General features: G+C 63.2%; 45 protein-coding genes, 1 tRNA gene and 5 pseudogenes (1 of these 51 running past the window's edge). 28 read left to right on the top strand and 23 right to left on the bottom strand.

Annotation, left to right across the window (positions count from 1 at the left end):
• Positions 1-119: 119 nt before the first annotated feature.
• Positions 120-1,529 (top strand): IS4 family transposase, encoded by a 1,410-nt coding sequence (locus DM806_RS11295; RefSeq protein WP_179041764.1) that lies wholly within the window; start codon positions 120-122, stop codon positions 1,527-1,529.
• Positions 1,530-1,559: 30 nt separating this feature from the next.
• On the opposite strand, the pseudogene DM806_RS11300 reads toward DM806_RS11295, so the two are convergent.
• Together DM806_RS11300 and DM806_RS11305 are read right to left on the bottom strand one after the other, a co-directional pair.
• Positions 1,560-1,988, bottom strand: a pseudogene (locus DM806_RS11300) (SDR family NAD(P)-dependent oxidoreductase); the annotation flags it as partial.
• A gap of 370 nt (positions 1,989-2,358) precedes the next feature.
• On the bottom strand, positions 2,359-2,838 hold the full coding sequence (locus tag DM806_RS11305) for a MarR family winged helix-turn-helix transcriptional regulator (protein WP_179043311.1): 480 nt from the start codon (positions 2,836-2,838) through the stop codon (positions 2,359-2,361).
• A gap of 111 nt (positions 2,839-2,949) precedes the next feature.
• Here DM806_RS11305 and DM806_RS11310 point away from each other — a divergent pair, with 111 nt between their 5' ends.
• The 5 genes from DM806_RS11310 to DM806_RS11330 all read left to right on the top strand — a co-directional run bounded on the left by DM806_RS11310 (position 2,950) and on the right by DM806_RS11330 (position 8,286).
• Positions 2,950-4,107 carry an HlyD family secretion protein gene (locus DM806_RS11310; protein WP_179043312.1) on the top strand — a complete coding sequence of 386 codons (1,158 nt, stop codon included), beginning with the start codon at positions 2,950-2,952 and terminating at the stop codon, positions 4,105-4,107.
• Complete coding sequence (locus DM806_RS11315) at positions 4,104-5,639, top strand: MDR family MFS transporter (protein WP_179043313.1); 1,536 nt, start codon at positions 4,104-4,106, stop codon at positions 5,637-5,639. Before DM806_RS11310 ends, DM806_RS11315 begins: the two co-directional genes overlap by 4 nt.
• Positions 5,640-5,647: 8 nt before the next feature.
• The gene (locus DM806_RS11320; RefSeq protein WP_179043314.1) at positions 5,648-7,078 is read left to right on the top strand and encodes an efflux transporter outer membrane subunit; all 1,431 of its coding nucleotides are present in this window, start codon (positions 5,648-5,650) and stop codon (positions 7,076-7,078) included.
• A 124-nt stretch (positions 7,079-7,202) separates the two neighbouring features.
• Positions 7,203-7,703, top strand: coding sequence for a GNAT family N-acetyltransferase (locus DM806_RS11325; protein ID WP_179043315.1), 501 nt, complete (start codon positions 7,203-7,205; stop codon positions 7,701-7,703).
• A gap of 250 nt (positions 7,704-7,953) precedes the next feature.
• Positions 7,954-8,286, top strand: a complete 333-nt coding sequence (locus DM806_RS11330) for a hypothetical protein (RefSeq protein WP_218647462.1) — start codon at positions 7,954-7,956, stop codon at positions 8,284-8,286.
• A gap of 87 nt (positions 8,287-8,373) precedes the next feature.
• Here the strand turns inward: DM806_RS11330 and DM806_RS11335 are convergent, their stop codons facing one another.
• Positions 8,374-9,408, bottom strand: coding sequence for a LacI family DNA-binding transcriptional regulator (locus DM806_RS11335; protein WP_179043317.1), 1,035 nt, complete (start codon positions 9,406-9,408; stop codon positions 8,374-8,376).
• A 274-nt stretch (positions 9,409-9,682) separates the two neighbouring features.
• On the opposite strand from DM806_RS11335, the gene DM806_RS11340 reads away from it, so the two are divergent.
• From DM806_RS11340 to DM806_RS11355, 4 genes and pseudogenes are all read left to right on the top strand, one after another.
• Positions 9,683-12,400 carry a TonB-dependent receptor gene (locus tag DM806_RS11340; protein WP_372859506.1) on the top strand — a complete coding sequence of 906 codons (2,718 nt, stop codon included), beginning with the start codon at positions 9,683-9,685 and terminating at the stop codon, positions 12,398-12,400.
• A 70-nt stretch (positions 12,401-12,470) separates the two neighbouring features.
• Positions 12,471-14,300: an alpha-amylase family glycosyl hydrolase gene (locus DM806_RS11345; protein WP_179043318.1), complete on the top strand. Its 1,830-nt coding sequence runs from the start codon at positions 12,471-12,473 to the stop codon at positions 14,298-14,300.
• Between the two features lie 11 nt (positions 14,301-14,311).
• The gene (locus DM806_RS11350) at positions 14,312-15,931 is read left to right on the top strand and encodes an alpha-amylase family glycosyl hydrolase (protein WP_179043319.1); all 1,620 of its coding nucleotides are present in this window, start codon (positions 14,312-14,314) and stop codon (positions 15,929-15,931) included.
• 12 nt (positions 15,932-15,943) lie between these two features.
• Positions 15,944-16,186, top strand: a pseudogene (locus DM806_RS11355) (glycoside hydrolase family 97 N-terminal domain-containing protein); the annotation flags it as partial.
• Positions 16,187-16,208: 22 nt separating this feature from the next.
• Here DM806_RS11355 and DM806_RS11360 read toward each other — a convergent pair.
• The 6 genes and pseudogenes from DM806_RS11360 to DM806_RS11385 form a co-directional block, all read right to left on the bottom strand.
• A pseudogene (locus DM806_RS11360) lies at positions 16,209-16,561 on the bottom strand (IS5 family transposase); the annotation flags it as partial.
• A 347-nt stretch (positions 16,562-16,908) separates the two neighbouring features.
• Entirely contained in the window at positions 16,909-17,985 is a 1,077-nt protein-coding gene (locus DM806_RS11365) for a zinc-binding dehydrogenase (protein ID WP_179043320.1), read from the bottom strand.
• Positions 17,985-18,518 (bottom strand): cupin domain-containing protein, encoded by a 534-nt coding sequence (locus tag DM806_RS11370; RefSeq protein ID WP_179043321.1) that lies wholly within the window; start codon positions 18,516-18,518, stop codon positions 17,985-17,987. Before DM806_RS11370 ends, DM806_RS11365 begins: the two co-directional genes overlap by 1 nt.
• Before the next feature lie 10 nt (positions 18,519-18,528).
• Positions 18,529-19,317 (bottom strand): SDR family NAD(P)-dependent oxidoreductase, encoded by a 789-nt coding sequence (locus DM806_RS11375; protein ID WP_179043322.1) that lies wholly within the window; start codon positions 19,315-19,317, stop codon positions 18,529-18,531.
• Positions 19,314-20,297, bottom strand: a complete 984-nt coding sequence (locus DM806_RS11380) for an alpha/beta fold hydrolase (RefSeq protein ID WP_179043323.1) — start codon at positions 20,295-20,297, stop codon at positions 19,314-19,316. Before DM806_RS11380 ends, DM806_RS11375 begins: the two co-directional genes overlap by 4 nt.
• Positions 20,297-22,609 (bottom strand): TonB-dependent receptor, encoded by a 2,313-nt coding sequence (locus tag DM806_RS11385; RefSeq protein ID WP_179043324.1) that lies wholly within the window; start codon positions 22,607-22,609, stop codon positions 20,297-20,299. The genes DM806_RS11380 and DM806_RS11385 overlap by 1 nt, the downstream gene beginning before the upstream one ends.
• Positions 22,610-22,823: 214 nt before the next feature.
• On the opposite strand from DM806_RS11385, the gene DM806_RS11390 reads away from it, so the two are divergent.
• On the top strand, positions 22,824-24,398 hold the full coding sequence (locus DM806_RS11390; RefSeq protein ID WP_179043325.1) for an acyl-CoA synthetase: 1,575 nt from the start codon (positions 22,824-22,826) through the stop codon (positions 24,396-24,398).
• Positions 24,399-24,462: 64 nt separating this feature from the next.
• Positions 24,463-25,089: a TetR/AcrR family transcriptional regulator gene (locus DM806_RS11395; protein ID WP_179043326.1), complete on the top strand. Its 627-nt coding sequence runs from the start codon at positions 24,463-24,465 to the stop codon at positions 25,087-25,089.
• 12 nt (positions 25,090-25,101) lie between these two features.
• Here DM806_RS11395 and DM806_RS11400 read toward each other — a convergent pair whose 3' ends face one another.
• Genes DM806_RS11400 through DM806_RS11415 form a run of 4 tightly spaced genes read right to left on the bottom strand, consistent with a single transcriptional unit; the run spans position 25,102 to position 29,973 of the window.
• A complete protein-coding gene (locus DM806_RS11400) occupies positions 25,102-25,986 on the bottom strand; it encodes a crotonase/enoyl-CoA hydratase family protein (RefSeq protein ID WP_179043327.1) in 885 nt (294 codons plus the stop codon).
• A gap of 33 nt (positions 25,987-26,019) precedes the next feature.
• Positions 26,020-27,282: a cytochrome P450 gene (locus DM806_RS11405; protein ID WP_179043328.1), complete on the bottom strand. Its 1,263-nt coding sequence runs from the start codon at positions 27,280-27,282 to the stop codon at positions 26,020-26,022.
• The gene (locus DM806_RS11410; protein ID WP_179043329.1) at positions 27,279-28,421 is read right to left on the bottom strand and encodes an NAD(P)-dependent alcohol dehydrogenase; all 1,143 of its coding nucleotides are present in this window, start codon (positions 28,419-28,421) and stop codon (positions 27,279-27,281) included. The genes DM806_RS11405 and DM806_RS11410 overlap by 4 nt, the downstream gene beginning before the upstream one ends.
• Position 28,422: 1 nt before the next feature.
• Positions 28,423-29,973 (bottom strand): acyl-CoA synthetase, encoded by a 1,551-nt coding sequence (locus DM806_RS11415; RefSeq protein ID WP_179043330.1) that lies wholly within the window; start codon positions 29,971-29,973, stop codon positions 28,423-28,425.
• A gap of 224 nt (positions 29,974-30,197) precedes the next feature.
• On the opposite strand from DM806_RS11415, the gene DM806_RS11420 reads away from it, so the two are divergent.
• A complete protein-coding gene (locus tag DM806_RS11420; protein ID WP_179043331.1) occupies positions 30,198-32,258 on the top strand; it encodes a 3-hydroxyacyl-CoA dehydrogenase NAD-binding domain-containing protein in 2,061 nt (686 codons plus the stop codon).
• A gap of 98 nt (positions 32,259-32,356) precedes the next feature.
• On the opposite strand, the gene DM806_RS11425 is transcribed toward DM806_RS11420, so the two are convergent.
• On the bottom strand, positions 32,357-33,499 hold the full coding sequence (locus tag DM806_RS11425; protein WP_179043332.1) for an acyl-CoA dehydrogenase family protein: 1,143 nt from the start codon (positions 33,497-33,499) through the stop codon (positions 32,357-32,359).
• A gap of 82 nt (positions 33,500-33,581) precedes the next feature.
• A complete protein-coding gene (locus tag DM806_RS11430) occupies positions 33,582-35,807 on the bottom strand; it encodes a TonB-dependent receptor (protein ID WP_179043333.1) in 2,226 nt (741 codons plus the stop codon).
• A gap of 237 nt (positions 35,808-36,044) precedes the next feature.
• Between DM806_RS11430 and DM806_RS11435 the strand changes: the two genes are divergently transcribed.
• Positions 36,045-36,692 carry a TetR family transcriptional regulator gene (locus tag DM806_RS11435; protein WP_179043334.1) on the top strand — a complete coding sequence of 216 codons (648 nt, stop codon included), beginning with the start codon at positions 36,045-36,047 and terminating at the stop codon, positions 36,690-36,692.
• Positions 36,693-36,750: 58 nt separating this feature from the next.
• Here DM806_RS11435 and DM806_RS11440 read toward each other — a convergent pair whose 3' ends face one another.
• Positions 36,751-38,163 (bottom strand): aldehyde dehydrogenase family protein, encoded by a 1,413-nt coding sequence (locus tag DM806_RS11440; RefSeq protein ID WP_306294757.1) that lies wholly within the window; start codon positions 38,161-38,163, stop codon positions 36,751-36,753.
• Positions 38,164-38,305: 142 nt separating this feature from the next.
• On the opposite strand from DM806_RS11440, the gene DM806_RS11445 reads away from it, so the two are divergent.
• Genes DM806_RS11445 through DM806_RS11460 form a run of 4 tightly spaced genes read left to right on the top strand, consistent with a single transcriptional unit; the run spans position 38,306 to position 42,579 of the window.
• Complete coding sequence (locus tag DM806_RS11445) at positions 38,306-39,574, top strand: acetyl-CoA C-acetyltransferase (RefSeq protein WP_179043335.1); 1,269 nt, start codon at positions 38,306-38,308, stop codon at positions 39,572-39,574.
• An 11-nt stretch (positions 39,575-39,585) separates the two neighbouring features.
• Complete coding sequence (locus DM806_RS11450; RefSeq protein ID WP_179043336.1) at positions 39,586-40,368, top strand: SDR family oxidoreductase; 783 nt, start codon at positions 39,586-39,588, stop codon at positions 40,366-40,368.
• Positions 40,369-40,414: 46 nt separating this feature from the next.
• Positions 40,415-41,575 carry an acetyl-CoA C-acetyltransferase gene (locus tag DM806_RS11455; RefSeq protein WP_179043337.1) on the top strand — a complete coding sequence of 387 codons (1,161 nt, stop codon included), beginning with the start codon at positions 40,415-40,417 and terminating at the stop codon, positions 41,573-41,575.
• Positions 41,575-42,579, top strand: coding sequence for an NAD(P)H-dependent flavin oxidoreductase (locus DM806_RS11460; protein WP_179043338.1), 1,005 nt, complete (start codon positions 41,575-41,577; stop codon positions 42,577-42,579). The genes DM806_RS11455 and DM806_RS11460 overlap by 1 nt, the downstream gene beginning before the upstream one ends.
• A 36-nt stretch (positions 42,580-42,615) precedes the next feature.
• On the opposite strand, the pseudogene DM806_RS11465 reads toward DM806_RS11460, so the two are convergent.
• A pseudogene (locus tag DM806_RS11465) lies at positions 42,616-43,252 on the bottom strand (IS5 family transposase); the annotation flags it as partial.
• Between DM806_RS11465 and DM806_RS11470 the strand changes: the two are divergent.
• On the top strand, positions 43,253-43,411 hold the full coding sequence (locus DM806_RS11470; protein ID WP_256869253.1) for a transposase: 159 nt from the start codon (positions 43,253-43,255) through the stop codon (positions 43,409-43,411). It abuts the pseudogene before it with no gap.
• A 252-nt stretch (positions 43,412-43,663) separates the two neighbouring features.
• Here the strand turns inward: DM806_RS11470 and rtcR are convergent, their stop codons facing one another.
• Positions 43,664-45,265, bottom strand: coding sequence for an RNA repair transcriptional activator RtcR (rtcR, locus tag DM806_RS11475; protein WP_179043341.1), 1,602 nt, complete (start codon positions 45,263-45,265; stop codon positions 43,664-43,666).
• A 246-nt stretch (positions 45,266-45,511) separates the two neighbouring features.
• Between rtcR and DM806_RS11480 the strand changes: the two are divergent.
• From DM806_RS11480 to DM806_RS11515, 8 genes and pseudogenes are all read left to right on the top strand, one after another.
• Positions 45,512-45,604 (top strand): annotated as a pseudogene (locus tag DM806_RS11480).
• Between the two features lie 16 nt (positions 45,605-45,620).
• A complete protein-coding gene (locus DM806_RS11485) occupies positions 45,621-47,168 on the top strand; it encodes a vWA domain-containing protein (RefSeq protein ID WP_179043342.1) in 1,548 nt (515 codons plus the stop codon).
• Positions 47,169-47,351: 183 nt separating this feature from the next.
• Positions 47,352-47,415, top strand: a tRNA-Thr gene (locus DM806_RS11490).
• Positions 47,416-47,812: 397 nt separating this feature from the next.
• Complete coding sequence (locus tag DM806_RS11495; RefSeq protein WP_179043343.1) at positions 47,813-49,042, top strand: RtcB family protein; 1,230 nt, start codon at positions 47,813-47,815, stop codon at positions 49,040-49,042.
• 32 nt (positions 49,043-49,074) lie between these two features.
• Positions 49,075-49,554 carry a hypothetical protein gene (locus DM806_RS11500; protein ID WP_179043344.1) on the top strand — a complete coding sequence of 160 codons (480 nt, stop codon included), beginning with the start codon at positions 49,075-49,077 and terminating at the stop codon, positions 49,552-49,554.
• Positions 49,551-50,564: an RNA 3'-terminal phosphate cyclase gene (gene rtcA, locus DM806_RS11505; protein ID WP_179043345.1), complete on the top strand. Its 1,014-nt coding sequence runs from the start codon at positions 49,551-49,553 to the stop codon at positions 50,562-50,564. Before DM806_RS11500 ends, rtcA begins: the two co-directional genes overlap by 4 nt.
• A 188-nt stretch (positions 50,565-50,752) precedes the next feature.
• A complete protein-coding gene (locus DM806_RS11510) occupies positions 50,753-50,896 on the top strand; it encodes a hypothetical protein (protein WP_179043346.1) in 144 nt (47 codons plus the stop codon).
• Between the two features lies 1 nt (position 50,897).
• Positions 50,898-51,233, top strand: coding sequence for an ATP-binding protein (locus DM806_RS11515; protein WP_444860956.1), 336 nt, complete (start codon positions 50,898-50,900; stop codon positions 51,231-51,233).
• A 246-nt stretch (positions 51,234-51,479) separates the two neighbouring features.
• Here the strand turns inward: DM806_RS11515 and DM806_RS11520 are convergent, their stop codons facing one another.
• From DM806_RS11520 to DM806_RS11540, 5 genes are read right to left on the bottom strand one after another with little or no spacing between them, the layout of a single operon-like run.
• Positions 51,480-52,274, bottom strand: coding sequence for a nitroreductase (locus tag DM806_RS11520; RefSeq protein ID WP_256869254.1), 795 nt, complete (start codon positions 52,272-52,274; stop codon positions 51,480-51,482).
• A gap of 24 nt (positions 52,275-52,298) precedes the next feature.
• The gene (locus tag DM806_RS11525; protein ID WP_179043347.1) at positions 52,299-53,405 is read right to left on the bottom strand and encodes an NAD(P)-dependent alcohol dehydrogenase; all 1,107 of its coding nucleotides are present in this window, start codon (positions 53,403-53,405) and stop codon (positions 52,299-52,301) included.
• Positions 53,405-55,654 carry a TonB-dependent receptor gene (locus tag DM806_RS11530; RefSeq protein WP_179043348.1) on the bottom strand — a complete coding sequence of 750 codons (2,250 nt, stop codon included), beginning with the start codon at positions 55,652-55,654 and terminating at the stop codon, positions 53,405-53,407. Before DM806_RS11530 ends, DM806_RS11525 begins: the two co-directional genes overlap by 1 nt.
• 46 nt (positions 55,655-55,700) lie before the next feature.
• Positions 55,701-56,165 carry a nuclear transport factor 2 family protein gene (locus DM806_RS11535; protein ID WP_179043349.1) on the bottom strand — a complete coding sequence of 155 codons (465 nt, stop codon included), beginning with the start codon at positions 56,163-56,165 and terminating at the stop codon, positions 55,701-55,703.
• Entirely contained in the window at positions 56,162-57,415 is a 1,254-nt protein-coding gene (locus DM806_RS11540) for a cytochrome P450 (protein ID WP_372859509.1), read from the bottom strand. Before DM806_RS11540 ends, DM806_RS11535 begins: the two co-directional genes overlap by 4 nt.
• Positions 57,416-57,584: 169 nt before the next feature.
• On the opposite strand from DM806_RS11540, the gene DM806_RS11545 reads away from it, so the two are divergent.
• Positions 57,585-57,671, top strand: partial view of a hypothetical protein gene (locus DM806_RS11545; RefSeq protein ID WP_179043350.1) — the 5' portion only. It continues 1,032 nt past the right edge of the window; 87 of the gene's 1,119 nt are visible here — the first part of the coding sequence; its start codon is at positions 57,585-57,587; its stop codon lies off the right edge, out of view.

Raw genomic sequence — 57,671 nt, forward strand, 5'->3', positions numbered from 1 at the left:
CTTTCAATTACCCACAAGTGGTCCGACGCCAGATTCCACTGATCGCAGCGGTATTGCGGCGATGGAATCGGCTATGATTCCTGTTCGCGCACAGGATCGCATTGGCGAGGTGCACGATTGTGGACGAGGGCTCAGAATCTCAGGATTGGATCGATGATGAATTTGCTGCGTCGCGTTTTAGCGATGTGCGTCTTGGGCGTCGGCTGCGCCAGTTGGTGACGCAGATGGCCGGTGCGGTGGGCGGCCCAATCCCACTTGCCTGTCAGGACTGGGCCAACACCAAAGCCGCCTATCGCTTTCTTTCCAACTCAGATGTTAGCGAAGGTAAAATTCTGCAGGGCCATTTCCAATCCACGGCATTGCGTGTTGCAGCCGTTGAGGGACCGATCCTGGTTCTGCAAGATACCACCGAATTTTCATATGAACGCAAAAAGCCGGAACAGGTTGGGGCCATCGGCTATGCCCCAAGCAAGCGCGAGACTGTCGGGATTGTCAGGCGTCACACCATTTGCGGGCTGTTGATGCATAGCAGCCTGGTGGTGACGACCGAGGGACTGCCGCTCGGGTTGGCGGCGATCAAATTCTGGTCGCGCAGTAAATTCAAAGGCTCCTCTGCGCTTAAGCGTCATATAAATCCGACGAGGGTACCGATCGAGGCCAAGGAGAGCATCCGCTGGCTGGAGAATATGCGCTCCTCCACGGCTCTGCTGGGCGAAGGCCAGCGCCTGATCCACATCGGAGATCGCGAAAACGACATTTATGAGTTCTTCTGTGCTGCGCGCGAAGCCGGAACCCATTTCCTGGTACGGACATGCGTTGATCGCCTGGCGGGCGATGGCAAACACACCATTGCTGCTGAAATGGCGGACTCACCCATTGCAGGTCGCCACATGATTGAAATTGCCGATGGCGTGACCGCCAGCCTGGCACTGAAATATAAGCAGATCCGGGTCTTACCGCCGATCGGAAAGCAGAAGCGCTATCCCGCTCTCGATCTTACCATCGTCCACGCTCAGGAACAGGATGTCCCGGAGAACCGCTCTCCCATCGACTGGAAGCTGATCACTGACCTGCCCATCACGTCGCTGGAAGGGGCGGTCGAAAAGCTTCAATGGTATGCCTTGCGTTGGAAGATAGAGGTTTTTCACAAGATCCTTAAATCTGGATGCCGCGCAGAAGATGCCAAATTGCGTACCGCAGAGCGGCTTGTGAACCTGCTCGCGATTTACTGTGTTCTGAGCTGGCGGATGTTCTGGATGACCATGATCAACCGCACCGCGCCCACAGCCTCGCCAGATATCGCGCTGACCAAAGATGAAATCGACCTCATCGACCGCATTGTGATACAGCGGACGGGCCAACCACCGCCACGAGAATTATCAAGTTACCTAACACAGATCGCCAGACTTGGCGGCTATCTCGCTCGCCAGCGCGACCCTCCTCCAGGAAATACTGTCATATGGCGCGGCTGGTCCCGTCTTATGGACATGAAACTTGGAATTGATCTCGCTGGGCGCACTTATGGGTAATTGAAAGCACCAGTCATGCCCGCCCGATCCGAGATGCACGAAGGAGCCTCCGCCGCTCGCGCGAAAATGCGGGATGGCGATGCGGGCGGCATGATAGAAGCCGAATGCCTCAATCTCCATGGATGCGCGAAACTGTTCCAGCGTCCAGTCGGCGATGGGAAGCTGCGCGACGATCGGCCCGGCGCCCCAGACGATGCTGTGGACGCGCCCATGTGCTTCCACCGCTGCCGCAAAGCCGGCTTCCAGTTCATCATAGCTGCGGGCGTCCGCGCGATGGATGCTTGCCTTGCACCCCAACGCGCGGATCTCGTCCGCGACGGCCTCGGCCACGGCCTCCTTGGAGCGATAGAAGATGGCAACGTCCGTTCCGGCTTTCGCGAATTCCAGCGCGACGCCCTTGCCGATGCCCCCGCTGCCGCCGAATATCGCTGCCGCACCTTCGGGAAATGCCCTGCCCATCCTCTTCTCTCCTTTTGTGATTATTCGATTGTCATTCGCCCGCCTTGATCGCCGATGACATGATCGGATTCGAAATGGGCAAGCTTCTGTCCGTGAACCGGACCGGTGCGGCGGCTGTCAAACAGATTATGCCCTGGTCCCCTCTTCAGCAACGCGATCCGCCGCATCGAACAGCCTTGCCGCTCCTTCCGAAAGGCGCGCAACAGCTATCCGACGCCCTGCCGACATGCTATCATGAGATAGCGTACCCGAAGACGGTGCGGGGAGAGTGGTTGTGGATCGTCTGGAATCCGTATTTTGCGCCTGCGAATTTCGCATATTGTGCACAGCCATGGTCTGTTCAGGCTCGATCGCACTGGTCACGATATTGCTACTGACCTGAGCCACCCTCGGAGCCTGGCCGATCGCCCAGGCTGCTGGGCGCACCCATCTCGACGATCCGGTCGTTCAGCGCCCGCAATATCCTCAGATATTCCGCCATGTCCGATGCCGACAGAGCGGTAAAAAACTCTGCGGCGAAGGTGTCCCGATGCGGCGCCACGTCCCGAATGATCATGCTTCCCGCCTCGGTCAGGCTGATCCGCTTGGCCCGCCTGTCGTTGGGATCGGGACTGCGCACCACCAGACCGTCGCGCTCCAGACCGTCCACCGCTTCGGTCACGGTACGCGGCGCCTGAGCCAGCGCGTCGGCGATTTCGGTAGAGCGGATCGAGCCGGCGCGATCCACCAGCATGAGCAGCTTCAGCTGCGCAAGGGACGCCCCCTGCGCACGAAGGCGATCATTGAACAGCCGATGCATCCGCTGATGCAGATCCCCCATCTGTTGAAGAAGTTCCTGCTCGATGCTCATGACAATAAATGTTGTGGTACCATATTAAATGGTATTGCCATATGCAGCCGGCGGGTGCAAGGGCAAAGAGATCGCTGCCGCGATGCAGCAAACCGGCATGAGTAAAGATTGATGGCCCAAGTGATCGAGTCGCAGGAGCAGCCCGCCGCGGACCGAAGGGAGCGCACATCGCCGCTCCAGCGCCCGGCTGTGCGCCGCACGCTTTTTGCCGGCGGCTTCCTGTTGCTGGTCGCAGGTGGGGCATGGCTGCTTCAGTATGAGACGCGCGGCAAATATCGCGAGGATACCAACGACGCCTATATTCAGGCCGACGCCGTCACCATCTCACCCAGAATTTCGGGCTATGTCGAGCAGGTGCTGGTCGGCGACAATCAGGATGTGAAGGCCGGCCAGGCGCTGGTGCGTATCGATCCGCGCGACTATGACGCGCAGGCGCAACAATATCGGGCGCAGATCGACGTGGCGAAGGCCAATGCCGACAATGTGCGCGCGATGATCGGCGAACAGGAAGCGGCGATCGTCCAGGCCCAGGCACAGCTCGCGTCGGCCGAGGAAGATGCCCGCTTTGCCGCGCGCGAGGCGGGCCGCTACGCACCGCTCGCCGCCACCGGCGCCGAGACCAATGAGCGCCTCGCCAGCCTGCGCAACCAGGCGGCCAAAGCCCGCACCGCCGCCGATGGCCAGCGCGCCGCGCTGCTGTCGGCCCAGCGCAAGATCGCCTCGCTCAACGCCCAGATCCGCCAGGCCGACGCGCAGGGCGAGGCGGCCCGCGCCCAGCTGTCCGCCGCCCATGTCAACGTCGGGTCGACCGTGCTCAAGGCCGGTATTGACGGCCGCATCGGCGATCGCAGCGTACGCGCCGGGCAGTTCGTGCAGGCCGGCACCCGGCTGATGTCGATCGTGCCGCTCGCCAAGCTTTACGTCACAGCCAATTTCAAGGAAACGCAGATCGGCCTGATGCGCCCCGGCCAGCCCGCGACAATAGAGGTCGACGCGCTGGACGGCACCCGGATCGCCGGCCATGTCGAAAGCATCTCGCCCGGTACCGGCGCTCAGTTTTCGCTGCTGCCGCCGCAGAATGCGACCGGCAATTTCACCAAGATCGTTCAGCGCGTGCCGGTACGTATCGCCATCGATGCAGGCCCGGAAGCCCGCCGCGTGCTGGTCCCCGGCCTGTCGGTGACGGTCACGGTCGACACGGTTTCCGCCAAGGGATCGCAGCGGAACATAGCGAGGCAGGAAAAGGCGCGCCAGGACGCGTCGCGGTGAGCGCAGCCCCGGCTGCTTCCCAACCCGAGCAACGCGCGGACGCTGCTGCCTGGCTGGCCGTGGCGGCCGGCACTCTGGGCGCGCTGATGGCGACGCTCGACGTGTCGATCGTCAACAGTTCCCTGCCCACCATACAGGGCGAGATCGGCGCGAGCGGGACCGAGGGCACCTGGATCGCAACCGCCTATCTGGTGGCCGAAATCATCGTTATTCCGCTGTCCGGCTGGCTGGAGCGGCTGCTCGGGCTGCGTACCCTGCTGCTGGTCGCCGCCTCGCTCTTCACCCTCTTCTCCATAGCGTGCGGCCTGTCCACGACGCTGCCGATGATGATCGTCGGCCGCATCGGTCAGGGCTTTACCGGCGGCGCGCTGATCCCCACCGCGATGACGATCATCGCCACACGCCTGCCGCGCGCGCAGCAGCCGATCGGCAATGCCTTGTTCGGCGCCACCGCGCTGCTGGGGCCGGTGGTGGGGCCGGTGCTGGGCGGCTGGCTGACCGAGAATGTGAGCTGGCACTATGCCTTCTTCCTCAACCTGCCGGTCGGTATTGCCCTTATCACCCTGCTGCTGCTCGCGATCCCGCACCAGCCGGCCAGGCTCCACCTGATCCGGGACGCGGACTGGCTCGGCATTCTCGGCCTCGCGCTGGGGCTGGGGGCGCTGACCGTCGTGCTGGAGGAAGGCGAGCGGGAACAATGGTTCTCCTCCTCGCTGATCGTCACACTGAGCCTGGTTTCCGCGATCGGCTTCCTGCTGCTGGGCCTTGGGCAGAAGTTCGCGCGTAGGCCGGTGATCCGGCTCAGCCTGTTGCTCAACCGGCAGTTCGGCAGCGTCGTCGCCATGGTCACGGTGGTCGGCATGGTGATCTATGGCACTTCCTACGCCATTCCCCAATTCCTGTCCGCGATCGCGGGCTATAATTCGCTGCAGGCGGGGCAGGTCGTGATGCTTTCAGGCATTCCGGTCATGCTGATGATGCCGATCACGCCCTGGCTGATCCGCAACGTCGACATTCGCATCTCCGTCTGTCTCGGCCTTAGCGTGCTGGCGCTCAGCGCCTGGCTGGAAACGGGACTGACGCCATCGTCCGACAGCGCGGACTTCGTCGATTCCCAATTGATGCGCGGCATCGGCACGGTGTTCTGCATGATGTTCCTCAATCAGGCGGCGATCCGGTCGGTCCCGCCGGAGCAGGCAGGAGACGCATCCGGCCTGTATAATTCGGCACGCAATCTGGGCGGATCCTTCGCCCTGGCCGGGATCGCCATCATCCAGGACCAGCGCCTGTGGCTGCACAGCCGCCGCATCGAAGAGAGCCTGAGCGCCAATTCTGTCGCGGTGCAGGATTATGTCGCGGCACAGGGTAGCGGCGCCCTGCGCACGATAGAGGCCACGATCCAGACCCAGGCGCTGACGATGACCTATGCCGACATGTTCTGGATCATGTCCGTGGGCATCATGTGCGTTATTCCGCTCGTTATTTTCCTGCGCCCCCTGCCCAAGCATGCGCCGTTGGCGACCGGACATTGAGGAAAACCATGCGTTCCTATCTTCTGCTGCCCCTCCTCACCGGACTGCTGGCCGGCTGCACCGTCGGCCCCGATTATGCCGGGCCGCCCCGCCATGCGTCGGACGCAGCCCCCAGCTTCGTGCGCGCCGGCGCGGAGGGGACCAATAATGCGCCGCCGGTCGCCGACTGGTGGACCATGCTGGGCGATCCACAGCTCGACGCGCTGATCGCCCGTGCGCTCGTGAATAACAGCGACGTGCAGGCGGGCGAGGCCCGGTTGCGGCAGGCGCGCGCCATGCTTGGCGAGGAGCGCGCCAATCGCGCGCCGAAAGCCAATGCTTCGGCCCTTTACGCCCATGCCCATGTGCCCGGCGTGGATCTGGGGTCGAGCGACAGCGGATCGGCCGACAATGGTGACAGCAGCAGCAACGATCTCAACCTCTATAATGTCGGCTTCGACGCAAGTTGGGAGATAGACCTGTTCGGGGGCCGCCGCCGGGCCGTGGAAGCGGCGCGCGCCACATTCGAAGGCGCGCAGGCGAGCCTCGCCGACGTGCAGGTCAGCCTGTCGGCCAATGTCGCCCAGGCCTATCTCAGCCTGCGCGATCGGCAGCAGCGCATCGCGCTGGGCGAACAATCGATTGCGTTGCAACAGGATGTGCTCGCTCTCAACCGCCAGCGTTTCGAGCGCGGCACGGCGACGGCCGCGGATGTGGCGCGGGTCGACGGCCAGCTTGCCGCCACCCGCGCGCAGATCGCACCATTGGCCGCCGAGCGAGACGCCTATCTGAATGCCCTCGCCGTTCTGACCGGGCAGGAACCGGGCGCGATCGACGCCGACCTGTCACCTTCCGGACAGATTCCGCTGCCGCCCGCATCCGTGCCGGTCGGCGACCCCGCCCAGTTGATCGCCCATCGTCCCGACATCCGCGCGGCAGAACGCACGCTGGCCGCCGACACCGCCAAGATCGGCCAGGCCGAAGCGGCCCGCTTCCCGCGGCTTTCCTTCATGGGCCTGATCGGGATCGGCGGCACGAAGATCAGCGATCTTGGCAAGCTGGATGATTTCGTCGCGCTTGGTGCACCGCAGCTCAGCTGGAGTTTCCTCGACTTTGGCCGCAACAAGGCGAAGGTCGGTCAGGCCGAAGCCGTGCGCGACGAGGCCGAGGCCCGCTATCGCGGCACATTGCTGAGCGCGCTGCGCGATGCCGAAGATTCACTGGCCCGCTTCCGCGAAAGCCGCGTCACCGTCGCCGCGCTCGCCCGCGCCCGCGATCAGGCCGCGCTGACCGAGCGGCTGACGCAAAGTCGCTACCTGGCCGGCACGAGCACGAAAATCGCCTTGCTGAATGCCCGGAACGACCTCAACAGCGCGGAGCAGAAACTCGTCTCGGCCCGCGCCACGCTCACGGCCGACTATGTCGCGATCCAGAAGGCGCTGGGCTTCGCCTGGCGTTAAGGCTGTCCGCCCAACCCGTGAACGAGGCGATTGCATCGTTCACGGGTCCATTTGTCTTTTGATTACCGCATTCTGCGAGCCATCGGCTGTTCCAGCCGACTTCAGAACGCGTTATGCGGCGACGATGGACGCCATCCTCATTCGCCGCTTCGCGCCCGCCGACACGCAGGCCGTGATCGACGTCATCCTGCCCATCCAGCGCGACGAATATGGCATCGCCATCACCGCGCAGGACCAGCCCGACCTGTCGGACATCCCGGACTTCTACCAGAGCGGCGCGGGCGATTTTCTGGTGGCGGAGGCCGAAGGCCGGATCATCGGCACGATTGGGATGAAGGATATCGGCGGCGGCCGGGTTGCGCTGCGCAAGATGTTCGTGAGCGCAGCCTGGCGCGGCCGGGACCAAGGCGTCGCGCAGGCATTGCTGGCCGCACTGCTCGACCTGGCACGCGAGCGCGGCGTGGCCGAAATATGGCTGGGCGCCACCGCCCGATTCCTCGCCGCCCATCGCTTCTACGAACGCAACGGGTTCATGCTGATCGAGGCCGATCGCCTGCCAGCCAGTTTCCCGCGCATGGCGGTGGACAGTCGCTTCTATCACCTGAAGTTGCGCGCAGAACGGTAAACGACCGCCGTTGGCCGAAACCGGAATGCTCGAAATGGCGGGAAACGGCCATAGGCGGACATTGTTAGGATGGATACTGTTTCCCCAAAGCTGCCGTTGACGGTGCGTGCGGTGCATCTGTAGCTTTGGGCGCACCAGACGTATTCGCGAGGGATTTGACTTGGGGAAGGGTAATAGCTTTCGACATAGCATCTACGTCCCGCTCCTGCTGCTCCTTGCATGCGAAAAAGCTCCGGTCCCGATTATTGAGATGCACTTCGGCACCACAAAATGGCTTTGGGACAGCCCGCTCCCAGCAAGCGACTATATCGGCGATTTTCACAGAAAAATTCCTGTGGCCGCTGAGAAGTGCGGAGTGACGTTGCTGGGTGCAAATGGAGGCATCACCGATGGCGGTGAAGCCGCATATTTCCTTCCGCAACAAAGCCCAGAGGCTGCTCAGGCCTGTTTAAAACGCAATCTCCCGCAGGGTCATTTCGGGTTGATCGAGCAAGATGAATGGGAGAGCCGGACAAAGACAGACCCCAGCTTCCCCGTTGCTTTAGATTCAATCCCTAAACCGGTCAAAATGCCGCTTCCTTAACGGCGGCTATGGCCTCCCTTGTCGGTGAAAGCCGACGGACCGCTTCCCACTCTTACCGTCATCCACGCCCCAATCAGCGCCGACGCCCTATCCATCGCTGCTCCGCCGCACAACCAGCCGCGCGGCGAGCATATTGGGCGGCGGCGGCCGGTCCTCCACCTGGGCCAGCACCGTATCGACGAGCAGTTCGCCGGCGCTTTTCATGTCCTGCATGATGGTGGTGAGCGGCGGGCTGGTCAGGCTGGCGGCCGGGATGTCGTCGAAGCCGACGATCGCCACATCCCGCGGCACCGACAACCCCGCCTCCGCGATCGCGCGCATCGCGCCGATCGCGATCAGGTCGCTGGCGGCGAAGATCGCATCGAACGCCTTGCCGCGCGCGATCAGCATGCGGGCCGCGGCATGGCCGGCGTCCTCCGCAGTCAGCGCATCGACCTGCAACGCCGGATCGGGCGCGATCCCCCGCCCCGCCATCGCGTCGCACAATCCCCGATAGCGATCGGCGAACTCGGGATAATGTTCGTCGGCATGGCCCAGGAATGCGATCCGCCGCCGCCCCAGCCCCAGCAGATGCTCCCCCGCCAGTCGCCCGGCGCCGACATTGTCCGACCCCACGGTCGCGCCGATATTGCCTTCGCTCACCGATCCCCAGCGCACGAAATGGGCGCCCTGCCCCACAAGCTGCTCCAGCCGGCTCTTGTAGAGGGTATAGTCGCCATAACCGAGCAGGATCAGTCCGTCGGCGCGATGGCTGTCCTGGTAGCGGACATGCCAGTCATCCTCCATCTTCTGGAAGGAGATCAGCAGGTCCAGCCCGCGTGCCGCGCATTGCCGGGTGATCGATCCCAGCATCGACAGGAAGAAGGGGTTGATGTTGGATTCATCGGGCGTCGGATCCTCGAAGAAGAGCAAAGCGATCGTATTCGACCGCTGCGACCGGAGCGAGGACGCATTCTTGTCGACCGAATAGTTGAGTTCCTGCGCGATCGCCTCGATCCGCTGGCGCGTGGCCAGACTCACCGAGCGTGACCCGCGCAGCGCCCGACTGACGGTCGGTTGCGACACGCCGGCCAGATAGGCAATGTCGAAGCTGGTCGGCTTGCTGCTGCGCTGGCGGCCCATCTGTGTCTCCTGCGCGATCCATGCGCCGCGCTCATGCTAGAAGCCTAAGGAAAACAACGCAATTGCGTCCTTTCGCGCTGGCCAGCCCGTTGCATTCCGGTCACAGCCCGGCGCCCTGCATAATATGCGTATACGTATGCCTTCTGGTCGCCCCGGCAGAACGCAGCGTAAGCATGCTGCCACCGCGGGGAAATGGCGCTGCACGACCATAGCCACGGCAAACAAGATTTCGCGCCGGCACAGAGGGTCCGTCGGTGTTTCAGGGAGAGGATAAGTGGCCAACCAGTTCGACCGCGCCCGCATGCTGGGCGCTTCCATTTTTGCCATCGTCGCGGCGACCGGCGTGACCCCGACTCTGGCGCAGGATGCGCAGGGCGCTCCCCAGGCTGATGCCGCCGCGCCGCAGGGCGAAACTAGCGACACAATCGTCGTCACCGGCTTCCGCGCCGCGCTGCAAAGCGCCGTCAACGTCAAGAAGAACGCCCAGACCATCGTGGAATCGGTGTCGGCCGAAGATATCGGCAAGCTGCCCGACGCATCGATCGGCGAATCCATCGCCCGCCTGCCCGGCCTCACCTCGCAGCGCCTGTTCGGCCGCGCCAATTCGATCGCGATCCGCGGCGCCAGCGCCGACCTGTCCTCGACCACCCTCAACGGCCGTCCGCAGACCTCGACCGGTGAACAGCGCAATGTCGAATTCGACCAATATCCCGCCGAAGTCGTCAACCGCGTCGACGTTTACAAGACGCCGCAGGCCAATCTGATCCATCAGGGTCTGGTCGGCACCGTGGACATCCGCACCATCCGCCCGCTCGACTATGGCAAGCGGATGATCGCCGTGGGCGCGCGCGGCGTCTATACCGATCTTGGCAAGATCAACGCCGACAGTGACGACAAGGGCTATCGCCTGACCGGCACCTATGTCGACCAGTTCGCCGGCGACCGGATCGGCGTCGCCCTCTCGGTCGCCTATAGCGACGAACCCTATCAGTCGAAGGAGTTCGAGGCCTGGGGCTATGCCGACGGGCCGAACGGCGACAAGGTGATCGGCGGCGTGAAGCCGTTCGGCGTGTCGACCCAGCTCAAGCGCCTCGGCATCCAGGGCAGCGTGCAGGTACAGGCGACCGACACGCTGATGCTGACCTTCGACGGTTTCTACGGCGACTTCAAGGACAAGCAGATCAAGCGCGGCGTCGAAGTTCCGCTCTACTGGAGCGGCGCGACGCTGGTCCCCGGCAGCACGACGACCGACGGCAATTTCATCAAGGGCGGCACCTTCACCAATGTCGAAGCCGTGGTGAACAACCATGGCTATGAGCGCAAGTCGACCATCTTCTCGGGCGGCTTCAACGCCAAATATACCGGCGACGATGGCTGGTCGGCCAGCTTCGACTTCGGCTATTCGCGCACCGACCGCAGCGAACTCTCGCTCGAATCCAATGCTGGCACCGGCTATGGCCCCGGCAATGGCGCCACCGACACGCTGGATTTCGTTAGCGACCGCAAGGGCACGCATTTCACCAGCCATCTGCTGGACTATAGCGACCCCAATCTGATGGTGCTGACCGATCCGCTCGGCTGGGGCGCAGGCGCGCCGCTCGGCCATCAGGAAGGCTATTACAACAACCGCATCATCGACGACGAGATCAAGAGCTATCAGATCGAGTTCGGCAAGGAGAATGAGGGCAGCTTCCTGTCGAAGGTCACGGTCGGCCTCGGCTATACCGACCGCACCAAGGCGAAGACGCCGGAAGAATATGTGCTCAACCTGGCGAACGGCGCGACGTCGCTGGTCCTGCCGCAGCAATATCGGATGGACCCGACCGACCTCGGTTTCCTCGGGCTTGGCCCGATCCTGAGCTACGACCCGTTCAAGCTGCTGGAGGACGGCGTCTATCAGAAGATACTGAACCCCAGCAAGGATATCCCGGCCAAGGCCTATTCGGTGACGGAGCGCGTCATGTCCGCCTATCTGATGGCGAACATCAAGCAGTCGGTCGGATCGGCCGAACTCACCGGCAATATCGGCGTCCTCGCCCAGAATACCGAACAGAAGTCGCGCGGTTTCATCAACCTCGCCGCCGCCGATCTGGTGCCGACCACGCGCGGCGCGAACTATTGGGACGTGCTGCCCAGCGCGAACCTGTCGCTGCGTTTCCCCAGCGACTTCGTCATCCGCCTGTCGGGTGCGCGCGAAATCCAGCGCCCCCGGTTCGAGGATATGAAGGTCAGCCTCGACTATGGCTATAACACCGCCAGCGGGGTCATCACCGGCACCGGCGGCACGCCGACGCTGCGCCCCTATCGCGCCTGGGCGGCGGACCTCAATTTCGAGAAATATTTCGGGACCAAGGGCTATCTCGGCCTCCAGATGTTCTACAAGAAGCTGGAAAGCTACGTCTATCGGGAAACCGTGCCGTTCGACTATACCGGCCTGCCCATCACCCTGCCGCCGGGCGTGACCGACTTCAACGGCACCATCACCCGGCCGGTCAATGGTCAGGGCGGCAAGCTCTACGGCTTCGAGATCGCGGGCACCGTGCCGTTCGAGATCGTCACCCCCGCGCTGGAAGGCTTCGGCCTGACGGGCGGTGCGGGCTATACCAAGACCAGCATCAAGCCGGGCGTCAGCGCCTCGTCCGAAGACCTGCCCGACTATTCGCGCTGGGTCGCCAACGGCACGCTCTTCTTCGAAAAGTGGGGCTTCTCGGCGCGCGGTTCGGTGCGCTACCGCTCCGCCTTCGTCGGCCAGTTCGTCGGCTTCGGCGGTGAACGCGAACTGCGCCGGGCGCTCAGCGAAACTATCGTCGACGGGCAGATCGGCTATGATTTCCAAGAAGGCAGTGCGCTCCATGGCCTGTCGGTCTTCCTCCAGGGCCAGAATCTGACCGACGAACCGTTCGTGTCGGTGGACACCGGAGCGTCGATCCAGATCCGCAATTACCAGACCTATGGCCGCCGCTTCATGGCGGGCTTCAACTACCGCTTCTGATGTGTAGACTGGCCCGGCGGCCGATGCGTCGCTGGGCCTTTTTCAAGGTTCAAGCAAAGGGATGCCCCTCATGGGTCGAACGGCCACGACTTTCCTCGTGACGGCCGCCGGGATGGCTGCGGCTCTGATCGGCGCGGCAAATGCGCAGGCCAACACGCTGTCCGACCTGCGCGCCCGCACGCCGGAACAGGAAATCGTCTATTTTGTCCTGCCCGACCGGTTCGCCAACGGCGATCCGAAAAACGACAGGGGCGGCCTGAAAGGCGGCCCGCTCCAGACCGGCTATGACCCGACCTCGCGCGCCTTCTATCATGGCGGCGACCTCAAGGGGCTGATCGCGAAGCTCGACTATATCCAAGGGCTGGGAGCAACCGCCATCTGGCTCGCCCCCATCTTCAGGAACAAGCCTGTGCAGGGCGCCGGGGGGCAGGAAAGCGCCGGCTATCACGGCTATTGGGTGACGGACTTTACCAGCGTCGATCCCCATTTCGGCACCGACGCCGACTTCAGGGCGCTGGTCGATGCCGCCCATGCTCGCGGCATGAAAGTCTATATGGACATCATCGCCAACCATACGGCCGATGTGATCCAGTATCGGGAAAGCTCCACCAGCGCGGCGCCCTATCGCAGCAAGGCCGACTATCCCTGGTCGCGCCAGGGCGGCGCGTCGGGAAAACCGATCAATCCCGGCTTCGCCGGCGACCATGACGGCAGCGCCGCCAACTGGGCGAAGCTGACCGATCCGTCCTTCGCCTACACGCCCGTCATTCCGAAAGGCGAGGAGAAGGCCAAGACCCCCGCCTGGCTCAACGACCTCATTTATTATCATAATCGCGGCGACACCGACTGGAAGGGCGAAAGTTCGCAATATGGCGATTTCGTCGGCTTGGACGACCTTGCCACCGAAGATCCGCGCGTGGTCGCCGGCTTCATCGAAATCTACAAGGGCTGGATCGACCGTTTCGGCATCGACGGCTATCGCATCGACACCGCCCGCCATGTGAACCCGGAATTCTGGCGCGCCTTCATCCCCGCCATCCGAGCCCATGCAGCGGCGAAGGGCATCCCCAATTTCCACATCTTCGGCGAAGTCGCGACCGGCGACTATGATCCGGCGTTGCTGGCAAGCTGGACCCGCAACGCCGCCTTCCCCGCCGTGCTGGACTTCGCCTTCATGCGCGCCGCCGTCGACGCGGCCAGCGGCAAGACCGGCACAGACATACTCGCGCGCCTTGGCGAGGATGATGCACTCTATGAAGGCGGCAAGGCGGCGGCGCTGCAACTGCCGACCTTCCTCGGCAATCATGATGCCGGCCGCTTCGCCTTTTTCCTGCGTCAGGCCAAGCCCGACATGAGCACGGACGAGGAACTGGCGCGCACCCTATTGGGCCATGCGATGCTGCTCACGCTGCGCGGCGTGCCGACGCTCTATTATGGTGACGAGCAGGGCTTTGCCGGCACTGGCAACGACCAGCAGGCGCGGCAAGACATGTTCGCGTCCAGGGTGGCCGAATATAACGCGGACCGGCTGGTCGGCACGAACGCGACCACGGCGACCGAAAGTTTCAATCCCGACCACCCGCTCTATCGCGCGATCGCGACGCTGGCGAAAATCCGCCGCGACACCCCCGCTCTGTCGCGCGGCGCGACGATCCTGCGCGCCAGCTCGGACAAGCCCGGCCTCTTCGCCGTCTCCCGCATCGATCCCGATACGGGGCGCGAGGTTCTGGTCGCCTTCAACACATCGGCCGCTCCGCTGTCGGGCAATATCGCGGTCGATCCAGCCAGCGGCGGCTTCACGTCGCTGGCCGGCGCCTGCCCGGCCGCGCCAGCCGCGCCGGGCAGCCTTGCCCTCTCCCTCCCCGCCTTCGGCTATGCCGTCTGCGCCGCCAAACCCTGATGGAAAGAGCGATGACCCCTGAACCGACTGCCGCCACAACCTCAGCCGACCTCCCCTGGTGGAAGGGCGCGGTAATCTACCAGATCTATCCGCGCAGCTTTCAGGACAGCAATGGCGATGGCATCGGCGACCTGAACGGCATCACGCAGCGGCTCGACCATGTCGCAAGGCTCGGTGCGGACGCCATCTGGATCTCGCCTTTCTTCACCTCCCCGATGCGCGATTTCGGCTATGACATAGCCGATTATTGCGATGTCGATCCGATCTTCGGCACGCTCGCCGATTTCGACGCGCTGGTCGCCCGCGCCCATGAATTGGGCCTCAAGGTCACGATCGATCAGGTCTACGCCCACACATCCGACCTGCACGACTGGTTCGCGCAAAGCCGCGCCAGCCGCACCGGCGACAAGGCCGACTGGTTCGTCTGGGTCGATCCGAAGGAAGACGGCACCCCGCCCAACAACTGGCAGTCGGTCTTCGGCGGCCCCGCCTGGACCTGGGACGGGCGGCGCGGCCAATATTATATGCACCAGTTTCTGAGTAGCCAGCCGCAGCTCAACCTGCACAATCCCGCCGTGCAGGACGCGCTGCTCGACGCCATGCGCTTCTGGCTGGATCGCGGCGTCGACGGCTTCCGCCTCGACGCGCTCAACCATTCGATGCACGACCCGCTGCTGCGCGACAATCCGCCCGCGCCCGACACCGGAAAGCCGCGCACCCGCTCCTTCGACTATCAGATCAAGAAGTACAGCCAGTCGCACCCCGGCGTGGTCGACTTCATCAAGCGTATCCGTTCGCTGTGCGACGAATATGGCGCGATCTTCACAGTGGCGGAAGTCGGCGGCGACCTCTCCGAAAAGGAGATGAAGGCCTATACGGCGGGCGAAAGCCACCTCAACAGCGCCTATGGCTTCAACTTCCTCTACGCCGACAGGCTGACGCCCGCGCTGGTCGCCGAAACAGTCGAGCGCTGGCCCGACGAGCCGGGCCTTGGCTGGCCAAGCTGGGCGTTCGAGAACCACGACGCCCCGCGCGCGGTGTCGCGCTGGTGCGCGCCCGACGATCGCCCCGCCTTCGGCCGGCTGAAGGCGATGCTGCTGGTCGCGCTGCGCGGCAACGCGATCCTTTATCAGGGCGAGGAACTGGGCATCACCCAGGTCGATATCCCGTTCGAGCGATTGCAGGATCCCGAAGCCATCGCCAACTGGCCGCTCACCCTGTCGCGCGACGGCGCGCGCACGCCGCTGCCGTGGGCGGCAGATGCGGCGCAGGCGGGTTTCAGCACCGCCGAACCCTGGCTGCCGGTCGGGGACGAAAATGTCGCCCGCGCCGTCGACGCGCAGGAAGCCGACGCCGCATCCCTGCTCAACCATACCCGCGCCATGCTGGCCCTGCGCAAGGCGCATCCGGCGCTGCGCCATGGCCGTCTGGAGATACTGGTCGCCGACGGCCAGCGCCTGTTCTTCCGCCGTCAGGCCGACGGTCAGTCGCTGCTCTGCCTGTTCAACCTGTCGAGCGAACCGGCCGCATGGCCTCAAGAGATCGCGCCGACCAACAAGCTGCTCAGCGCCGTCAATGGCGCCGCGCCGGGCCTATTGCCGCCTTTCGGCGCGCTGATGATCGAAGAATAAGGAGACGCCCCTATGCTGAACCCGTCGCTGTGCGCCTGCGCGCTGGCCCTTCCGTTCGCCCTCATGACAGCGGCTTTGGCGCAGGAGGCCCGCCCCGCCGTCACCGCCGCCTCGCCCGATGGCTCGATCGCCCTCACCGTCTCGACCGACAATGACAGCCGCCCGACCTGGTCGCTCTCGCGCAAGGGTAAGCTGCTGATCGCGCCGTCCAAGCGGGGCTTCATCCTGACCGACGGCCTCAACATGGTGCGCGGTTTATAGGGTCAGGACGCGTTGATCAGAGCCAGAAGATGACGGTTGCGGCGAGTGCGATAGCGGAGAAGAGGGCTGTTGGGCATCGGTCATAGCGAGTCGCGACGCGGCGCCAGTCTTTGAGACGACCGAACATGATCTCGATGCGGTTGCGCCTTTTGTAGCGGCGCTTGTCGTATTTGACGGCCTTATTCCGAGACTTTCGGCCGGGATGCAGGGGGTGATGCCCTTTTCCTGCAAGGCTTCGCGGAACCAGTCGGCATCATAACCACGATCCGCCAGCAGCCATTGCGCTTTGGCAAGCTCGTCGAGCAGGTCGGCAGCACCGATATAATTGCTGACCTGGCCCGCAGTCATAAAGAAGCTGATCGGGCGGCCGTTCTCCTTACGGAGCCTGAATCACAGCGCGCCTCTCACATCAATGGGTCCTGAACCTAACGCCACGGGACTGGATAGCCGGATCGTGAACATTGAAGCCCTTGTCGTATAGTGCAGTCGGTCCCTTTACCGCGACCGAGGTTCCGAGCACTATGGCTGTTCCGCCATTACCCCAAACGATGGTCTTCCTCGCGAGCCATCATCGCCCAGATTGTCCGTACCATCTTGTTTGCCAGCGCTACGGCAATCACTATCCGCGATTTGCGCGCCATCATGCTGGCGCTAACATGTCAAAAAATCTCAAACATAATTGTCGGGCAAGTCACGACTAAACGCGTCGGATAACGCTATCGCCACGGATTCACGATAATCTTGACGTCATCCTGCGGGGTCGCCAGCCGTTCAAACGCCAGCCCCGCCTCGTCCAACGTCACCCTCCCAGTCAGGAAGGCGCTGCTGTCGATCTGTCCCTCCGCGAGTGCGGTCAGCGTTTCGGCAAACTCAAGGGGAGTGTAGGCAAAGACAAAGCTGAATCGCAGTTGCTTGTTGATGGCGATGACCGGCAGGATGCTATCATCCTCCTGACACGCTCCGACCACGATGACGTGGGTGCAGGGCGGCACATTTTCGATCAGCGACTGGAGGATGCCGGGCACGCCCACGCATTCAAAAATCAGCGGATCGCGCGAGGTTCTTCCCGCCATCTGTGCAAGGCCTAGGTCGGCGAGCGTGGCGGGCACGTCGAAGGAGGACCAGTTGGCATGGGGTGAGGTGACGGCCGGATCGACGACGATATCCGCGCCGAGCCGTTCCGCCCGCACCCGCCGCGCCGGGGAGAAATCGGCGGCGATGACGGGGCCGATCCCTTTGCGCTTCAGCGCCGCGATGACCGCAAGGCCGATGGGACCGCAACCGATCACCATCGCGACCGAGCGGTCGGACGGGGCCGCGACCGCCACCGCATGGGTTCCGACCGCCAACGGCTCCGTCAGCGCCGCCGCGTCTGACGAAAGACCGTTCGGAACCGGCAGCAGCAAGGCTTCGGTCAACACCACCCGCTCAGCGAAAGCGCCGCGATAGCGGGTGGAAAAGCCGATCAGTTCCGGGCCGAGCGGGCCAAAGGCGAAGGGGGTGGACACGACGCGCGCGCCCGCCCTCAATCTTTTGTCGGTGGCGGGACCATGATCCAGTATCTCCGCGCAAAATTCATGACCCATGACCAGATCCTGCGCCGGATCGATCGTGTCCGCCGCGCCCGACCGCAGCCCGATCTCCACGCCATGCTCCAGATGATGAACGGCATGCAGATCAGACCCACAGATGCCGCAGGCCAGCACCTTGGCCACCACCTGCCCGGACGCAGGCTCCGCCTCCGCCACGTCCCGCACGGACAGTTGCCCGTCGCGGCGAACCAGCGCGCGCATCAGCGCGGAACCGCATCATGGGGGGCTTTCTCATCCGCCCATTCTGTGCGCTTCTCCTCCAGAACCTTGACCGTCCTGTCCCAGAAGGCCACGGTCTTGCCGAGAAATCGGATGTCGAAATTCTCCGCCGTGCGGAACTCCAGCACCTCCACGCCACGAGTGCCGGGGCGGTAGCTGTAGGGTACACCGTTGCCGACGAAGAAGCCGTCGCCCGCACCCAGCTCGTCGCTGCCCAGATGCAGCGAACCGGCCAGAATATAATAGAGGCAGTCGACATTATGGCTGTGCAGCGGCAGGGGAAAACCGCTCTTGAACCAGGCATAGGTCAGGCTCATGCCACCCATGGAGAAAAGCAGCTTCACGACATTGGCGTCGTCGGCCCCGGCATCGGCGGCGCGCTGGATGCCGTCGAGGATCACGGGGGTCAGCCCGGTCAGTTCCATGCAGGATGTTTCGCTATAGGCGACAGCGTCGGTGGCGCGAAAAATCTGGAATGGCGCTGGCTTGGGCGTCGGTGCGGCTGGCTCCGTCATGATCGTCTCCTTATTCACTATGGGCGGCCATGCGGGCGCGCAGGTCCGGCTGGCCGGTATGGGCGGTCAACCCGCCATCCACGGGGATTGCCGCGCCGGTCACGCCGCTGGCGTCGTCCGACGCGAGGAAGGCGGCGACGGCGGCGATTTCCTCCGGCCGGGCGAAGCGTTGGGCAGGCACGCACCGCTCCCATTCGTCGCGCAGGCCGGGCATGGCCTCGACTCCGGGTGTGAACAGTGGCGTGTCGACCGGGCCGGGGCAAATGGCGTTGGCGCGAATATTGTCGCGGGCATGATCGATCGCCAGACAGCGGGTATAGTTGATGACCCCCGCCTTGGCCGCATTATAGGCGGTAAAGCCGTAATCGGCGGCAAGGCCGGATGCGGACGCGGTGTTGACAATCGCCCCGCCGCCGCGCGCGACCATGTGCGGGATGACGGCGCGACAGCCAAGGAACACCGCGTCCAGATTGACGGCGATCACGCGCCGCCAGTCGTCCAGCGACAGGTCGGGGGTCAGTCCGTAACAGCCCATCCCGGCATTGTTGAACAACAGGTCGATACCGCCGAAGCGATCCGCCGTTTCCTGCGCCAGCGCCGCCAGAGCGTCCCCGTCGGTGACGTCGATCCGACAAAAGGCCGCCCGTTCGCCCAGTTCCGCCGCAAGGCCGCTTCCCTGCGCCTCGTCGAGGTCGGCGATCATTACGCTGCCGCCCTCGGCATGAAGCCGCTGCACCAGCGCCCGGCCTATACCGGAGGCGCCGCCGGTGACAATCGCGACTTTCCCTGCAAATCTCATGCGTCATTCTCTTTCGGAAGGGTCGCCAGCCAGGCCAGCAAATGGTCGGTCACGGCGTCCGGGCGTTCTTGCTGGGTCCAGTGGCCGCATCCTTCCAGCAGCACCGGCTCGGCCAGATTAGGGACGGATGCGCGCATCGCCGCGATCAGGTCGAAACCGGGCAGCATCGACAGCACGATGTCCCGCGTCCCGCCGATGTAGAGCGCAGGCTGATCGATCCCGCGCCCGCGCCACGGCGTCAGCCAGTCGACATCGCGATGCTGGTTGCGATAGCGGTTCAGCGGCCCGCGCAAACCGCCGCGTGCAAATTCGCCGACCAGATAGGCGATATCCTCTTCCCCCAGCCAGGCCGGGAAGGGCGCCACATCGGGCAGCCCCTCCAGCAGCGTGGAACCGGCGGGCCGACCATCGCCCAGCCCATCGGGCGCATCGCCCGACAGCCAATAGTAGAAACGGCGGACGAAACGGTCGAGATCTCCCTCCGCTTCCGCCTCCGCGACGCCGGGCTGCTGGAAATAATCCTGATAGAAGAAGCGGCCCCGATCCGCATGGACAGGTTTCAGGATATCGATCAGCGCCGCTTCCGCCACCCCGATGAACGGGACCGACAGAGCTGCGACGGCACGAACCTGCGTTTCGTGGACCAGCGCCGTGTGCCAGACGAGCGCCGCCCCCCAGTCATGACCGATCAATATGGCCGGTCTGCCATCGCCCTCCGCCGCCACGACGCCCGCAATGTCCGCCGTCATCGATTCAAGGTCATAGGCCTCGATCGCGTCGGGCTTGTCGCTGCCGCCATAGCCGCGCAAGTCGATCGCCACCACCTTGTACCCCGCGGCGGCGATCGGCCCGATCTGGTGCCGCCACGCCGCCCAGCTTTCGGGAAAGCCGTGGACCAGAACCACCAGCGGCCCCTCCCCCGCGACAGCGGCGCGAAGGTGAATGCCATTGGTGGCGATCATGCGGAAATGCTGGTCCATCAATAGCGCCAGCCGACCGTCACGCCATAGGTCGCGGGCCGCCCGGCCATGCGCCACGCCGTGTCAGCCTGAAAGGTGGTGTTCCAATAATATTCATTGAACACGTTGCGGCCCCACAGCTGGACGCGCAGCTTGCCGTCCTCCGTCTCCACCCCGGCGCGCAGGTCGACAAGAGTGCGAGCGTTGATCCGCAGGATCGCGGGATCGCCGAAGGTCGAATTGGTGGCGCTGTTGTAGTTGGCGCTCGCCCCGACCAACGCGCTCCAGCGGTCATTGAGGGGCCATTTATACTGAACGTCGCCATTCACCTGCCATTCCGGTGTGAAAGGCATTTTCGACCCGGCATAGTCGGCGAAAGCGCCAGTACCGTTATAGCCGCTGAACTCCTTTATGCGGCCTTTGACCCATGTCCCCGCAAGATTGGCGGAAAAGCCGCCCGGCGGCGTCCAGTTGAGCGACCATTCCGCGCCATAGACTTCGGATTTTGGCACGTTGATAAGCTTTTCGAGCAGGCCGAAGATCGGATCAAGCACCCGTCCGCGTACCTGTTTGTTGCGGTAATCATAGTAGAAAGCGGCGGCGTTCAACTGCACCGTGCGCTCGGCCAACGGCAATTTGAAACCGGCTTCATAGGCGATAAGGGATTCCTGCGTCGCGGGCAGGAAACCGGTGTAGCTGGATGCAGGCAGCGTTGGATAGCCGCCAGCCTTCCAGCCGCGCGACACATTGGCGTAGACGATGGCGCGATTGTCGAACGTATAGGTCAGCCCCCCGCGCCAGGAGATATTGTCCTGCGACAGGCGCCCGGTGACATTGGCTGGCTGGAATGCGGCATTGAGCGTCAGGCAACTGCCCGGACCGATCGGCGTGGTCGGCGGCGCGCCGGTGAACAGAGTCGTAAGGACGTTGAAGCTGAGATAGGTGGTGCCGTCTGCATCATAGCTGCATCCGGAAAAATCGCGGACATTCTTCGTGTAGCGGATGCCGCCCTGTGCGGTCAGCTTCGACGTCAGGTCATATTCCAGATTGGCGTAACCGGCATAGGTCTTGATCGTTTGCCTGGTGGTGCTGCCGGATTTCAGCAGGATTGGTAGTCCCGGAATGATCTGGTTGATGCTGTTGAAATCGGTGTTGAGAACCTGGCTCTCATTCACCTTGTCATGCGAATAGTTGGCCCCGACGATCCAGCGGGCGGGACCGGTCTTGCCAGTCAGGCGCAGTTCCTGGAAGAAGCTGTTGATCTTGCCCGGCGTATAGCTGTCGAGCACTGCGAACTGGGTGGCGTCCAGATCCTGATAGCTGTCCGTCTTGAACCGCAGCAGCGACGAAATCGACGTCAGCGTCACATCGGGCGACAGGTCGAGGTCGGCGCGTACGCTGCCCTGATAGAAGCTGTCGTCGCGCCGCATCGGCCAGTTCGCAGACCAGTTCGCCGCGCGGGCCGTCTCCGGAGCCGGGGGCACCGCCAGAACCTGGGCGTAAGCGCCCGAAGGCTTGTAGGGTGTGTGAGCCAGAAGCTGCGGCGCCTGAATGTCCGACTTGTCGTACCAGGCATTGAAATTGCCCGTGACCTTGAAGGTGCTGGACGGCTGCCACACCAGCATGACGCGGCCGGTCAGCCGGTCGGCCTTCCCCAGCGTGTCGCTGCGGGTATAGTTGCGCTGCCATGTCCCGCCCTGCTCGGTCTTGAGGCTGACGCGGACGCCCAGCGTATCGGTGAGCGGCCCGCTGGCGAAGCCCGACAGTTCGAAGGCGTTGAACCGGCCATAGCTGGCATCCGCCCCGGCCTCAAACGTCTTGCCGGGCTTGGCGGAAATATAGTTGATCGCGCCGCCGGTCGCATTCTGGCCGTAAAGCGTGCCCTGCGGCCCTTTGAGCACTTCGACGCGGGCTAGGTCGAGCGCCGCGCCTTCGGTCAGGATCGCGAAGGGCAGCGGCACTTCGTCGACATAGACGCTGACCGCAGGCGAAGCGGACAGGGTCGAATCGTAAAAGCCCACGCCCCGGATCGTGTAGACCGGCGTGGACACCTGACTTTGCGTGAAGGTGAGGCCGGGCACCAGCTTGGCGAGGTCGGCGGTGCTGGATACGCCGCGCGACAGCAGTTCGTCACCGCCGATCGCGCTGATCGACATCGGCACGGAATTGAGCGACTGCGCCCGGCGCTGCGCCGTAACGATGATGTCGGACGTAGCCGCACCGTCCGCCTGCGCGGATGCGGCGGCGGGTGGCGACGAGTCCTGCGCATGGGCCGCGGCGATCACCGCCGTCAGGCTGGCGCCACAAATCAGAATCCGGAACATCTTTCGCATCACTCCCTCCATAACTGGCCGACACGCTGCTGGGTCGATCCTGCCTGCCTTGTGATACGGATTCCGTAACTAGTCAATAACGACTAATCAGCTTTGACCAGTTTTAGCGCGCGCCCTCTGCGCGCATTACTAGTCATTATTGACTATCAAAAAGCGAAGCGCTACGTCCCGTGGCAACGCGCCGAAAACAGGTGCATGAGGAGAGGATTGAGCTTTGCCGGACGCACGCACAGGCGCCTATCTGACCCAGCCCCTGCACCGGCTGATCCGCGAACTGCCCAACGCCATCGCGACCGTCGACCGCGGGCGGCGACGCACATGGGCGCAGGTCGGCGATCGCATCGCCCGACTCGCGGGGCTGCTGATCGACGCGGGCCTGCGACCGGGGGACCGGGTGGCGCTGCTGGCGCAGAATAGCGACCTTTATCTCGATTATATGCTGGGCGTGTGGTGGGCTGGCGGCGTGCTCAATCCGGTCAATATCCGCTGGACGGTGGATGAGATCGCCTTTTCCCTGACCGACTGCACCACCAGCATATTGATCGTCGACGACCATTTTTCCCCGATGATCCCCGCACTGCGCGCCGCCGCGCCGACGCTGCGGCTGATCCTGACGACCGGTCCCGCCGCGCCGGAATGCGTGGATTATGAAAGCGCGCTGGCGGCGGCGACGCCAGTGACGGACCGGGTGCGCAATGGCGAGGATCTGGCCGCGATCCTCTATACCGGCGGAACCACGGGCAGGCCCAAGGGCGTGATGCTGACCCACCGGGCGCTGACGGCGTCGGCGATGAGCCATGCCGGGTCGGGCGAATGTGCGCCGGGCGCCTGCATGATGCACACCGCGCCGCTGTTCCATGTGGGCGCGATGGCCGGCGTGATCGCGGCGCTGCTGCGGCGGTCGCGCCATGTGTTCGTGCCCGCCTTCGAACCCGAAGCGGTCATGGGTGCGATACAGCATAATGGCGTCACGGACGTGTTTCTGGTCCCCACCATGATACAGGCGCTGCTGGACCATCCCCGCTTTCCCGACCATGACCTCAGCAGCATCGAGCGGCTGATCTACGCCGCCAGCCCCATTTCTCCCGCGCTGCTGGACCGCACCGTCGCCGCCATGCCCAGGGCGGGCTTCGTCCAGGCCTATGGCATGACCGAGACGTCGGCCATCGTCACCCTGCTGGGACCGTCGGATCATGACCCCGCCGCCTATGCCTCCGGCCGGGTGCGATCGGTGGGTCGCGCGACGATGTCGGCGGAACTGCGCATCGCCGCTCCCGATGGCTGTGACATGCCGCCCGGAGAAGCCGGGGAAATACTGGTCCGTGGCGAAAGCGTGATGACAGGATATTGGAACCGCCCGCAGGAAACCGCCGACGCGTTGCAGGCGGGGTGGATGCATACCGGCGATCTGGGCCGCATGGACGAAGCGGGCTATCTCTATATCATGGACCGGCTGAAGGACATGATCCTGACCGGCGGCGAGAATGTCTATTCGGCAGAGGTGGAGGCCGCGCTCGCCAGCCATCCGTCGGTGCAGCAATGCGCGGTCGTGGCGCGCCCCGACGAGCGCTGGGGCGAGGTCGTGCACGCGGTGCTGGTCATACGTCCGGGCCATGCGCTCGACCCGCAGGCGCTGACCGCGCACTGCCGCCAGTCCATCGCGGGTTATAAATGCCCCCGCAGTTTCGAGCAACGCACCGTCATGCCGCTGTCCGCCGCGGGCAAGATCCTGAAGGCGACGTTGCGGGACGATGCCCGGCGGCTCGAATCCGGATCGTCCTCGCATTGACAAGCCCGGCGATTTTATCGATCCCCGCAGCCATGTTCTGTCATCATCATCCAGGCCGCGCGCCATGCTGAGCGCACCGGCTCCGGCGAAACGTGGACGGCGCGGCGCGCTGAACCGCCAGAAAATTCTGGAAGCGTGCATCGCCTGCATCAACCGCAACGGCTATTCGGCAACCTCGGTGGAGGCGGTGATGGCGGAAGCGGGCCTCAGCCGTGGGTCGGTCCTGCTCCAGTTCCCCACGCGATTGCACCTGACGCTGGCGACGGCGGAATTCGCCATGGCGGAAATGCTCAAGAACAGCGAGGCGCTTGGGGCGACGATCGCCGACCCCGTTGAACGTTTCTGCCGCTTTGCCGACATCGTATGGGACGTGCACCGCACGCCGCCGTCGATCGCGCTGACCGACATATTGCTGGCGTCGCGCTGGGATCAGGATCTGGCGGCGGGGCTGAAGCCGCTGGCCGAGGAAGCCGAACGCCACGTCGATGAACGCTTTACGGAGGTCGCTGCGCAGGCGGGGATCAAAAACATCGAAAGCGTGGTCCTGCATGGCCGCGTGCTCAACGCCAGCGTCCGCGGCATGACGATCGACCTGGCGTTCAACCCCAGCCGCGAGGTCATATTGCTGGCGCTGGAAACGCTGAAACGGGATTATGAGGCCTTTTGCCGACAACTGGTCGAGACGGCCTGAGTTGACCGCGCATCATCCATAGGGACGCTCGGTCCACCACGGATAATAGGACGGCATGTCACGCGACACCCTGTCCGGGAAATCAGGCGCGCGTTTTTCGAAAAAGGCGGTCACCCCCTCCTTCGCATCGTCGCTCAGGCTGCGGGTCAGGATGCCCCGGCTTTCGATCCTGTGCGCCTCCATGGGATCGTCCAGCCCCAGCCCGCGCCACATCATCTGACGCGTGAGCGCGATCGAGACCGGCGCGGCATTGTCCGCAATCTCGCGCGCGATGGCATAGGCGGCGGGCAACAGATCGTCGACAGGCAGCACATCTTCGACAAGGCCACCCTCCTTCGCCTCCGCCGCGCCGAACACCCGCCCAGAATAACACCATTTGAGCGCCCGGTTGATGCCGACGATGCGCGGCAGGAAATAGGTCGACGCCGCTTCGGGCACGATGCCCCGGCGCGCGAACACGAAGCCGAATTTCGCCTGTTCGCTGGCGAGGCGAATGTCCATCGGCAGGGTCATCGTCGCGCCGATGCCGACCGCCGCACCGTTGATCGCGCCGATCACCGGCTTTTCCATGCGAAAGATGCGCAGCGTCAGCAGGCCGCCACCGTCGCGCACCGACGGGTCGGAGAAATCGAACGTGCCCGCCTTGGCCTGTTCGGCAATATCGGGATCGGCCAGGAAATCCTCCGCCCCGCCCGATATGTCCGCCCCCGCGCAATAGGCGCGTCCCGCCCCCGTCACGACGACCGCCCTGATGCCATCATCGGCATCGACCCGGTCGAAGGCATGGATCATCTCCAGCATCATCTGGGTCGTGAAGGCATTCATCTTGTCGGGCCGGTGGAGCGTGATCGTCGCCACGCGATCGGCCACGTCGAACAGGATCGATTGATAGTCCATGGGAAAGCTACTCTTCAAAGATTCTGGTCGGTGTCATGCGGTCGCTGCGGCCAGCGACCGGCTGTAGCGGACAGGCAGGCTGCGAATCCCGCTGACGAAATTCCCCTCGGTATAGACGGCTTCGCCCGCCAGTTCGATGCTGCCGATCTGCTCGAAAAACTCGTGGAAGAAGCATTCGATCTCCAGCTTCGCGAGATATTGGCCAAGGCACATATGCGGGCCATAGCCGAAGGCGAGATGGTTGTTGGGCGACCGGTCGATGCGGAAGGACGCAGCATCGTCAAAGGCTTCGGGATCACGGGTCGCCGCGCCGAAGGCCAGCATGACATGATCGCCCGGCTTGAACGTCGTGCCGTGCAGTTCATACTCCTGCGTCACCGTGCGCATGAAATGCTTGACCGGCGCGGTCCAGCGGATCGCCTCGGTCGCGAACGTCTTGATGAGGTCGGGATTGTCGCGCAGCCGCTGCATTTCCCGTGGATTGTCGATCAGCGCCTTCATGCCGCCGACGATCGACGCCGCCGTCGTGTCATGCCCCGCCGTCGCGACGATCACATAATAGCCGATCCGTTCCTCGTCGCTCATCTGCGCGCCGCCGGGCATGCCGGTCGCGATCAGCGTCGCCACATCGTCGCGCGGGTTGGCGATCCGATCCTTCGTGATGCCGTCGAAAAAGGCGAGATAGTCACGCTTCACCGCGACCATATGCTCCGCTTCGGTCAGGCCCGGCCGCCGCACCGCGGGGTCCGCCGCGCCGAACAGTTCGTGAGTCAGCGTCAGCATCCGCGCCTCATCCTCCGGCGCGATGCCCAGCGCCGACATGGCGACGCGCAGCGGATACCAGAAGGCCACATCGGTCGCGAAATCGCAGGCGCCCGACGCCTCCTTCATATTCCCGACAAAGGCGCGGGCGTGGTCGCGGATCGACTCCTCCAGCTTGCGGATATTCTTCGGCAGGAAGAATTCCTGCGTCAGCGCGCGCATATTCTGATGATGCACGCCATCCATCGCCGTCAGTGGATAGACGCCCGATTCCACGCCGAACAGGGCGATGTTCGATTGCTCGACGCTGATCGGCAGCAAGGTCATGCGCGGCCCGGCGTTGAAGATATCAGGCAGCCGCTCCAGTTCGCGAATATCCGCATGGCGCGACACGACCCAGAAGGGGCGGCAGCCCTCCGGCTCCGCAAAGGCGACCGGCTGTTCCTGACGCAGCCAGGCGTAGAAACGCTGCAACCGGTCCTGATCGCCATAAAGGGCCGGATTGGCGATATCGGCGGCCTTGAACTCGGTCATCCCTGATTTTCTCCTGATAATGTCCCGTCGCCGGGCAGCAGCACGGCTTTGACGACAAGTCCTTCTGCCTGATCGCGCACCGCCTCGTTGATCTGAGACAGCGGATAGGTCCGGATCATCCGGTCGAAAGGCAGCTTGCCCGCCCGGTAATATCCGATGAGTTCGGGTATGAACGTCGCCGGATCGCTGTCGCCTTCGATAATGCCCATGATCCGGTGCCCCGATGCCATCAGGCGGTTGACATCCGCCGGGACGTTGGTGTCCGGCGGCGCGATGCCGACAAGGCCAAGCAGGCCGCGCGGCGCAAGCGCGCCAATCAGCGCGGCAAGCACATCCGCCCGCCCTGTCGTATCCAGCGCATAGTCCACACCCGATGGCGCCAACCGGGCCAGCGCTGACGGCACCGGTTCCGCCGAAGGGTCGACAACCTCGGTCGCGCCATAGTCCAGCGCCAAAGCCCGGCGGCTTTCATGCGGCTCTATCAGGATGATTCCGGCGCACTGGCTGATCACGGCGCCCATGACGGCACTAAGGCCCACCGCGCCCCCGCCCGCTATCACGATCGTGGAACCCGGCTCACAGGCCATGGAGCGCATCACAGCCCCCACTCCGGTCTGGATGCCGCATCCCAGTGGTCCCATCAGGGCGAGCGGAACGTCATCCGCCACCGGGACGAGATTGCGCGCATAAGTGACCGCCAATGTCGCAAAGGATGACTGACCGAAAAAATTACCCGCAACCGGGATTCCGTCCAGAGTAAGAGCCGTGCTGCCATCCAGCCTTCGCCCGGCATAGTTGAGCGCCGGCATGGTCTCGCAATAGGATGACCTTCCCGCATGGCACTGGCGACAATCGCCACAGGAACGAAAGCTGATTACCACCCGGTCGCCTGCGGCGAAGCCGGAAACGTTGCGCCCGACATGCAGGATGATGCCCGATCCTTCATGCCCCAGCACCGCCGGACCCGACAAACCGAAAGCGCCATGCTGGGCCACGACGTCGGTATGGCATATCCCCACGCCGACCACCGACACGAGTATTTCCTCGTCGCGCAGATCGCCAATGCCGATCGAGCGGATCGCGAATGGTTCGCCGGGGCGCTCGACGACTGCGGCCAGCGCCTGATGAGGGGCGACCATGTCAACGCACCTTCATTAAAATGGACCGATCGAAATCCTCCGCCCAGTAGCGGTCGCGCAATATGCGTTTGTAAAGCTTGCCGGTCGGATGGCGCGGCAGATCCGGCATGAACTCGATAAGCCGGGGAATCTTCACGCCCGAAAGCCGCGATCGCAGCCAGTCGACCAGCTCCTGCGCGAACGCCTCGGTCGCGTCGGCCATATCCTCCGGCTGGAGGACCGCGACGACCTGCTCCCCCATTTCCGGGTCGGGCACGCTCACCACCGCCGCGTCGGCGATGCGCGGGTGCAGGACCAGGACATTCTCGATCTCCTGCGGGTAGATATTGACCCCGCCCGATATGATCATGAAGCTCTTGCGGTCGGTCAGGTAGAGATAGCCGTCTTCATCCATCCAGCCGACATCGCCCAGCGTCGCCCAGCCGTGGCGGTTGATGACCGATGCGGTCTTTTCCGGGTCGTTATGGTAGGAAAAGGGCGGGCCGCCCTCGAACGACACAAGCCCCTCCGTGCGCGGGGGAAGCAGATTGTCATCCTCGTCGCAGATGCGGGCCTGCCCGATCATCGACCGCCCCACCGAACCGGGGTGGCTCAGCCATTCGGGCGAAGAGATCATCGTTATCCCCGCTCCTTCCGTACCGGAATAATATTCCAGCAGGATCGGTCCCCACCAGTCGATCATCGCCTGCTTGACCGGCACGGGACAGGGCGCGGCGGCGTGAACGGCCAGTTTCAGCGACGAACAGTCATGGCGGTCGCGCACCTCCTGCGGCAGTTTGAGCAGCCGCACGAAATGGGTGGGAACCCACTGGCTGTGCGTGATCCGATAGCGCTCGATCAGCGACAACGCGACTTCCGGGTCGAACTTTTCCATGATGACGACGGTGCCGCCCAGCGCCTGCACCTCACGGCACCAGCGCAGCGGCGCGGCGTGATAGAGCGGCGCGGGGCTGAGATAGATGGTGTCGCGATCGAACCCCAGCTTCGCGCAGACCGTGCCGAGCGGCGTCGGCAGCGTGATGTCGCCATCGTCGGGAAGCGGCGGCTTGATCCCCTTGGGCCGCCCCGTGGTGCCGGACGAATAGAGCATGTCGATACCGGCCCGCTCGTCCGGGATCGGGCTGTCGGGCATCGCCGCGATCACCTTGCCCCAATCCCGCCAGCCCGGCCGCTCCTCACCCAAAGTGAAGCGGTGTACCGGCGCATCCCCGTCGATCTCCGCCAGCAGGCCGCCAAGACCGCCCGACGCGACCAGCAGCCGGGCGCCGCTGTCGTTCAGGATATAGGCGATCTCCGACGGCGCAAGCCGGGTCGAGATGCAGACGAAATACAGCCCGGCCCGATGCGCCCCCCAGGTGATGCCCAGAAAATCGGGTGTATTGTCCAGCAGCAGGGCAACGGCGTCGCCTTCGCGCAGTCCGGCCGCGCGGAACAGATGCGCCGCCTGATTGGACCGGCATTCCAGTTGGCGGTAACTGACGACCTCGCCGGTGTCGGCCATGATGATGGCGGCTTTTTCAGGCTCGGCACGAGCGGTCATGCCAGGATGCATCAAATCCCCTCCATATCATGGAGGAGCGATTGTCACTCGCCGCTCCCCGCTGCGCCGATCCGGTTTGGCATCGACCTTTCTTCCTGAATAGAAGCGAGCGAGCGGAATGCAATATAAAACTTAACTAATCGCTCGATTGACTTATCAATTTTGCATTTTATGGTCGCCTGGCATGGAAACGCGCGCGTGATCGCCGTCTGTTTGTGGAAGAGGTATCGAATATTATGAACAGCCCCGTCTCATCGCTGACGAAAGTCGGCCATATCGCCGTCGTGACGATCGACTCCCCGCCGGTCAACGCGCTGGGCCAGCCGGTTCGCAAGGCCATATTGGACGACCTGACCACCGCCCTTGCCGACACTGAAGTCGCCGCGATCATCATTCTGTGTGCAGGCCGCACCTTCTTCGCCGGGGCCGACATCACCGAATTCGGCAAGCCGTTCCTCGCCCCCGAACTGCCCGACCTTTTCGGCGCGATCGAGCAGGCCGACCGGCCGGTGATCGCCGCGATCCACGGCACGGCGCTGGGCGGCGGCCTCGAACTCGCCATGTCCTGCCATTATCGCATCGCCGTGCCTTCGGCGAAGCTGGGGCTGCCCGAAGTCGCGCTTGGCCTGTTGCCCGGCGCGGGCGGCACGCAACGCACGCCACGGCTGGCGGGCATCGCCGCCGCCGTTGACCTGATGGTGGGCGGCAAACCCGTCTCCGCATCCCATGCTTTGAAAATCGGCCTGATCGACCGCATCGCCGACGGCGCGGACCTTGCCGCCGACGCCGTCGCCTATGCGCAGCAACTGATCGCCGACAAGGCGCCGCTGCGGCGCGCCCGCGACCTCGACACCGACCTCAGCGCCGAGGACGCGCAAGCCTGTATCGCCGCCTGGCGCGAAAAGAACAGCAAGGCATTTGTCGGCTTCAAGGCGCCGGACAATATCCTCAAAGCCATCGCCGCATCCGCCGACCGCCCCTTCGATGACGGCATCAGGCGCGAGGCGGAACTGTTTCAGGAACTGATGGCCAGCCCGGAATCCGCGGCGCAGCGGCATATCTTCTTCGCCGAACGCGCCGCCGCGAAAATCCCGGTGGCCAAGGATGTCGCGCCCCTCCCCATCGCCAGCGTAGCCGTGATCGGCGCGGGCACGATGGGCAGCGGCATCACCCTCGCCTTCCTCAATGCGGGCTATCAGGTGCGCATGATCGACATCAGCGAAGCGGGCCTTGCGCGCGGCGCGCGCCATGTCGAAGCCACCCTGCATGCGCTGGCCGACAAGGGCCGTATCTCCCAGCAAGTGCGCGACGCCCGGATCGCGGCTTTCTCCACCGCGACCAGCCTTTCCGCGATCGCCGACGACGATTTGATCGTGGAGGCCGTGTTCGAACGGCTCGATCTCAAGCAGCAGATTTTCCGGGAGATTGACGGTTTCGCCAAACCGGGGGCGATATTGGCGTCCAACACCTCCTTCCTCGACCTCAACCAGATCGCCGCCGCGACGCAGCGTCCCGCCGATGTCGTCGGCCTCCACTTCTTCGCCCCGGCCAACATCATGCGCCTGCTGGAAGTTGTGCAGGGCGCGGCCACCAGCGACGCGGTGCTGGCGACCGCGATGAATCTGGGCCGGAAGCTGGGCAAGGTCGCCATCCTTTCGCAGGTCTGCGACGGGTTCATCGCCAACCGCGTGATGGCGCGGCGGACGGATGCGGCGGACCGGCTGCTGCCGCTAGGGGTGATGCCATGGGACGTCGATGCGGCCATGACCGGCTATGGCTTCCCGATGGGACCGTTCCAGATGATGGACCTTGTCGGTCTGGACGTCATCGGCTGGGACCGGGAAAACAGCGCGGGCCGCACAGTGCAGGAGGTGCTGTGCGAAGCCGGGCGTCTGGGCCAGAAGAGCGGCGGCGGCTATTATGACTATGACGAAAAGCGGCGCGCGACCCCGTCGCCCTTCGCCGAAGCGACCGTCCGCGATTTCGCCGCACGATCGGGCCTGCCGCTGCAATCGCTGAGCGCGCAGGAGATCGTCGAATCGCTGCTCTACCCGGTGGTTAACGAATGCGCCAAGCTGCTGGAGGAAGGCATCGCCCTTCGCGCATCGGACATCGATATGGCGCTGGTCGCTGGCTATGCATGGCCTGTCTATCGCGGCGGGCCGATGATCTGGGCCGATCAGGAAGGTCTGCCCCGCATCGTCGCCGCGCTCGAAGCGCGGATCGCGACGGGCGAGCCGATCGCCCTCTCCCCGCTGTTGAAGGACAAGGCGCAGCGGGGCGAAACCTTCCTCTGATCGCCAACGGGCCGCCGATCGCGGCGGCCCGTTACCCAACAAAAAGGGGGATGACGGCATCACGCCGCTATCCCCCTTTTCCATGCCCGCAGAAGCGATCAGATGCTGCGCGCAATCACTTCCTTCATGATCTCGGACGTGCCGCCATAAATGCGCAGCACCCGCGCATCGCGCCACAGGCGCGCAATGGGATATTCGTTCATATAGCCCGCGCCGCCATGCAGTTGCAGGGCTTCGTCGGCAATCCGGTCCACCAGTTCGGTGTGGAACAGCTTGGCCGCCGATGCCTCCGCAGTTGTGAGCCGTCCCGCCACATGGCGATCGATCGCCCAGTCGAGATGGCTCCAGCCGGCCTGCAACGACGCCTTCATCGACGCCAGGGTGAAGCGCGTATTCTGGAAGTCGAACACGCTCTGGCCGAACGCCTTGCGATCCTTGGTGAAGGCCACCGCTTCGTCAAAGGCGCGCTGCGCCATCGCCTGCGCGCTGATGGCGATGGACAGCCGCTCCTGCGGCAGCTTCGCCATCAGATAGGCGAAGCCTTTCCCTTCCTCGCCCAGCAGATTGCTGACGGGCACGCGCACGTCGCTGAAGAAAAGCTCCGACGTGTCCGCCGAATGCTGCCCGATCTTGTCGAGGTTGCGACCGCGCGAGAAACCGGCCCGGTCCGCTTCCACCAGGATCAGTGAAACGCCCTTTGCGCCCAGCGAAGGATCGGTCTTGGCCACGACGATGACAAGGTCCGCCAGCTGGCCGTTGGTGATATAGGTCTTGTTGCCGTTGATGACATAGTCATCGCCGTCGCGGATCGCCGTGGCGCGGATCGACTGGAGATCGCTGCCCGTGCCCGGCTCCGTCATGGCGATGGCGACGATCGCCTCGCCGGAGATCATCGGCGGAATCCAGCGGGCCTTCTGCTCTTCCGTCCCGTAATTGACGATATAATCGATCACGATGTCGGACTGCAAAGGCAGGCCCGCCGAACTGCCGCTATAGGCCAGTTCCTCGACGATGACGGCATTGTAGCGATAGTCCAGTTCCAGCCCGCCATAAGCTGCTGGCGCGGTCGGGCACAGCAGTCCCGCCTCCCCCGACGCCAGCCAGAAGGCGCGATCGACAATGCCTTCCTCCTCCCAGCGATCAAGATTGGGAAGAAGCCTGTCGGCGAAGAATTTGCGCACCTGATCGCGGAACAGGATCAGTTCGCCGTCTGGCGTGGGGCGGATGTCGTCGGGGATCATGTCCATTTCCTTATAAATGGATGCGCCGACGGAGGTGATCCGTCGGCACATGGCGTTAGAAATCTGTGCTTTGAGCGGCCGTTCAGAACGCGACCCTGACCGTGCCGCCGTAAGTACGGGGCGCGCCTGGAGCGATATAATTATAGGGGAAACCCGCCTGCCGCAGGTCGAGACCGTAGAGCAGCGTCTTGCGCTGGAGCAGGTTCTGCGCCCAGCCCTTGACCGTCACATTGCCGCGCGTCCAGGATAGGTTGACGTTCACCTTGGCGAAGCCCGGCTGCTGCAATTCCGAATTGACCTGCGCCGAACCCACCCCGTTGACGCCGTTATAGGGCGAGAACCACTGCCGGCTCGTATAATCGACACTGGGGGAGAGGGTCATCGGCCCGCCCGCAAGATCGAACGGCGACCAGTCGAACCCGGCATGGGCCGTCCAGCGCGGCGCGAACGGCAGGTCGTTGCCGCTCAGGTCGTTCCCCGCCAGACGCAGTTCCTTATAGGTTGCGTGCAGATAGCCGAGCGATCCGTTGATCGAGAATTTCGGGCTGGCGCGGAAGGTCGCCTCCGCCTCCGCTCCATAATTCTGCGATCTGGGCGCATTCAGCAGGAAGGACACCGGGCCGGGCCGCGTGTCCTGCAATTGCTGGTTGCGGTAGCTGTAAAAGAACCCTGCCAGCGCCAGCGTCAGTCGCCGGTCGAGGAAGCGCCCCTTCGCGCCGACCTCATAGGCGTTCACATATTCCGGATCGATATAGGTGATGCCGGACGAGCTGGTGTAGCCGCCGCCGTTGAACGCACCCGACCGATAGCCGCGATTATAGCTGGCATAGACCAGTGCGCCGCTGTCGAACGTGTAGGTCAGCGCAGTGCGGCCCGTCAGCGCCTTGTTTCGGCCATTGATGTTGTAGCGGGCATTGGGATCATAGGGGCATGTTCCCGGCGCGGTCGTGCAGGGCACGGTGGTGGCTAGCGGCACTTGCGGACCGTCGAAGCCGCCGAGGAAAAGAAAGGCGTAGCCATCCCGATAGGCGGCCCGGTCGAAGGTGTAGCGAAGACCGACCGTCGCCACGAGCTTTTCGGTCAGATTGACGTCCGCCTGCGCGAACCCGGCATAGGTGCGCCGGACCTGGTCGAACCGCTGGAAGAAACCGCCATCCACGCCCGGTCCGAGCGCGCTGGCGATATGATAGAAGCTGCCCGTGCTGGTGCTGTCCCAACCGTAGAACAGGCCGGCGACTGCCTTGACGCGCGTGGAGTCGTAGTTGAAGCGAGCCTCTTCGCTGAACTGGTGGAAGGACGCCGATCGTGGCAGATATAATATGTCGATCGGCGCACCATCGGCGGAAGCCATGGTTGTAAGGCTGCTCTTCCCATAGGCGGTGATCGACGTGAGGGTGACTTGCGGGGACAGCTCGTAAGCGACCTTCGCCGACGCACCATAGGCCGTCACCCGGTTATCCCCGATCCGATTTTCGTTGATTTCGAAAAAGCCAAGCCCGGCCCGGAACGCCGCCGGACCATAGACGGCCTGCTGGGTGCCCTTCGACCGGCCACCATAGGCCTTGATTACGATATCCAGCGGCCCTGCGCCGGGACGGATGCGCAGCGTCGCGCGATATTGCAGATTGTTGATCGACCCGGCGTCGCGGGCTCCCGGAAAGACATTATGAAAACGCGCATCGCCCTTTTCATAATTGATGGCGGCACGGAAACCGAGCTGATCCTCCACCATTGTGGTCTCGATCGCGCCCTGCGCCTTGTAGGTGTCGTAATTGCCATAGCCCGCCTCTGCATAGCCGCGCGTTCCCGACAGGCTGGGCGTCGCCGTCAGGAAATGGATCGCGCCGCCGGTGGTGTTCCGCCCGAACAGCGTGCCTTGCGGCCCGCGCAGCACTTCGACCCGCTCCAGATCATAAAGGCCGATGCCCTGCGACGCGCGGCTGACCAGACCCACATCGTCCACATAGACGCCGACCGGCGACACCTGATTGGAATTATATTCGTTCGCGACGCTGACGCCGCGCATGGAAAAATTGGGCTGCGTATCGCCGAACGGGCTGCTGACCTGCAAATTCGGCACGATACGACCCAGATCGGCGGAATTGGTGACGCCCTTGCTGACGAGTTGCTCGCCGCTCAATGCCGTGATGGCCAGCGGCACCGACTGGATGGACTGCGACCGCCGCTGGGCCGTGACGATGATTTCGCCTGGATCGACCTTGTCGATGGCCTGCGCCTGCGCGAGGGCCGGAATCGACGCGCTGCCCAGAGCGATGAATATCGTCGGTATCATTTTCTGGATTGTCATTGCACCCTCCCCCATGTTCGGACCATCGCCTTCGGACTGCCCGAAGGACGTGCGATTCGTTGATCGCCGCCTAAACTTAATCGATTGATTGGCTAACTTCTAGAATTGGACCATTCGGCCTGTCAACTGCTATTTGCAAGCGATCGAAACATATGGCTCAGGCGATTCATCCAACTTGACACCGGCAGGCCCGTTACCCAGACTGAAATATTAATCGATCAGTTGGAATGGCTCACAATGGCAACAGCACCAGACACGTCGCAGCGCGGCACGCCCAAACAGGCAAGAGGCATTGCCGCCCGCAACGCCTTGCTGGACGCGACGGCGGAAATTCTGGCTGAAGCGACCCAGATAGAGGTGTCGCTCAGCGAAATTTCGCGCCGTTCCAAGATCAATTCGGCCATGATCAAATATTATTTCGGCGACAAGCAGGGGCTGCTGATGGCCCTGCTGGAACGGGACGCGGAATTGGCGATGTCGTCGCTGAACGCATTGGTGGCGATGGATATTTCCGCGGAAAAGAAAATGACGATCCATGTCGAAGGCATGGTCAACGCCTATTATCGCGCACCCTATCTGAACCGCTTGCTGCATTATATCGTGGAGGCGGGCGGTTCCGAAGCCAGCGCCCGCATGTCACGCCTGTTCATCCACCCCATGATGAACGCCTATCGCTCCATCATCCGTCAGGGCGTGGCGGAAGGCAGCATGGCGGAGATCGAGCCGGGCATGCTCTATTACGCCCTGGTCGGATCCGCCGACCATCCTTTCTACGCCAACTATTCCGCGCCGGCCGTTTTAGGCACGGAAGCGATCGACGTTGAAACCAAGAATGGCTACGCCACGTTTCTACGGCAGATATTCATAAAGGGGCTGCGGCCCTGAATAAGGCGAAGACCCGGCTGCGAAGACAAGCAGCCAGATTCCGCATAGCGCCATCCCTTCAAGGCTTTGGAATATAATAGGCTTTGGGTCTGGTATATTCGAGCAGGCCACCCATGCCATTCTCCTGACCTATTCCGGACGATTTCGCCCCCGCCAGCGGTGTGAAGGGTGTCATCTGGAGATTCTGGTTGATCCAGACCGTCCCCGTATCCAGCCTCTCCGCAACGGCGAGCGCCGCATCCACGTCGCTCGACCACACCGCCCCGGCCAGGCCATAGTCGGACGCGTTCGCCCGCGCGATGACATCGTCCAGATCGCGCCATTTCAGCACGGGCAGCACTGGGCCAAAGGCCTCCTCCTGCACGACGCGCGAGGCTTCCGGCGGATTATCGACGAGCGTGAGCGGCACGAAATAGCCTTCGTCCGGGACCGCCGCCCCTTCCAGCAACGTCAGACCATCCGCCCTGGCCTCATCGATAAGCGCGCGAACGCGGCGATATTGCGGCGCATTCTGGACCGGCCCATAATCCACCCCCTGCGCACTGCCATCCCCGACCGTGCGCGCCAATGCGATCCGATGCAATTGGCTCAACAGCCGATCATAAATATCCTCATGCGCATAGAGGCGCTTGGTCGCGACGCAGATCTGCGCGCTGTTGGTGAAAGCACCGTCGAATAGGGCGTCAGCCACCGCATCGACATCGACGTCCGGCAAAATGATCGCCGCGTCATTCCCGCCCAACTCAAGGGTGATGCGCTTTAAATCCTTGGCGGCGCTTTCCATGACCCGCTTCCCCGTGGCGGTCGACCCGGTGAAGGAGATTTTCGCGATTCCGGGATGGGCTGTCACAAGGGGACCAAGCGCATCGTCTCCACTGATCACGTTGAGGACGCCCGCAGGGAAAACATCCTTCACCAGCTCAGCAATGCGCAGCATCGTGAGCGGCGTGAAAGGCGATGGCTTCAGGACCATCACGTTACCCGCCAGCAATGCCGGACCCAGTTTCCAGATAGCCAGAAGAACCGGAAAATTCCACGGGACGATCGCACCGACCACGCCAAGCGGAACGTGCCGCACCTCGACCCGTCTGCTTTCGCTATCCTCCGTCACGTCCACGGGCAGGTCAAGCATCGCTGCGCCCTTCAACCACATCGCCGCGCCTTCGATTTCCGACCTGGCGCCCGCAAGCGGTCGCCCCTGCTCGGCCGTGAAGATGTGGCTCAGTTCGGCTGCATGAGCGAGAATGATGTCCGCCGCCTCGATCAACCTGGCCTTCCGGTCCGCGATCGGTATCCTGCTCCAGCCGGGGAAAGCGCGCGCGGCCGCCACGACGGCGCGATCCAGTTCCTCGCTCCCGGCGTTGGGGCAGGATGACGCGATCCGCGCGGTCGCCGGATTGATCACTTCCATCGTCGCTGCCGACGTCACCAACGCGCCGTCGATGAGCATCGAAAAGGGTCCGGTTATCAATGTCCGCTCCTTCACCTTGGCGCGCCGGTGCGTCCGGCGCGCAGTTCGCTGTTTACAACTTCGCTATCTTGGATAAAAGGAACCGCTCAAGAATACAATCAATCGATTAATAAATTATCCGAACCGGAGATGGGAGTGAGCGATGGCTGAAGCATATATCATCGACGCCGTGCGTACGCCGCGCGGCATCGGCAAGGTGGGGAAAGGATCGCTGGCGACTCTCCACCCTCAGCAACTGGCGGCGACGGTGCTGCGGGCGATCGTGGATCGCAACGATCTGCCAACCGAAAAGATTGACGACGTGGTCTGGTCCACCTCCGCGCAGCGCGGCAAGCAGGGTGGCGATATCGGGCGCATGGCCGCGCTCGAAGCCGGATTCGATGTGCGCGTGTCGGGCGTGACGCTGGATCGCTTCTGCGGCGGCGGCATCTCCTCGGTCGCTCTGGCGGCGGGGCAGGTGATGGGCAGTCTGGAGGATTGCGTCATTGCGGGCGGCGTCGAAATGATGAGCTTCACCGCCGAGCGCGACCGCGATGAATTCGCCGCAGGGCTGGGCGCGGTGCTGGTCGGCGCGGGCAACCCGACGTTGGACGCCCGGCACCCCCAATCCCATCAGGGCGTCTGCGCCGACGCCGTCGCCAGTCTGGAAAATATCAGCCGCGAGGCGCTCGACGCCTTCGCCGCCGAAAGCCAGCGCCGCGCCGCCATCGCGATCGAGGAAAATCGCTTCGCCAGATCGCTGGTCGCCGTGACCGATAGCGAGGGCAATCTTCTGCTCGACCGGGAAGAATTTCCCCGTCCCTCCACGACCGCAGAGAGTCTGGCGCAGTTGAAGCCCGCCTTCGAAACGCTGATCGATCATCCCTATAACGAACAGGGCGACACCTTTCGCAAGCAGATCCTGCGCCGATACCCGGATGCCGATATCAAGGCGGTGCATCATGCGGGCAGCAGTTCGGGCGTGGTCGACGGCGCGGCCGCCCTGCTCCTTGCGTCCGGTGCGTTCGGCCGGGAACAGGGGCTGAAACCCAGGGCGCGGATCGTCGCGGCGGTGAATATCGGCGACGACCCGACGCTGATGCTGAACGCGCCCGTTCCCGCCGCCCGCAAGGCGCTGGAACGCGCCAACCTCAGCATCGGCGATATCGACCTGTGGGAAATCAACGAAGCCTTCGCGGTCGTCCCGGAAAAGTTCATTCGCGACCTTGGCCTCGACCGCAGCAAGGTCAACGTCAATGGCGGCGCGATCGCGCTCGGCCATCCGATCGGCGCGACGGGCGCGATCCTCATCGGCACGCTGGTCGATGAGCTGGAGCGCACAGGCGGCCGCTACGGGCTGGCGACCATGTGTGCGGCGGGCGGCATGGCCCCCGCCATCATCATCGAACGCGTGTCAGACTATATCGACTAAGGGATAATTTCATGAAGATTGACAGCAACATGGTGGCGGTCGTCACCGGCGGCGCATCGGGTCTGGGCGCGGCGACCGCGCGGGCGCTGGCGCAGCGAGGCGCGAAAGTCACGATTTTCGATTTGAACGCGGAACTGGGTGAAGCGCTCGCCAGCGAGATCGGCGGCGCCTTCGCGGCGGTGAATGTGACCGACGACGCATCGGTCGACGCCGGGTTCGCCCATGCCCGCGCCACCTATGGACAGGAAAATGTGCTGGTGTGCTGCGCGGGTATCGGCCTGCCGGGCAAAACCGCATCCCGATCCAAAAAGGATGGCAGCATCAGCCATTTCCCGCTCGACGGGTTCAATTCGGTCATTCAGGTCAATCTGGTCGGCACCTTCCGCTGCGTCGCCAAGTCCGCCGCCGGAATGCTGACCCTCGATCCCGGCACGGACGGCGAACGGGGGGCGATCGTCATGACCGCCTCGGTCGCAGCAGAAGACGGCCAGATGGGTCAGGCCGCCTACACCGCGTCCAAGGCGGGCATCGTGGGCATGACCCTGCCCATCGCCCGCGACCTGATGAATGACGGCATCCGCATCAACACCATCCTGCCCGGCATATTCGACACCCCGCTGATGAACGCCGCGCCCGATGCGGTGAAGGACGCGCTGGCCGCGTCCGTTCCCTTCCCCAAGCGTTTCGGCATGCCTACCGAATATGCCGCGGTGGCGCTGACGATGATCGAGACCAGCTATCTGAATGGCGAGGATGTGCGTCTCGACGGCGGGATCAGGATGGCCCCGCGCTGACCGCCTGTTCTCAAGAAAAACCATCTGATTTCTGTGGAGTATCACCATGACGCAGGCTTATATCGTGGCCGCCGCGCGCACCGCCGGGGGCAGGCGCAAGGGCGCGCTGTCCGCTGTTCACCCCGCCGATCTGGGCGCTGTTGTCCTCGACGCGCTGGTGGATCGCGCCGCCATTGACCCGGCGACGATCGACGACGTCATTCTCGGCTGCGTGACGCAGGCGGGCGAACAGGCGTCCGCCTTCGGCCGCAATGTGGTTCTGGCGTCCGGACTGCCGGTCAGCGTTCCGGCCGTGACGATCGACCGGCAGTGCGGATCGTCGCAGCAGGCGCTGCACTTCGCGGCGCAGGCTGTGATGTCAGGCACGCAGGATCTGGTGATCGCGGCGGGCGTGGAAAGCATGACCCGCGTGCCGATGGGATCCAACATGAGCCTCCACGCGCAGGCGGGCATTGGCGATGGTCCCTGGTCGCCCAGCATTCAGGACCGTTTCGGGGTCAAGGAGTTCAGCCAGTTCAACGGCGCGCAGGCGATCGCCGACAAACATGGCTTCTCCCGCGAGGCGATGGACGCTTATGCCCTCGAAAGCCATCGCAAGGCGGCCGCCGCCATCGCATCCGGCTCTTTTGACGCGGAAATCATAGCCGTTCACACCCCCGACGGCACCTTCTCGCAAGATGAAGGCGTGCGCGCCGACAGTTCGATGGAGGCGCTGGCCGGGTTGAAGACGCTGGCCGACGGCGGCACGATCACGGCAGGCAACGCCAGCCAGATGACGGATGGCGCTTCGGGTGTACTGGTCGCCAGCGAAGCGGCGCTCAAACGGTATAATCTGACGCCGCTGGCGCGGGTTCACACGCTCACCGTCACGGCGGGCGATCCGGTCATCATGCTGGAGGAACCCATTCCAGCGACCCGCGCGGCGCTGGCGCGGGCGGGACTCAGGCTGGACGACATCGACCTGTTCGAGGTCAACGAAGCCTTCGCCTCCATTCCCATGGCATGGCTCAAGGCGCTGGACGCCGATCCGTCCAGACTCAACGTGCATGGCGGCGCCATCGCGCTCGGCCACCCGCTCGGCGCGAGCGGCACCAGATTGATGACCACGCTGATCCACGCCCTCAGGGCGCGCGGCAAACGCTATGGCCTGCAAACCATGTGCGAAGGCGGCGGCATCGCCAATGTCACCATAGTGGAGGCGCTGTAATGGCCATTCAAACGCGTATCACCGACCTGCTCGGCATCGAACATCCCATCGTGCAGGGCGGCATGATGTGGGTGGGCCGGGCCGAACTGGCCGCCGCCGTGTCGAACGCGGGTGGCCTCGGCATCCTGACCGCGCTGACGCAGCCGACACCCGACGATCTGCGGCGCGAAATCGACCGCTGCCGCACGATGACCGACAAGCCGTTCGGCGTGAACCTCACCATCCTGCCGTCGGTCAGCCCACCGCCCTATGCCGAATATCGGCGGGCGATTATCGACAGCGGCGTGAAGATCGTCGAGACGGCAGGTCACAAACCGCAGGAACATGTCGAGGACTTCAAGAGCCACGGCGTCATCGTGCTGCACAAATGCACGGCGGTGCGTCATGCCTTGTCGGCGGAGCGCATGGGCGTCGATGTCATTTCCATCGACGGGTTCGAATGCGCCGGTCATCCCGGCGAGGACGATATACCCGGCCTGATCCTCATTCCCGCAGCGGCCGACAGGGTCAGGGTGCCGATGCTCGCGTCCGGCGGCTTTGGCGATGGCCGGGGTCTTGCCGCCGCACTCGCGCTGGGCGCGGAAGGCATCAACATGGGCACGCGTTTCTGCGCAACCGTGGAGGCACCAATCCATGACAATGTGAAGCAGTTCATCGTCGGCAATGACGAGCGTGCAACCAACCTTATCTTCCGTCGCTTCCACAACACCGGGCGCGTGGCGAAAAGCAGCGTGTCGGACCAGGTGGTGGAAATCAGTGCAAGGACAGATGCCGTATTCGAAGATATCCAGCCTTATGTATCGGGCGCCAAGGGCCGTGTGGCGCTGGAAACCGGTGACCTTGACGCGGGACTGATATGGGCTGGTCAGATCCAGGGGCTTATCCACGACATCCCGACATGCAAGGAATTGCTCGATCGCATTGTCGGCGAAGCGGAACAGATTATCTCTTCACGTCTGGCATCATTTACTGCGAATAAAGTCGCGGTTTCAGAAGTGGCTTAGGGTCAGGATCTGTAATTGCAGAGCTAAGATCAGGACTCATTGATTGATCCAGAAGATGATGGTTGCTGCGATGCAGATGGCGGACATGAAGGTGTGAGCGTATCGGTCATAGCGAGTGTGGATGCGCCGCCAGTCCTTGAGCTTGCCGAACATATTCTCGATCCTGTGGCGCTGGCGATAGAGCATAGCGTCGTGCGGGATCGGGACCTTTCGGTTCCTCTTTGACGGGATGCAGGCGGTGACGCCGCGCTCCGCGAGCGCCTTGCGGAACCAGTCGGCGTCATAGCCTCGGTCGCCGAGCAGGGTTTTAGCGCGGGGCAAGGCGTCGAGCATCAGGGCAGCGCCTTTGTAGTCGCTCATCTGCCCCTCGCTGAGCAGCATGACCAGCGGCCTGCCTTTGCCGTCGCAGACGGCGTGAAGCTTCGAGTTCAGGCCGACTTTGGTGTGTCCGATACGTCTGGGAGCGCAGCGGGTCAGATAATGATCCGGGGGATCATTATCCCGCAAGCCCCTTTTTGAGCAGGCTGGCTGCGGTTCGGTGCGCCTTCAGATGCGTCGCATCGATCATCAACTGGTCAGGCTTGCCGCCTTGCGCCGAAAGGGCGGAGAAAATCTTGTTGAACACCCCGAGCCGGCTCCACCGGATGAAGCGATTATAAAAGGCATGATGTGGATGGCGCGGACGGGCTTACAATGGCGGCATCTGCCCGACGAGTATGGGAAATGGAACAGCGCCTTCCGTCGCTATCGGCGCTGGGTCGAGACGGGCGGGTTCGACGCCATGCTCGAAACTTTGGCCGAAATGGGGCGCGCGACAGATCGGCCGATATGATCGATAGCACCGTCGTCCGGGCGCACCACTGCGCTGTCGGCATAGAAAAGGGACTCAACTTGGTCGATCGCGAGGCGGCTTCACAACAAAACTCCGCGCCTCCTGCGATGGAAAGGGCCGCCCGCTCGGTTTCGTTCTGACGCCCGACGAGGCTCACGACGTGAAGGGCTTCGGCCCGCTGTTCCGGATGATCGCCGGTCGGTCCGCACCTGTGGAGAGAAATTTGGAAGCTGAACTGCCACTAAGGGTCGTTCATCTTAAGCCGTTCACCACCGACCATTCTAAGTCGAACCGTGCCAGATATTTTCGCAGGCGATCCGCATCATTCGAACTGCTGCGGCGCGCGCGCGAGGCGTTGAAGAGGGTTCGTCCTGCTTCCGAAAGCGAACGACTGGTGCGGCATATCTTGATCGTCTCGGCGAGTTGGACGCGATCGAACAGATCGAGTTCGGCAATCTGCTCGTCAGCCAATATCTCGGACAGAATATCTGCGGCGCTATCGGCCTGACCTGACCACAAGCGCCGCAGTCGTTCGATTTCCATTTCTACGCATTCCACATCGATCCGCCCTTTCGGGCTGAGCGTGGCCATGCGGGTGATGCTAGCGGCCAGATCACGGAAATTGCCGGGCCAGCATGCTTCCCCTGATGTCGCGAAGGCGAGGTAGCGCTGGCGCGCCTCCTTGTTGAAACTGGCCTGATCGCCTTCGCGCTCGGCGAACCGATCCAGTTCATAGTCGAGATTGGGTTCGATATCCTCTCGCCGGTCAGCGAGGCCGGGCAGGCGAAACGTCCAAAGGTTCAGGCGTGCGTAAAGGTCATCCCGGAACGCGCCCGCTGCCACTGCTTCGCCCAGATCACGGTTGGTGCCGGCGATCAGCTGGAAATCCGACGCGACCTCCTTGTCCGCACCGACGGGGAGGAAGCGCTTATCCTCAATAGCGCGCAGGATCATCGCCTGCTCGTCCAAGCCGAGTTCTCCGATCTCGTCGAGGAACAGCATGCCCTTGTCTGCGGAACGGAGCAGCCCCGGCCTGTCCGCAACTGCGCCAGTGAAGGCGCCCTTGCGATGGCCGAACAATGCCGACATGGCGCTATCACCCTTCAGCGTTGCGCAGTTTACCTCCACGAACGATCCCGCGATCTGATGCTTGGCCTTCTTGAGCTCGTAGATCCGCCGCGCGAGTTGGCTCTTGCCCGCGCCAGTCGGTCCCATGAGCAGCACGGGCGCGCGGGACCGCAACGCGACCTGCTCGATCTCGTCGATCATGCGGTTAAAGGCGGCGTTGCGCGTGTCGATCCCGGATTTGAGGAAGGACGTGCTCTCCGCGCTCGCGACAGCGAAACGGGTTGCGATGCTGTCATAGCGCGACAGGTCGAGGTCGATGATGCTCCAGCGGCCGGGCGCTCCGCCATCCTCCGCGCGCTTGGCCGGCTGGGTCTGGAGCAGGCGCCCAGGCAGATAGCGGGCCTCGGTCAGCAGGAAGAGACAGATCTGCGCGACGTGGGTGCCGGTGGTGATGTGGAGGAGATAATCCTGCGCATCCGGATCGAACGGTTCGGCCCGCGCGAAATCGAGCAGCTTTCCATAGACCTCCTCGAAGTCCCACGGGTCGCGAAAGTCGAGCACGCGCATGTCAACCTGGGTCTCCGGTGAAACCGAGGCGATATCCTCCGCAACATATTCGGCAAGACGCCGGTGAGCGGTGCCGTGGAGCAGTATCAGTCGATCGACCCGCAAATCTTCATGCATCGTGAGTGCGACAGTCGGCCGCCACTTGTTCCAGCGCGAAGGCCCGAATTTGCTCGCATCGTGCGTGGAGCCAAGGAATCCGATGACGGTCAGAGGTTTCATTCTTATATCATAGGATAAAAACATATCCTTTGCGATATAAAATATGATAGATGTCCGGATGCGCATATTGCGTCGTCTAGAAATAAATCTTTCAATATCAATTATATAAAATTTCCTGAAGTCCCATTCTCCGGTTTGGCACGGCCCCTGCGTTATGGATTTGTGTCGGTCGAGGCGGATTACTCGGTTGGCAGGCGGAACTGGGGCGGCCGGAATGGGCTGGCCGCCCCAAGGACCGGAAATTCACAGGGCGTAACTCAGTCTGCGCATAGCGCCTGCCCAAAAAAGGCAGGACGCTTGAGCAGGAGGCCGCAGGTTCAAATCCTGCCGCCCTGACCAGATGAGGAGTTGGACGATGGCCAACAAGGGACTGTTTGCGAGCGCCGTGGCGAAGCTGCTGCCGCGCACCGATACGCTGAACCGGGAGGGTGCGCCGGCCCATGCTTATGGGCCGAAGGCGAAGCTCGCCCAACTGGCGGCGACCGGCACGCTGGCCGATAATTTCTACGGCGCGGCGGAGACGCAGCTTGCCGATGTGCTGGACGCGGCCCGCGCTGTCGATCCATATTTCGTCGCCAAGGCTGCGGTCTATGCTCGCACGTCCGGCGCGATGAAGGATATGCCGGCTTTGCTGGCGGCCTATCTGACGGTTGCGGATCCCGACCTCGCGGTTCGGGTGTTTGGTAAGGTCGTGAATAACGGCCGTATGTTGCGCAGCTTCGTTCAGATCATGCGGTCGGGTCAGGTCGGGCGGACGTCGCTCGGCACGCGGCCGAAGCGGCTGGTCCAGCAATGGCTGGAGCGGGCGTCGATCCGTGATCTGCTGCACGCCGCGACCGGCAGTGCGCCGAGCCTGGCGGACATCGTCAAGATGGTCCACCCGCGCCCGGCGGATGCGCAGCGCAAGGCTTTCTATGGCTGGCTGATCGGTCGTCCCTATGACGTCGCCGCGCTGCCCGCCGAGATCGCCGCGTTCGAGGCCTGGAAGCAGGATCGCACGTTGCCGCTGCCGGTGGTGCCGTTCGAGTGGCTGACCGCTTATCCGCTGAGCGCGGAGCAGTGGGCGGAGCTTGCTGGCCGCATGGGCTGGCAGGCGCTGCGGATGAACCTCAACACACTGGCGCGCAATGGCGCGTTCGGTGTGGAAGGGCTTACCGATCAGGTCGCGGCCCGGCTTGCCGACCGTGATGCGCTTCGCGCCGTGCGGCCCATGCCTTATCAGTTGATGGTGGCATTGGGTCAGGTCGCCGATGGCGTGCCGCTCAAGGTGCAGGCGGCGCTGGAGGATGCGCTGGAGTTCTCTCTGGCGTGCGTACCGAAGGTGCCGGGCCGCGTGGTCGTCTGCCCCGACGTGTCGGGTTCGATGGGGATGCCGGTGACGGGCTACCGTAAGGGCGCTTCGTCCAAGGTTCGCTGCATCGATGTCGCGGCTCTGGTCGCGGCGGCGATGTTGCGGTCCAACCGTGCGGCGCGTGTCATCCCGTTCGAGCAGGCCGTCGTGCCGGTGACGCTGAAGGCCACCGACCGGATCGCGGCGAATGCTGCTAAGCTGGCGGCGGTTGGCGGCGGCGGGACGAACGTCTCGGCGCCCCTCGCACTCCTCAACAAGGAGAAGGCGACCGTCGATCTGGTGGTTATCGTCTCGGACAATGAGTCCTGGGTCGATGCGCAGCGGAACGGCTCGACGGCGACGATGCAGGAGTGGACGAAACTGGCGAAGCGCAACCCGCAAGCCAGGCTCGTCTGCATCGATATCGCGCCTTACGGCACGACGCAGGCGGCTAGCCGGCAGGACATATTGAATGTCGGAGGCTTCTCCGACGCGGTGTTCGACACCATCGCGCGCTTCGTCTCCGGCGACACGCAGGATTGGGTGAGCATCGTCGAACAAGTGGAGGTCTGAACGAACAGGGTCGTGGCGAATGCTGGCAGGACTACATGTCGCCAGAGGAGGCCCGACGAGTAAAGCGCCCGGAAGGCAGTTGTGCCCAAAGGGAGATGCGGATTCGACCCCCGCCGCCGACACGTAGCTTAAGGGCCGCGTTTTGCCGAACCTCGTCGCCGCGACCCGACCAGAATATCACGGCGAATGCCGGGAAGGACTACATTGGTAATGTGGTTGTCGCGGGTTCGAATCCCGCCTGTATCGGCAACGATGCAGTAGCTCAGTCTGGTAGAGCGCCAGTCCCTCGGGACGGTCTTTCTCACTTCTCGTCGCCGTGACAGGCAACACAAAAACCATGGCGAATGCCTGACGGACTACATAGCCTATCACGCCCCAGATGCGGGTTCGAATCCCGCCGGACCGCCCAATCGGTCCGTAGTGTAACGGTAGCACAGGGACCGTCCGCAAGGACGGAGAGAAGTCTGTCAAAATCTCGTCGCCATGGCACCGAAATTTGAGCTGGCGAATGCCGGCGGGACTACATCGGTAGAGGCCGAAAGGCCGAGCGGTTCGAATCCGCCCCGGAGAAATCCAGCCAAGGATTCTTTGGGATGTCTCGCCAAACCTTGTCGCCGGCACCATGACTATACAGGGAGGTCGTTATGACCGAGAGCAGGACTTACGATATTCAGCACGTCGAGGGCGGCAAGCCGATCAAGCTGTGGACGCGCGGCGTGCCCGTCGATGAGAAGGCGCATGAGCAGCTCCGCAAGGCGGCGCAGATGCCCTTCGTATTCAAGCATGTGGCGGCCATGCCGGACGTGCATGTCGGCATCGGCGCCACTGTAGGCTCGGTGATCCCGACCAAGGGCGCGGTGATCCCGGCTGCTGTGGGCGTGGACATCGGTTGCGGCATGATGGCGGCGCGCACTTCGCTGATGGCGAGCGATCTTCCGGACAATCTGGAAGGCATCCGCTTGGCCATCGAGCAGGCGGTGCCGCATGGCCGTTCGGTCGGTCGTGGCCAGCGCGATCCTGGCTCGTGGGGTGCCCCGCCGATTGAGATCGTGGACGCCTGGGCGACGCTCGTGGAGCGGTTCGACCGGATCACGGCGAAATATCCGCGGTTCAAGAATACGAACCAGCTAACTCACCTGGGAACGCTGGGGACGGGCAACCACTTTATCGAGCTGTGCCTCGATACCGAGCAGCGCGTGTGGATCATGCTCCATTCGGGTTCGCGCGGCGTGGGGAATGCGATCGGCACCTTCTTCATCGAACTGGCCAAGCAGGACATACGCAAGTGGTTCATCAACCTGCCCGACGAGGATCTGGCCTACTTCCCGGAAGGGACCGACCATTTCGACGATTATGTCGAGGCGGTCGAGTGGGCGCAGGACTTCGCGGCGCTGAACCGCCGGATGATGATGACCAATGTGATCCGGGCGCTGCGCGGCCAGATCACCAAACCTTTCGATGCCGAGCTGGAAGCGGTGAACTGCCATCACAACTATGTGACGCGGGAGAACCATTTCGGCCAGAATGTGCTCGTGACCCGCAAGGGCGCGGTGCGTGCGGCGAAGGGAACGATGGGCATCATCCCCGGCTCGATGGGCGCGAAATCGTTCATCGTGCGCGGCCTTGGCAACGCGGAATCGTTCGAGAGCTGCAGTCATGGCGCGGGGCGCGTGATGTCCCGCACCCAGGCGAAGAAGCTGGTCTCGCTCGACGAGCATATCGCCGATACGGCGGGCGTCGAATGCCGCAAGGACGAGAGCGTCATCGACGAGACGCCCAGGGCCTACAAGCCGATCGAAGCCGTGATGGCCGCCCAGGCCGATCTGGTCGAGATCGTTCATACGTTGAAACAGGTGGTGTGCGTCAAAGGCTGAGCCTTTGACGTGCATTTCTATAGGAATCTCTCATGTCCAACGACGTCAATGACTGGCACCAGGAGGGGCAACTCTTCATCTGGCGTTATCCCAATGCCAGACGGGGTTGGGCAGGTTGGCACTTCACGGGAGATCCGGAAGGCTGTCGATCAATCAGAAATCTGCTTGATCGCATGCATGGCGGCGATGCCTGCCACCGGACCATCAAGCTCTCGCCAGTGACTGAGGCCATTCTGTCTGTACCCAATTATCAGTTCAGGACAGATGGACGTTTCGCAAAGCTGCGGCTTGAGTACAGCCCAGGCTTTCCGGACCTCCTTTTGGAACCGGTTGACGGGGCTCTGGTGATGACCGTCGGTATGCCTCGGCTCAGAGCGCTAACTGCTGCCTTTTCGGAAGTTGAGATTGGGCTTGGCGACTTTGGTGTCCCCACCTCCAGCAGCCGCAAAGCTGCTGCATGGATGTTCTGGTGGATGCCCGACATGAATTATAATCATGGGAAGAGATTGTGATCACGATTGATGGATCGGAAGGGGAAGGTGGCGGGCAGGTCGTGCGCAATGCGTGCGCGCTTTCGCTCGTCACCGGCAAGGCCGTCCGGATCGAGAATGTCCGCGCCAGGCGGTCGAAGCCGGGACTCATGCGTCAGCATGTGACTGCGGTGGAAGCCGCGTGCGTCATCGGCAATGCCGAGTGCCAAGGCCTTCATGTGGGATCATCCGCGCTCAGCTTCATGCCGGGCCGCGTTGTGCCGGGCGAATATCGCTTTGCGGTCGGCACGGCGGGATCGACCGGGCTTGTTCTGCAGACGGTACTGATGCCGTTGCTACTCGCCGATGCGCCGTCGCGGCTGGTGCTGGAGGGTGGGACGCACAATATGCTCGCTCCGCCGTTCGACTTCATCGCGAAATGCTTTCTGCCGATCATCAATCGCATGGGGCCGAAAGTTGAGGCCCGGCTCGTCCGTCACGGCTTCTACCCGCGTGGGGGCGGCCGGATCGAGGTCGACATCAGTCCAGCGCCGCTGCGGCCGATCGATTGCCTGGAACGCGGATCTCTGATGGGCGTCAGCGGCCAGGCGTTGTTTGCTGGTCTGCCGTTCGAGATTGCGGAGCGCGAAATCAATGTCGTGCGCCGCGACCTCGGCTGGTCGGAACGGGAGGCTTGCGTGCGCGAGCTTCCGGACGACCAGGGGCCAGGCAACATCCTGTTGCTGGAGGCGCAGTTCGAGCACGGCACCGAAATCGTCAGCGGCTTCGGCCAACTGGGCGTGACCGCCGAACGCGTGGCAAAGAAGGCGGTCGGGCGGATGTTTGGGTTCCTGGAATCCAATGCCTTCGCTGGCCCCTATCTGGCCGATCAGCTACTGCTACCCTTCGCGCTCGCCGGCGGCGGTAGCTTCACAACGGTTAAACCGAGCCAGCACAGCCTGACGGCGATCAACGTGATCGGGCAGTTCTTGGACGGGCGGCTTGGGTTTGCCCAGCAACCGGGTGGGATGCATCTGCTGCGCGTCCAATAAGGTGCAGCCATGTTCTGTGTCAGGCGGAGCATGGCTGGTCGCGCACTTTGTCAAGTTACGATGAATCGACTATTGAGCCCGCAGTCAATCCCGGTCGGTCCTGAATGTAGAAAGGAGAATGACATGCGAGCAGCACCTGCGAGCCAGCCAGAAATTCTTCTTATCCAGAACATTCAGGATGATATTGCATGGGCAATTTCCCTACAGGTGACATCGCTCATCTGACGTATATTGTTGGCCCACGCCGCGTGGGCCAGATCAGCTTCAATCATTTCGACGTCAGCATTTCCGCTTCCCTTCTCAGCGGAAAGGAGGCCGATCATACGCGCTGACATGTTCAAGATCATCGTGGAGCGACCGCGCTGGGACGCAGGTCATGCACGTTCCGCAAAGCTGGCCGGCGCGTTTGATGAGGCCGTCACCACGGGCCTTCAGCGTCCGCGCACGACGATGGAGATACTGACGGATCTGCTGCGGGCGGAGGCAACGCACTGCCACGCGGCCTCGATCCGAAACCGGATGGCGGCCGCGAAGCTGCCGGTGGTGAAGGACCTCGATGCGTTCCGCTTCGAAGGGACGCCGATCAACGAGGGGCTGGTCCGTTCGCTGCACAGCGGCGCGTTCATCGAGACCGGCAATGACAGCTGGCGCTTCAAGAACCGAAACTGATCCACGCTGCACCCCGGGATTAAGATGCCTTGCGCTGCGCAAAGCGCGTTCCTCGACCGTCGTGCCATCCTTGAAAGGGGGGGCCCTTTTGCACGCCGACTGACACTCCTAAAGGAACCGAAAGCTCGTTCGCGACGTTTGGCGCGACCAGCACCGGGATGAATTTCGCGCCCAGTTACAACAAACAGACATGGCTTGCCTTGGGCAGTCTTCGGCGATGTCGATATAGAAGCGACAATGATCGCTTCATCCTCCATATTCAGTACCGTGAAAATGAACATCTGTGGGTCCGTCGAAAGGTCTTGGATCGCTGTCGCCTTTCCATTTGGCGCCGATCTTCTGGTCAATGTCTTTTTTACCCGGCGCCGAACAATGAAACCTCGTGAATGTTTCGACAGGTGCACGTTCGGTATGCAGAGAGTTTATCGGCGCTTCAGGATTGGGATAACCGATCGCCATACCTGCAAAGAACATCTCCTGGCTTCCTAAACCAAGGAAATTCCGCATTGTTTTTGGCCAAAGGCTCCAGCATTCCTGCGCGCATGTTCCAAGATCATGCTCCACGGCAAGCAACATGATCGTCTGCATCAGCATCCCTATATCCGACCACTGCGGCGCGCCGAAGCGGCGATCGATGCTGAAAAACAGACCGACTGGCGCCCCGAACAGTCGGAAATTCTCCTCGAAATGCCTTCTTCGCAAGGCCCGGTCCTCGCGGGGGGCGTCAAGCAGACCATACATTTCCTCCCCCACGCGGTAGCGATAGCTGCGATGGGGTTCCCAGAGCGCGTCTGGATAGATGGGATATTCAGCTTCCTCGGTTTCGCCGCTCGCCAGACGCTGAGCCATCAGGGCTTTCAGCGATTGCGCGGCGTCATCGCTGACAACGTCGATCCGCCACGGCTGAAGATTGCCGCCCGAGGGAGCGCGACGTGCGAGTTCGAGGATTTCGACGATCGTCGCCTGAGGGACCGGCGTGGGAAGAAAGGCGCGGATCGAGCGGCGCCGCTGGACCGCTTCGGATACACTCATTATCGGCATTGCGCTGCTCCGGTATAAGGACGGTCAGGGCAGCAGGACGGCTTTGATGCAGTCCCCCCGCGCCTGGGCGGCGACCGCTTCATTGATGCGCTCCAGCGGAAAGGTCTCGATAAGGCGATCGAACGGAAACTGGCCTGCGGCATGATAGGCCAGAAGTTCGGGGATGAAGCGTTGCGGGTCGCTATCTCCTTCCATGATGCCGATGATGCGATGGCCATAAGTGATCGCCGCCGTGAGATTAACCGGCAGGATCGTCTCCGCCGTCTTCGGCACGCCGACCATGCCCAGAGTTCCGTGCGATGTCAGCGACGCGATCCCGGCCTCCACCGCGCTGACCTGTCCCGATGTATCCAGTGCGAAATCCACGCCAGCCGGAACGATAGCCCTGATCGCAGCGGGCAGATCAGGGTCCGACGGGTCCAGCACATGCGTAGCGCCGAGATCGAGGGCGACCTCACGCCGCGCGGCGATCGGTTCGACAAGGATGATCGGCGCGCACCCACGCAGCGCCGCCGCCATCACGGCGGCCATCCCCACGGGGCCGCCGCCGAAGATCACCACGGCGCTGCCTTCCGGACAGTCCATGGCGTTGAGCACCGCGCCTGCGCCGGTCTGGAAACCGCAGGCCAGCGTGCCGAGCAATTCCAGCGGCGCAGACGCCTTTTCGACCTTTACCACGTTACGGGTCCGGACGACGGCGTGCCGGGCAAAGGATGACTGGCCGAAAAAATGCGATGCGACGGCCTCCTCGCCCGCACTGTAAGCGGTCGATCCATCTTCCAGCCGTGCTCCGGCATAGTTCAGCGCCGGAAACTGCTGACAATAGCTTGGAAGTTGCTCTTCGCAGCGGGGGCAATGCCCGCAGCTGGAAAAGGCGAGAACGACAGCATCGCCAACCTTGAGGCCATCCACCCCCTCGCCCAGCGCTTCGATCGTTCCCGCCCCTTCGTGTCCAAGAACGGCGGGGACGGGATAGGGGACGAACTGGTCACGGAAGATAAGGTCGGTATGGCACAGCCCCACCCCCGCGATCCGGACGAGAACCTCCCCGGCGCGGGGAGGCGCGACGTCCAGTTTTTCGAAACTGAACGGGCGACCCGCCCCCCGCGCGACTGCGCCATGGCTTTCCATCAGAAGGCCACGCGGACGGAGCCGCCAAAGGTGCGCGGTGCGGCCGGCACCAGGAACGGATAGGGGAAGCCCGCACCACGCAGGTCAAGGCCGTAGACATAGGTCTTCGCGTTGAAGACATTGTTGACGAAACCCTTGATCGTGAAGCGATCGATCGTCCAGGCGAGCGTCGCATTCACCTTGGCATAGGCGCGCTGCTGTAATTCCGCATTCTGTTGCACCGTGCCGGGGGCATTGATCTCGTTCAGTGGCGAGAAGAACTGCCGGCTGAAATAAGACACGTTGGGGGAGAAGACGAGCTTCGAAGACCCTGTGTCGAAAAGTCGCAGGTTCATACCGCCCTGCAAAGTCCAGCGCGGCGCGAAAGGCAGGGCGTTCCCCGCCAGATTGGCGCCTTGCAGCGTCAGCTCCTTGTAAGTGGCGTGGAGATAGCCGACCGCCGCGTTGAAGCTGATGGCGTCGCTGGCGTTCAGCGTGGCTTCGAGTTCCGCGCCATAGACTTGCGACTTGGGCGCGTTGACGAGGATGCCAACCGGACCCGGCCGCAAATCCTGAAGCTGCTGCTTGGAATAGTCATAATAGAAACCGGCCGCCGAAAGGGTCAGCGCATTGCCCAGGAACCGGCCCTTGATGCCTGCCTCATAGGCGTTGACCCGCTCTGGATCGACATAGTTGATGCCGGAGGAGGAGGTGTAGCTGCCGCCGTTGAACGCGCCGGACCTATAACCCCGGTTGTAGCTGACATAGATCATGGGGCCGCTGTCGAATTTATAGGCAAGCGATACCCGGCCGGTGAGCGCGTTATTCTTGCCGTCCGTGCTGAACGTTGCCGTGGGCGAATAGGCGCATGTTCCTGGCTGACCCGCGCAGGGCACCGTCGTCGCGAGCGGAAGCTTGGGCGTATCGACATAGCCCGCATAGAGATAGGCGCGACCGTCGCGATATTGCGAGCGATCCCAGGTATATCTTGCGCCCAGGGTCAGGGTCAGCCGGGGCACGATCTCGTAATCGCCCTGCGCGAACACCGCGTAGGACCGGCGCTCCTGCCGATAATGCTGGAAAAAGCCCCCATCTACGCCGGGGCCGAGCGCGTTGCCGATCCCGAAGTCGTTGTCGGTGACGACCCGGTCCCACCCATAGAAGAAACCGCCGACGAGATTGAGCGGGCCTTTGCCGTAGTTGAAGCGCGCTTCTTCGCTGAACTGGGCATATTTGGACCGCCACCAGACGTCGAGAATATCCTGCGGCGCACCGTCCGCCGCCTGCTGGATGAGCTGCGATCCGCCATCGCGTGAGGTGATCGACGTGAAGCTGAGTTCGGGCGACAGCTCATATTTGATGTTGGCGGAGACACCATAAGCATCGGTCTGGTTAAGGCCAATCCTGTTTTCATTCACCTGGAAGAAGCCGAGGCCGGTCCGCGCGGACAGCAGGCCATGGATCGCCGCCTGCGTCCCCCGGTCGCGACCGCCATAGACCTTGATCTTGATGTCGAGCGGACCGTCGCCCGGCTTGATCCGTAACGTCGCCCGGCCCTGAAGCGTGTTCTGCCGATTGGGATCGCGGCCGCCGGGATAGACATTCTCGATCAGGCCGTCGCTCTTTACGTAATTGCCGGCGATACGCAGGCCGAGCTGGTCTTCGACCATCGTCGTCTCGATCCCGGCCTGGGCGGTCAGCGTGTTGTAATTGCCATAGCCGACTTCGGCATAGCCTTCATTGCCGTGCAGGGATGGCCCCTTGGTGATGAAGTTGATCGCGCCGCCGGTCGTGTTCCGCCCGAACAGCGTGCCCTGCGGCCCGCGAAGCACCTCGACGCGATCGAGGTCGAACAGGCCCATGCCGTGCGATGTCCGGCTCGCCATATAGACGTCATCGATATAGACGCCGATCGGGGAAGCCTGATTGCTGTTATATTCGTTGGCGACCGAGATGCCGCGCAGTGAGAAGTTGGGCTGGGTATTGCCGTAGGGGCTGCTGATCTGAAGATTGGGCACCGCGTCCTGCAGATTGGCGGAATTGGTGATCCCCTTCGTCGCCAGCGTATCGCCAGCCACCGCCGACACCGCGATCGGCACGGCCAGAATGGACTGTTCGCGCCGGTTCGCGGTCACGACGATATCGGCGTAGCTGGAGGATCCGGCATTTTGCGAGCCGCTATCCGATGCGGTTTGCGCGTCCTGCGCCCATGCCACAACCGGGCAGGCAATCGTTGTCGCCAGCAGAACGGCGGTGCTAACAGCTTTCATCTTCCTCTCCTTCGTTCGCTGCGGAATGTGTCCTCCGCAGTCGTAATTAGTTGTCCGCCTGTCGTCCGAGCGTCCCCACGCCATCCCCGGCATCGCCCCCCACCGCAGCCCAGCCGCTTCCTGCGGGCCGACCGCTCAGGAAATCGATCGTCGCCGACGTGTCGAAAGCCTCGGCCACATGGTCGATGCCATCCGGCCCGCTCCTGACGAACAGCGTATATTCATTCTCGTACCAGTCCTCGGCGAACAGGGACCAGGCACGATAGGTAAAGCGAACTGCGCTGACGGCAGTGTTTCCGGCTTCGTCCAGGATCGTGACGGCACAGTCGGGCCGATGATGGTCAGTCCAGACCTGACGATTGAACGCGCTCACCGCTTCGCGACCTTCAAGCCGCGGCACGCCGAGCGAGGCCGAGATTAGCCAGACGATATCGGGCGCGTACAGGGCGCGCATGGCGTCGGGATCGCCGAACCGCTCGGCGAGCGCGCGGGCGGGCGTCGCGTCGCTCATGTCTCCACCTGCGCCGCGCGAAAGCTGATGGGCAGGCTCTTGACCCCCGACACGAAGCTCGCTTCGACCCATGTCGGCGTCCCGGCCAGTTCGATATCCTCGACCCGGCGAAGCAGTTCCGTGAACAGGATGCGCATTTCCAGCTTCGCAAGCGCATTGCCAAGGCAGAGATGCGGTCCGTAGCCGAACGCCAGATGCTTCTTCGCGTCCTTGCGGTCGACGCGGAAATCGAACGGCGCCTCGAACACCGCTTCATCCCGGTTGCCAGAGGGATAGCACATCATCAGGCTGTCGCCCGCGCGTATCTGCTTGCCGCCGACCTCGCAATCGGCGACCGCCGTGCGGAAGAAATGTTTGACGGGCGAGGTCCAGCGGATGAATTCGTCGACCGCCGTCCCGATCAGATCGGGATCGGCGCGCAGCTTCGCCATCTCCGCCGGATTGCGCAAAAGGGCCAGCAGACCGCCTGAAATCGCCGAACTCGTCGTGTCATGCCCGGCGGCTGCGACGATCAGATAATAGGCGTTGCGCTCCGCCTCGCCGATCGGCTCGCCGTCGATCGTGGCGGTGGCGAGGATGGTCGCGACGTCGTTGCGCGGATTGACCCGCCGATCGGCCGTGACCTTGCTGAAATAATCGTTGAAGGCGTTGAACGCCTCCACCATCCCGGCCATGCCGTCGGCCCCGCCGACGCTGCCGAACAGCTTCTGGGACAAATGGAGCATCAACGGTTCGTCTTCGCGCGGAACGCCCAGCACGATCATGATCGTGCGCAGGGGATACCAGGCCGCGATTTCGGATGCGAAATCGCAGGTGCCGCCGGTATCGATCATCCGGTCGACGGTTTCGCGGGCCAGCGCTGTGATCTCGTCTTCCAGACTGCGCAGGCTTTTCGCGCCGAACCAGGCCGATGTCAGCGCCCGATAGGCCTTATGCTTGGGATTATCCATCGCCACGAGATTTTCGGCGAACTTGCGGCTGCCGGTCTGTTCGTACAGCGCATCCTCGTCCGCCGTCGTGACCAGGAACTGGCGCGGGTCGTTGAGGAAGTTGGCGGCATTGAGTTCGACCGCCATGATATCCGCGTGACGCGTAATCGCCCAGAACGGACGATAGTCGGCCGGTTCCGACCAATGCACAGGATCATTCTGCCGCAACCAGTGGAACGCATCATGATAGGCATGCTCGTCGCCATAGGTCTTCGGATCAACGATCACCTCGTCAATGGTGTCGGCTAGCGCGTTGCTCACTTGTATCTCCTCTCCGCGCCAATGGTTGGCTCCAACACGCCGGATCGTCCAATCGGCATTGCGGCGGCATTCATCGCTGATCCCTATCGGTCCTCCCGCAACCGCTATTGGACGGCAGACGGCATCCGAACAAAAAGCGGAATCGGAAAAAGACGAAGAGGCGAGAGCGATGCTGACCAAGGCCGATGATTACCCCATCCACCAGACTCCAGAACCTGTCGCCTTTTCTGGAACGGACCGGAATTTCTACGATCGC

This window comes from Sphingobium lactosutens (assembly GCF_013393185.1).
In the GTDB taxonomy this organism is placed as follows: Bacteria; Pseudomonadota; Alphaproteobacteria; order Sphingomonadales; family Sphingomonadaceae; genus Sphingobium; species Sphingobium lactosutens_A.

What these genes read in the sequence shown, in the direction of transcription:
- DM806_RS11305 (WP_179043311.1), bottom strand. Translation starts at nt 2,838, where the DNA reads ATGAGCATCGAGCAGGAACTTCTTCAACAGATGGGGGATCTGCATCAG.
- DM806_RS11310 (WP_179043312.1), top strand. Translation starts at nt 2,950, where the DNA reads ATGGCCCAAGTGATCGAGTCGCAGGAGCAGCCCGCCGCGGACCGAAGG.
- DM806_RS11320 (WP_179043314.1), top strand. Translation starts at nt 5,648, where the DNA reads ATGCGTTCCTATCTTCTGCTGCCCCTCCTCACCGGACTGCTGGCCGGC.
- DM806_RS11325 (WP_179043315.1), top strand. Translation starts at nt 7,203, where the DNA reads ATGGACGCCATCCTCATTCGCCGCTTCGCGCCCGCCGACACGCAGGCC.
- DM806_RS11330 (WP_218647462.1), top strand. Translation starts at nt 7,954, where the DNA reads ATGCACTTCGGCACCACAAAATGGCTTTGGGACAGCCCGCTCCCAGCA.
- DM806_RS11335 (WP_179043317.1), bottom strand. Translation starts at nt 9,408, where the DNA reads ATGGGCCGCCAGCGCAGCAGCAAGCCGACCAGCTTCGACATTGCCTAT.
- DM806_RS11345 (WP_179043318.1), top strand. Translation starts at nt 12,471, where the DNA reads ATGGGTCGAACGGCCACGACTTTCCTCGTGACGGCCGCCGGGATGGCT.
- DM806_RS11350 (WP_179043319.1), top strand. Translation starts at nt 14,312, where the DNA reads ATGACCCCTGAACCGACTGCCGCCACAACCTCAGCCGACCTCCCCTGG.
- DM806_RS11365 (WP_179043320.1), bottom strand. Translation starts at nt 17,985, where the DNA reads ATGCGCGCGCTGGTTCGCCGCGACGGGCAACTGTCCGTGCGGGACGTG.
- DM806_RS11370 (WP_179043321.1), bottom strand. Translation starts at nt 18,518, where the DNA reads ATGACGGAGCCAGCCGCACCGACGCCCAAGCCAGCGCCATTCCAGATT.
- DM806_RS11375 (WP_179043322.1), bottom strand. Translation starts at nt 19,317, where the DNA reads ATGAGATTTGCAGGGAAAGTCGCGATTGTCACCGGCGGCGCCTCCGGT.
- DM806_RS11380 (WP_179043323.1), bottom strand. Translation starts at nt 20,297, where the DNA reads ATGGACCAGCATTTCCGCATGATCGCCACCAATGGCATTCACCTTCGC.
- DM806_RS11385 (WP_179043324.1), bottom strand. Translation starts at nt 22,609, where the DNA reads ATGCGAAAGATGTTCCGGATTCTGATTTGTGGCGCCAGCCTGACGGCG.
- DM806_RS11395 (WP_179043326.1), top strand. Translation starts at nt 24,463, where the DNA reads ATGCTGAGCGCACCGGCTCCGGCGAAACGTGGACGGCGCGGCGCGCTG.
- DM806_RS11400 (WP_179043327.1), bottom strand. Translation starts at nt 25,986, where the DNA reads ATGGACTATCAATCGATCCTGTTCGACGTGGCCGATCGCGTGGCGACG.
- DM806_RS11405 (WP_179043328.1), bottom strand. Translation starts at nt 27,282, where the DNA reads ATGACCGAGTTCAAGGCCGCCGATATCGCCAATCCGGCCCTTTATGGC.
- DM806_RS11410 (WP_179043329.1), bottom strand. Translation starts at nt 28,421, where the DNA reads ATGGTCGCCCCTCATCAGGCGCTGGCCGCAGTCGTCGAGCGCCCCGGC.
- DM806_RS11415 (WP_179043330.1), bottom strand. Translation starts at nt 29,973, where the DNA reads ATGCATCCTGGCATGACCGCTCGTGCCGAGCCTGAAAAAGCCGCCATC.
- DM806_RS11420 (WP_179043331.1), top strand. Translation starts at nt 30,198, where the DNA reads ATGAACAGCCCCGTCTCATCGCTGACGAAAGTCGGCCATATCGCCGTC.
- DM806_RS11425 (WP_179043332.1), bottom strand. Translation starts at nt 33,499, where the DNA reads ATGATCCCCGACGACATCCGCCCCACGCCAGACGGCGAACTGATCCTG.
- DM806_RS11430 (WP_179043333.1), bottom strand. Translation starts at nt 35,807, where the DNA reads ATGACAATCCAGAAAATGATACCGACGATATTCATCGCTCTGGGCAGC.
- DM806_RS11435 (WP_179043334.1), top strand. Translation starts at nt 36,045, where the DNA reads ATGGCAACAGCACCAGACACGTCGCAGCGCGGCACGCCCAAACAGGCA.
- DM806_RS11445 (WP_179043335.1), top strand. Translation starts at nt 38,306, where the DNA reads ATGGCTGAAGCATATATCATCGACGCCGTGCGTACGCCGCGCGGCATC.
- DM806_RS11450 (WP_179043336.1), top strand. Translation starts at nt 39,586, where the DNA reads ATGAAGATTGACAGCAACATGGTGGCGGTCGTCACCGGCGGCGCATCG.
- DM806_RS11455 (WP_179043337.1), top strand. Translation starts at nt 40,415, where the DNA reads ATGACGCAGGCTTATATCGTGGCCGCCGCGCGCACCGCCGGGGGCAGG.
- DM806_RS11460 (WP_179043338.1), top strand. Translation starts at nt 41,575, where the DNA reads ATGGCCATTCAAACGCGTATCACCGACCTGCTCGGCATCGAACATCCC.
- DM806_RS11470 (WP_256869253.1), top strand. Translation starts at nt 43,253, where the DNA reads ATGGCGCGGACGGGCTTACAATGGCGGCATCTGCCCGACGAGTATGGG.
- rtcR (WP_179043341.1), bottom strand. Translation starts at nt 45,265, where the DNA reads ATGAAACCTCTGACCGTCATCGGATTCCTTGGCTCCACGCACGATGCG.
- DM806_RS11485 (WP_179043342.1), top strand. Translation starts at nt 45,621, where the DNA reads ATGGCCAACAAGGGACTGTTTGCGAGCGCCGTGGCGAAGCTGCTGCCG.
- DM806_RS11495 (WP_179043343.1), top strand. Translation starts at nt 47,813, where the DNA reads ATGACCGAGAGCAGGACTTACGATATTCAGCACGTCGAGGGCGGCAAG.
- DM806_RS11500 (WP_179043344.1), top strand. Translation starts at nt 49,075, where the DNA reads ATGTCCAACGACGTCAATGACTGGCACCAGGAGGGGCAACTCTTCATC.
- DM806_RS11510 (WP_179043346.1), top strand. Translation starts at nt 50,753, where the DNA reads ATGGGCAATTTCCCTACAGGTGACATCGCTCATCTGACGTATATTGTT.
- DM806_RS11515 (WP_444860956.1), top strand. Translation starts at nt 50,898, where the DNA reads ATGTTCAAGATCATCGTGGAGCGACCGCGCTGGGACGCAGGTCATGCA.
- DM806_RS11520 (WP_256869254.1), bottom strand. Translation starts at nt 52,274, where the DNA reads ATGCCGATAATGAGTGTATCCGAAGCGGTCCAGCGGCGCCGCTCGATC.
- DM806_RS11525 (WP_179043347.1), bottom strand. Translation starts at nt 53,405, where the DNA reads ATGGAAAGCCATGGCGCAGTCGCGCGGGGGGCGGGTCGCCCGTTCAGT.
- DM806_RS11530 (WP_179043348.1), bottom strand. Translation starts at nt 55,654, where the DNA reads ATGAAAGCTGTTAGCACCGCCGTTCTGCTGGCGACAACGATTGCCTGC.
- DM806_RS11535 (WP_179043349.1), bottom strand. Translation starts at nt 56,165, where the DNA reads ATGAGCGACGCGACGCCCGCCCGCGCGCTCGCCGAGCGGTTCGGCGAT.